At 72.8% G+C, this 56,040-nt stretch carries 55 protein-coding genes (2 of these 55 cut by a window edge); 34 read left to right on the top strand and 21 right to left on the bottom strand.

Annotation, left to right across the window (positions count from 1 at the left end; genetic code table 11):
• The 9 genes from rbfA to ACQP10_RS09585 form a co-directional block, all read left to right on the top strand.
• Positions 1-38: the final stretch of a 30S ribosome-binding factor RbfA gene (gene rbfA, locus ACQP10_RS09545; protein WP_346020720.1), read on the top strand. The gene continues 451 nt to the left of window position 1, outside the view; the window shows 38 of its 489 coding nt (coding positions 452-489); the start codon falls outside the window, past its left edge; the stop codon is at positions 36-38.
• Positions 35-1,051 (top strand): DHH family phosphoesterase, encoded by a 1,017-nt coding sequence (locus ACQP10_RS09550; RefSeq protein ID WP_346020719.1) that lies wholly within the window; start codon positions 35-37, stop codon positions 1,049-1,051. The genes rbfA and ACQP10_RS09550 overlap by 4 nt, the downstream gene beginning before the upstream one ends.
• Positions 1,052-1,191: 140 nt before the next feature.
• The gene (truB, locus tag ACQP10_RS09555; RefSeq protein WP_346020718.1) at positions 1,192-2,091 is read left to right on the top strand and encodes a tRNA pseudouridine(55) synthase TruB; all 900 of its coding nucleotides are present in this window, start codon (positions 1,192-1,194) and stop codon (positions 2,089-2,091) included.
• A 209-nt stretch (positions 2,092-2,300) separates the two neighbouring features.
• The gene (locus tag ACQP10_RS09560; RefSeq protein WP_179818889.1) at positions 2,301-3,278 is read left to right on the top strand and encodes a bifunctional riboflavin kinase/FAD synthetase; all 978 of its coding nucleotides are present in this window, start codon (positions 2,301-2,303) and stop codon (positions 3,276-3,278) included.
• A gap of 265 nt (positions 3,279-3,543) precedes the next feature.
• Positions 3,544-3,813, top strand: coding sequence for a 30S ribosomal protein S15 (gene rpsO, locus ACQP10_RS09565; RefSeq protein WP_179818888.1), 270 nt, complete (start codon positions 3,544-3,546; stop codon positions 3,811-3,813).
• 321 nt (positions 3,814-4,134) lie between these two features.
• Positions 4,135-6,468 carry a polyribonucleotide nucleotidyltransferase gene (locus ACQP10_RS09570; protein ID WP_386150376.1) on the top strand — a complete coding sequence of 778 codons (2,334 nt, stop codon included), beginning with the start codon at positions 4,135-4,137 and terminating at the stop codon, positions 6,466-6,468.
• Positions 6,468-7,778: a M16 family metallopeptidase gene (locus ACQP10_RS09575; protein ID WP_179822898.1), complete on the top strand. Its 1,311-nt coding sequence runs from the start codon at positions 6,468-6,470 to the stop codon at positions 7,776-7,778. Before ACQP10_RS09570 ends, ACQP10_RS09575 begins: the two co-directional genes overlap by 1 nt.
• Before the next feature lie 250 nt (positions 7,779-8,028).
• Positions 8,029-8,766, top strand: a complete 738-nt coding sequence (gene dapB, locus ACQP10_RS09580; protein ID WP_179818886.1) for a 4-hydroxy-tetrahydrodipicolinate reductase — start codon at positions 8,029-8,031, stop codon at positions 8,764-8,766.
• A 300-nt stretch (positions 8,767-9,066) separates the two neighbouring features.
• Positions 9,067-9,582 carry a GNAT family N-acetyltransferase gene (locus tag ACQP10_RS09585; protein WP_346020716.1) on the top strand — a complete coding sequence of 172 codons (516 nt, stop codon included), beginning with the start codon at positions 9,067-9,069 and terminating at the stop codon, positions 9,580-9,582.
• A gap of 178 nt (positions 9,583-9,760) precedes the next feature.
• Here the strand turns inward: ACQP10_RS09585 and ACQP10_RS09590 are convergent, their stop codons facing one another.
• The 5 genes from ACQP10_RS09590 to ACQP10_RS09610 form a co-directional block, all read right to left on the bottom strand.
• Positions 9,761-10,891: an NAD(P)/FAD-dependent oxidoreductase gene (locus ACQP10_RS09590; RefSeq protein WP_346020715.1), complete on the bottom strand. Its 1,131-nt coding sequence runs from the start codon at positions 10,889-10,891 to the stop codon at positions 9,761-9,763.
• 120 nt (positions 10,892-11,011) lie between these two features.
• Positions 11,012-11,881 carry a 1,4-dihydroxy-2-naphthoate polyprenyltransferase gene (locus ACQP10_RS09595; RefSeq protein WP_346020714.1) on the bottom strand — a complete coding sequence of 290 codons (870 nt, stop codon included), beginning with the start codon at positions 11,879-11,881 and terminating at the stop codon, positions 11,012-11,014.
• Between the two features lie 85 nt (positions 11,882-11,966).
• Positions 11,967-12,578, bottom strand: coding sequence for a GNAT family N-acetyltransferase (locus ACQP10_RS09600; RefSeq protein ID WP_346020713.1), 612 nt, complete (start codon positions 12,576-12,578; stop codon positions 11,967-11,969).
• A gap of 106 nt (positions 12,579-12,684) precedes the next feature.
• A complete protein-coding gene (locus ACQP10_RS09605; protein WP_433541237.1) occupies positions 12,685-13,332 on the bottom strand; it encodes a CGNR zinc finger domain-containing protein in 648 nt (215 codons plus the stop codon).
• A gap of 119 nt (positions 13,333-13,451) precedes the next feature.
• A complete protein-coding gene (locus ACQP10_RS09610; RefSeq protein ID WP_433541890.1) occupies positions 13,452-14,834 on the bottom strand; it encodes a PLP-dependent aminotransferase family protein in 1,383 nt (460 codons plus the stop codon).
• Between the two features lie 58 nt (positions 14,835-14,892).
• Here ACQP10_RS09610 and ACQP10_RS09615 point away from each other — a divergent pair, with 58 nt between their 5' ends.
• A complete protein-coding gene (locus tag ACQP10_RS09615) occupies positions 14,893-15,783 on the top strand; it encodes a DMT family transporter (RefSeq protein ID WP_433541238.1) in 891 nt (296 codons plus the stop codon).
• A gap of 70 nt (positions 15,784-15,853) precedes the next feature.
• Entirely contained in the window at positions 15,854-16,876 is a 1,023-nt protein-coding gene (locus ACQP10_RS09620; protein ID WP_346020710.1) for a hypothetical protein, read from the top strand.
• Between the two features lie 69 nt (positions 16,877-16,945).
• Here ACQP10_RS09620 and ACQP10_RS09625 read toward each other — a convergent pair whose 3' ends face one another.
• A complete protein-coding gene (locus ACQP10_RS09625) occupies positions 16,946-17,146 on the bottom strand; it encodes a hypothetical protein (protein ID WP_346020709.1) in 201 nt (66 codons plus the stop codon).
• 215 nt (positions 17,147-17,361) lie between these two features.
• Complete coding sequence (locus tag ACQP10_RS09630; RefSeq protein ID WP_346020708.1) at positions 17,362-17,724, bottom strand: signal peptidase I; 363 nt, start codon at positions 17,722-17,724, stop codon at positions 17,362-17,364.
• Between the two features lie 196 nt (positions 17,725-17,920).
• Between ACQP10_RS09630 and ACQP10_RS09635 the strand changes: the two genes are divergently transcribed.
• Both ACQP10_RS09635 and ACQP10_RS09640 read left to right on the top strand, forming a co-directional pair.
• The gene (locus ACQP10_RS09635) at positions 17,921-18,397 is read left to right on the top strand and encodes a peroxiredoxin (protein WP_346020707.1); all 477 of its coding nucleotides are present in this window, start codon (positions 17,921-17,923) and stop codon (positions 18,395-18,397) included.
• Positions 18,398-18,586: 189 nt separating this feature from the next.
• Positions 18,587-18,889, top strand: a complete 303-nt coding sequence (locus ACQP10_RS09640) for a putative quinol monooxygenase (protein WP_179818874.1) — start codon at positions 18,587-18,589, stop codon at positions 18,887-18,889.
• 208 nt (positions 18,890-19,097) lie between these two features.
• On the opposite strand, the gene ACQP10_RS09645 is transcribed toward ACQP10_RS09640, so the two are convergent.
• Together ACQP10_RS09645 and ACQP10_RS09650 are read right to left on the bottom strand one after the other, a co-directional pair.
• Positions 19,098-19,586 carry a GntR family transcriptional regulator gene (locus tag ACQP10_RS09645; RefSeq protein ID WP_390002590.1) on the bottom strand — a complete coding sequence of 163 codons (489 nt, stop codon included), beginning with the start codon at positions 19,584-19,586 and terminating at the stop codon, positions 19,098-19,100.
• A 113-nt stretch (positions 19,587-19,699) separates the two neighbouring features.
• Positions 19,700-20,182: a GntR family transcriptional regulator gene (locus ACQP10_RS09650; RefSeq protein WP_399499747.1), complete on the bottom strand. Its 483-nt coding sequence runs from the start codon at positions 20,180-20,182 to the stop codon at positions 19,700-19,702.
• A 107-nt stretch (positions 20,183-20,289) separates the two neighbouring features.
• On the opposite strand from ACQP10_RS09650, the gene ACQP10_RS09655 reads away from it, so the two are divergent.
• Entirely contained in the window at positions 20,290-20,610 is a 321-nt protein-coding gene (locus ACQP10_RS09655) for a hypothetical protein (protein ID WP_399499746.1), read from the top strand.
• 404 nt (positions 20,611-21,014) lie between these two features.
• Here the strand turns inward: ACQP10_RS09655 and ACQP10_RS09660 are convergent, their stop codons facing one another.
• A complete protein-coding gene (locus tag ACQP10_RS09660; RefSeq protein WP_433541239.1) occupies positions 21,015-21,680 on the bottom strand; it encodes a JAB domain-containing protein in 666 nt (221 codons plus the stop codon).
• A 187-nt stretch (positions 21,681-21,867) separates the two neighbouring features.
• The gene (locus ACQP10_RS09665) at positions 21,868-22,605 is read right to left on the bottom strand and encodes a GntR family transcriptional regulator (protein WP_346020702.1); all 738 of its coding nucleotides are present in this window, start codon (positions 22,603-22,605) and stop codon (positions 21,868-21,870) included.
• A gap of 544 nt (positions 22,606-23,149) precedes the next feature.
• Here ACQP10_RS09665 and dapA point away from each other — a divergent pair.
• Both dapA and ACQP10_RS09675 read left to right on the top strand, forming a co-directional pair.
• Positions 23,150-24,073: a 4-hydroxy-tetrahydrodipicolinate synthase gene (gene dapA, locus ACQP10_RS09670; RefSeq protein ID WP_179818868.1), complete on the top strand. Its 924-nt coding sequence runs from the start codon at positions 23,150-23,152 to the stop codon at positions 24,071-24,073.
• Between the two features lie 151 nt (positions 24,074-24,224).
• Positions 24,225-25,910 carry a ribonuclease J gene (locus ACQP10_RS09675; protein WP_346020701.1) on the top strand — a complete coding sequence of 562 codons (1,686 nt, stop codon included), beginning with the start codon at positions 24,225-24,227 and terminating at the stop codon, positions 25,908-25,910.
• A gap of 112 nt (positions 25,911-26,022) precedes the next feature.
• Here the strand turns inward: ACQP10_RS09675 and ACQP10_RS09680 are convergent, their stop codons facing one another.
• Positions 26,023-26,400: a MerR family transcriptional regulator gene (locus tag ACQP10_RS09680; protein ID WP_179818866.1), complete on the bottom strand. Its 378-nt coding sequence runs from the start codon at positions 26,398-26,400 to the stop codon at positions 26,023-26,025.
• A gap of 100 nt (positions 26,401-26,500) precedes the next feature.
• Entirely contained in the window at positions 26,501-27,523 is a 1,023-nt protein-coding gene (locus tag ACQP10_RS09685; RefSeq protein ID WP_346020700.1) for an MDR family NADP-dependent oxidoreductase, read from the bottom strand.
• A 264-nt stretch (positions 27,524-27,787) separates the two neighbouring features.
• Between ACQP10_RS09685 and ACQP10_RS09690 the strand changes: the two genes are divergently transcribed.
• The 5 genes from ACQP10_RS09690 (at position 27,788) to ACQP10_RS09710 (ending at position 30,250) form a co-directional block, all read left to right on the top strand.
• Positions 27,788-27,922 carry a hypothetical protein gene (locus ACQP10_RS09690; protein ID WP_346020699.1) on the top strand — a complete coding sequence of 45 codons (135 nt, stop codon included), beginning with the start codon at positions 27,788-27,790 and terminating at the stop codon, positions 27,920-27,922.
• Positions 27,919-28,401: a 5-dehydro-4-deoxy-D-glucuronate isomerase gene (kduI, locus tag ACQP10_RS09695; protein WP_390002602.1), complete on the top strand. Its 483-nt coding sequence runs from the start codon at positions 27,919-27,921 to the stop codon at positions 28,399-28,401. The genes ACQP10_RS09690 and kduI overlap by 4 nt, the downstream gene beginning before the upstream one ends.
• Complete coding sequence (locus tag ACQP10_RS09700; protein ID WP_433541240.1) at positions 28,401-29,228, top strand: SDR family NAD(P)-dependent oxidoreductase; 828 nt, start codon at positions 28,401-28,403, stop codon at positions 29,226-29,228. The genes kduI and ACQP10_RS09700 overlap by 1 nt, the downstream gene beginning before the upstream one ends.
• Positions 29,156-29,920, top strand: coding sequence for an IclR family transcriptional regulator (locus ACQP10_RS09705; protein ID WP_390002604.1), 765 nt, complete (start codon positions 29,156-29,158; stop codon positions 29,918-29,920). Before ACQP10_RS09700 ends, ACQP10_RS09705 begins: the two co-directional genes overlap by 73 nt.
• 144 nt (positions 29,921-30,064) lie before the next feature.
• Positions 30,065-30,250, top strand: coding sequence for a tautomerase family protein (locus tag ACQP10_RS09710; protein WP_179818861.1), 186 nt, complete (start codon positions 30,065-30,067; stop codon positions 30,248-30,250).
• On the opposite strand, the gene ACQP10_RS09715 is transcribed toward ACQP10_RS09710, so the two are convergent.
• Positions 30,192-31,052 (bottom strand): sodium:solute symporter family transporter, encoded by an 861-nt coding sequence (locus ACQP10_RS09715; protein ID WP_433541241.1) that lies wholly within the window; start codon positions 31,050-31,052, stop codon positions 30,192-30,194. The two genes, ACQP10_RS09710 and ACQP10_RS09715, sit on opposite strands and share 59 nt — an antisense overlap.
• On the opposite strand from ACQP10_RS09715, the gene ACQP10_RS09720 reads away from it, so the two are divergent.
• The 7 genes from ACQP10_RS09720 (at position 31,035) to ACQP10_RS09750 (ending at position 38,166) form a co-directional block, all read left to right on the top strand.
• Entirely contained in the window at positions 31,035-31,385 is a 351-nt protein-coding gene (locus ACQP10_RS09720) for a pectate lyase (protein WP_399499812.1), read from the top strand. The two genes, ACQP10_RS09715 and ACQP10_RS09720, sit on opposite strands and share 18 nt — an antisense overlap.
• 179 nt (positions 31,386-31,564) lie before the next feature.
• Positions 31,565-34,105, top strand: a complete 2,541-nt coding sequence (locus tag ACQP10_RS09725) for an FtsK/SpoIIIE family DNA translocase (RefSeq protein ID WP_390002610.1) — start codon at positions 31,565-31,567, stop codon at positions 34,103-34,105.
• Between the two features lie 84 nt (positions 34,106-34,189).
• Entirely contained in the window at positions 34,190-34,936 is a 747-nt protein-coding gene (locus tag ACQP10_RS09730; RefSeq protein ID WP_390002613.1) for a helix-turn-helix domain-containing protein, read from the top strand.
• 125 nt (positions 34,937-35,061) lie between these two features.
• A complete protein-coding gene (gene rimO, locus ACQP10_RS09735) occupies positions 35,062-36,471 on the top strand; it encodes a 30S ribosomal protein S12 methylthiotransferase RimO (protein ID WP_346020694.1) in 1,410 nt (469 codons plus the stop codon).
• Positions 36,472-36,496: 25 nt separating this feature from the next.
• The gene (gene pgsA / locus ACQP10_RS09740) at positions 36,497-37,102 is read left to right on the top strand and encodes a CDP-diacylglycerol--glycerol-3-phosphate 3-phosphatidyltransferase (RefSeq protein ID WP_390002616.1); all 606 of its coding nucleotides are present in this window, start codon (positions 36,497-36,499) and stop codon (positions 37,100-37,102) included.
• Positions 37,102-37,602 carry a CinA family protein gene (locus ACQP10_RS09745; protein WP_346020692.1) on the top strand — a complete coding sequence of 167 codons (501 nt, stop codon included), beginning with the start codon at positions 37,102-37,104 and terminating at the stop codon, positions 37,600-37,602. The genes pgsA and ACQP10_RS09745 overlap by 1 nt, the downstream gene beginning before the upstream one ends.
• A 204-nt stretch (positions 37,603-37,806) precedes the next feature.
• Positions 37,807-38,166 (top strand): helix-turn-helix domain-containing protein, encoded by a 360-nt coding sequence (locus ACQP10_RS09750; protein WP_179818853.1) that lies wholly within the window; start codon positions 37,807-37,809, stop codon positions 38,164-38,166.
• Here the strand turns inward: ACQP10_RS09750 and ACQP10_RS09755 are convergent.
• The gene (locus tag ACQP10_RS09755; protein ID WP_433541242.1) at positions 38,163-38,954 is read right to left on the bottom strand and encodes an Fpg/Nei family DNA glycosylase; all 792 of its coding nucleotides are present in this window, start codon (positions 38,952-38,954) and stop codon (positions 38,163-38,165) included. The two genes, ACQP10_RS09750 and ACQP10_RS09755, sit on opposite strands and share 4 nt — an antisense overlap.
• A 9-nt stretch (positions 38,955-38,963) precedes the next feature.
• Positions 38,964-39,413 carry an RrF2 family transcriptional regulator gene (locus ACQP10_RS09760; protein ID WP_179818851.1) on the bottom strand — a complete coding sequence of 150 codons (450 nt, stop codon included), beginning with the start codon at positions 39,411-39,413 and terminating at the stop codon, positions 38,964-38,966.
• A 300-nt stretch (positions 39,414-39,713) separates the two neighbouring features.
• On the opposite strand from ACQP10_RS09760, the gene ACQP10_RS09765 reads away from it, so the two are divergent.
• A complete protein-coding gene (locus tag ACQP10_RS09765) occupies positions 39,714-40,892 on the top strand; it encodes an ROK family transcriptional regulator (protein ID WP_179818850.1) in 1,179 nt (392 codons plus the stop codon).
• Positions 40,893-41,028: 136 nt separating this feature from the next.
• On the opposite strand, the gene ACQP10_RS09770 is transcribed toward ACQP10_RS09765, so the two are convergent.
• The 4 genes from ACQP10_RS09770 to ACQP10_RS09785 all read right to left on the bottom strand — a co-directional run bounded on the left by ACQP10_RS09770 (position 41,029) and on the right by ACQP10_RS09785 (position 45,881).
• Positions 41,029-42,507, bottom strand: coding sequence for a glycoside hydrolase family 3 protein (locus ACQP10_RS09770; protein ID WP_433541243.1), 1,479 nt, complete (start codon positions 42,505-42,507; stop codon positions 41,029-41,031).
• A 176-nt stretch (positions 42,508-42,683) separates the two neighbouring features.
• Positions 42,684-43,535 (bottom strand): carbohydrate ABC transporter permease, encoded by an 852-nt coding sequence (locus ACQP10_RS09775; RefSeq protein WP_179818848.1) that lies wholly within the window; start codon positions 43,533-43,535, stop codon positions 42,684-42,686.
• A complete protein-coding gene (locus tag ACQP10_RS09780) occupies positions 43,532-44,548 on the bottom strand; it encodes a carbohydrate ABC transporter permease (RefSeq protein WP_346020688.1) in 1,017 nt (338 codons plus the stop codon). Before ACQP10_RS09780 ends, ACQP10_RS09775 begins: the two co-directional genes overlap by 4 nt.
• Before the next feature lie 4 nt (positions 44,549-44,552).
• Entirely contained in the window at positions 44,553-45,881 is a 1,329-nt protein-coding gene (locus ACQP10_RS09785; protein WP_346020687.1) for a sugar ABC transporter substrate-binding protein, read from the bottom strand.
• Positions 45,882-46,084: 203 nt separating this feature from the next.
• On the opposite strand from ACQP10_RS09785, the gene ACQP10_RS09790 reads away from it, so the two are divergent.
• Positions 46,085-47,362: an ROK family transcriptional regulator gene (locus ACQP10_RS09790; protein WP_346020686.1), complete on the top strand. Its 1,278-nt coding sequence runs from the start codon at positions 46,085-46,087 to the stop codon at positions 47,360-47,362.
• A gap of 150 nt (positions 47,363-47,512) precedes the next feature.
• Here the strand turns inward: ACQP10_RS09790 and ACQP10_RS09795 are convergent, their stop codons facing one another.
• Positions 47,513-52,255, bottom strand: coding sequence for an ATP-dependent helicase (locus ACQP10_RS09795; protein ID WP_433541891.1), 4,743 nt, complete (start codon positions 52,253-52,255; stop codon positions 47,513-47,515).
• A gap of 134 nt (positions 52,256-52,389) precedes the next feature.
• On the opposite strand from ACQP10_RS09795, the gene ACQP10_RS09800 reads away from it, so the two are divergent.
• The 4 genes from ACQP10_RS09800 to rny form a co-directional block, all read left to right on the top strand.
• Positions 52,390-52,584 (top strand): DUF3046 domain-containing protein, encoded by a 195-nt coding sequence (locus ACQP10_RS09800; RefSeq protein ID WP_179818844.1) that lies wholly within the window; start codon positions 52,390-52,392, stop codon positions 52,582-52,584.
• A gap of 230 nt (positions 52,585-52,814) precedes the next feature.
• Complete coding sequence (recA, locus tag ACQP10_RS09805; RefSeq protein WP_346020684.1) at positions 52,815-53,906, top strand: recombinase RecA; 1,092 nt, start codon at positions 52,815-52,817, stop codon at positions 53,904-53,906.
• A gap of 14 nt (positions 53,907-53,920) precedes the next feature.
• Complete coding sequence (gene recX, locus ACQP10_RS09810) at positions 53,921-54,649, top strand: recombination regulator RecX (protein ID WP_218911631.1); 729 nt, start codon at positions 53,921-53,923, stop codon at positions 54,647-54,649.
• Between the two features lie 320 nt (positions 54,650-54,969).
• On the top strand, positions 54,970-56,040 hold the 5' portion of the coding sequence (rny, locus tag ACQP10_RS09815; protein WP_386150344.1) for a ribonuclease Y. It continues 540 nt past the right edge of the window; 1,071 of the gene's 1,611 nt are visible here — the first part of the coding sequence; the start codon lies at positions 54,970-54,972; its stop codon lies off the right edge, out of view.

Consider the following 56,040-nt stretch of genomic DNA (forward strand, 5'->3'; position numbering starts at 1 on the left):
GCGAGCCGTCCGAGCGCGCGGGACGCTCGGCGACGTGACGCCGCAGCCGCGTGACGAGGGCCCGGTTCCCGGCCGTGACTGGGACCGGGCCGTCGAGCTGATCTCCTCCGCCGAGGAGGTCGCGCTGGCCTGCCACATCTCCCCGGACGGCGACGCGCTCGGCTCGACCCTGGCCGTCGGGCTGGCGCTGCGGGCGGTGGGCAAGCGGGTCGTGGCATCCTTCGGGGAACGCGGCTTCACGGTGCCCCGGCTGCTGCGTTTCCTGCCGGGGCAGGAGCTCCTCGTCGATCCCGACGACTACCCCGCCGCGCCCGAGCTGATGATCTCCTTCGACGCGCCCACCGCCGACCGGCTGGGCGAGCTGGCCCGCGTCGCGGGCAAGGCGCGCGAGCTGGTGGTGGTCGACCACCACCCGTCCCACCTCGGCTTCGGCACGCTCAACCTGGTCGACCCCGGCGCCGCGGCCACCGCGGTGCTCGCCGAGGAGCTGATCCGGCGGCTCGGCCTGCCGGTCGACCGCGACATCGCGACCTGCCTGTACGCCGGGCTGGTCACCGACACCGGGTCGTTCCGGCACTCCTCGACCACCTCCGAGGTGCACGCCATGGCCGGGCGGCTCATCGCCACCGGCCTGAACCCCGAGGAGATCGCCCGGGAACTGTGGGACCGCTCCCCGTTCGGCTACCTCCGGGTGCTCGGCCTCGCCCTGGAGCGGGTGGTCCTGGAACCGGAGACGGGCGACGGCCTGGGGCTGGTCTGGACGTACGTCACCCGCGACGACCGGGCGGCCTACGGCCTGCCGTACCACGAGGTGGAGGGCATCATCGACGTGGTCCGCCGCACCGACGACGCGGACGTGGCGGTGATCCTCAAGGAGGACGACGGGGGGGCCTGGCAGGTCTCCACCCGCTCCAAGGGCGGGATCGACCTCTCCCGCGTCTGCGCCACGCTGGGCGGCGGCGGGCACGCCAAGGCGGCGGGTTTCACCTCCCACCAGCCCGTCGAGCAGACGATGGCCGCCTTCCGCGCGCTGCTGCGCCGCGCCGCCTGAGGAACCCCGCGCCCGGAGGGACCGCGCCGAGAATCCGCACCGGAGAACCCGACCCGGACCGCCCGCGCCCGGAAGAATCCGCGCCCGGAAGAACCCCGCCGAAGCTCCCGCAGAGGCTCTCGCAGAAGGACGACCCCGACATGAGTACGGCTCGCGCCAAGCGCACCCCGCCGCCGAGCGGGCTGATCGTGGTGGACAAGCCCGCCGGATGGACCTCCCACGACGTCGTCGGCAAGCTCCGCGGCATCGCCGGCACCCGCCGGGTGGGACACGCCGGCACGCTGGACCCGATGGCCACCGGGGTGCTGGTGGTCGGCGTGGAGAAGGCGACCCGGCTGCTGGGGCACCTCGCGCTCACCGAGAAGGGCTACGACGCCACGATCCGGCTCGGGGTGTCCACCAACACCGACGACGCCGAGGGCGAGGTCACCGCCACCGCGTCCGCCGCGCACGTCTCCGACGAGGGGATCGCCAAGGGCGTCGCCGCGCTGACCGGCCGGATCACACAGGTCCCGCCGCAGGTCAGCGCCATCAAGGTGAACGGCGAGCGGGCCTACAAGCGGGTCCGGGCGGGGGAGGAGGTCGAACTGCGGGGGCGGCCGGTCACCGTGTCGGCCTTCGAGGTCACCGCCGTCCGCCGCGAGGGCGACGTCGTCGACGTCGACGCCTCGGTGACCTGCTCCAGCGGCACCTACATCCGGGCCCTGGCCCGCGACCTGGGCGCCGCGCTGGGCACCGGAGGGCACCTGACGTTCCTGCGCCGCACCCGGGTGGGCCCCTACGACCTGGCGGCGGCCCGGACCATCGAGCAGCTCGCCGTGGACTGCGTGATCACGCCGATGGCCGAGGCGGTGGCCGCGGCCTTCCCTCGGCGGGACGTGACCGCCGAGGAGGCGGCCGTCGTCGGGCACGGCGGGCGGCTGCCCGCCCTGGGGGCCGGTGAGGGACCGATCGGGGTGTTCGGCCCGGACGGCACGCTCCTGGCGCTGGTCGAGGAGCGCGGCCGGTTCACCAGGTCGCTGGCGGTCTTCGTGCCCTGAACGCGGCGCGTCTCCGTGCCCGGGGCACGGTGCGTCTCCGTACCCCGGATATGGTGCGTCTTCGTGCCCCGGGGGCGGTGCCCGGGAGGGCGGCTCCCACGTCCGAGGTAAGGTGGCCTGTCATCTCCGGCGGCCTCCCCGGTTGCGGGAAAGCCCCCGGGACGTGGCAGGCTTTAGGAAGTCGATCCGGTACGAGGGAAGAGGCTGCGGTGCGAGGCTGGCACGGATTGGAAGACGTGCCCGGGGACTGGGGCAGGTCCGTCATCACGATCGGCGTCTTCGACGGGGTTCACCGCGGTCACCAGAAGATGGTGACCCGCGCCGTGGAGATGGCCCGCGAGCTCGGCATGTCCTCGGTCGTGGTCACCTTCGACCCCCATCCGGAGGAGGTGGTGCGGCCGGGCACGCACCCGCTGAGGCTGACGACGCCCCGGCACCGCACCGAGCTGCTGGCCGCGCTCGGCGTGGACGCGGTCTGCGTGCTGCCGTTCACGCTGGAGTTCTCCCGGATGAGCCCGGACGAGTTCGTGCAGACCATCCTGGTCGACCGGCTGCACGCCGGCGGCGTCGTGGTCGGTGAGAACTTCCGGTTCGGCCACAAGGCCGCCGGCGACATCGAGACGCTGCAGACGCTCGGCGAGAAGTACGACTTCGTGGCCGAGGCCGTTCCGCTGGTGAGCAACGGGGGGATCATCTCCTCCACCCTCATCCGGGACCGGCTGGCCGCCGGCGACACCGAGGCCGTCGCGGTGGCGCTCGGCCGCCCCCACCGGGTCGAGGGCGTGGTGGTCCGGGGCTACCAGCGGGGCCGGCAGCTCGGCTTCCCCACCGCCAATGTCGAGTCGCCCGCCTTCACCGCGATCCCCGCCGACGGCGTCTACGCCGGCTGGCTGCAGTGCGTCCCGAACGGCAACCTCCCCGTCGCCTACGACGGCGAGCGCTGGCCCGCCGCGATCTCCGTGGGCACCAACCCGACCTTCGAGGGCGTTCCCCGCACCGTCGAGGCGTACGCGCTCGACCGTGACGACCTGGAGCTGTACGGCGCCCACGTGGCCGTCGACTTCGGGCCGCGGCTCCGCGACAACCTCAGGTTCGACTCGGTCGAGGCGCTCATCGGCCAGATGCGGGCCGACGTCGACGAGGCCCGCCGCCTCACCGCCGTCTGGACCCCTCCCGACTCCTTCTGAGCCGTCCCGGGGACCCGGTTCCCGCCGGCGGGTATGGAACGGGCCGCGAGGGGTATCAGCGGGCATGACGCCGGGCGCCCCGGGGGCGCCCGGCGCCGGATGTGCGAGACCTTGGAGCCGGGTGGTAATCTGGCATGTCAGTTCTGTAACCGGCGATGTCGACGAGGTCGCGACGCCGGTGCTGACACCGCCACGGCGACTGTAGGCACGCATGGTCGTTCGGGCATCTGAGATCCCGCGTGCCCGTAGAGGTTCAAGGAGAGACGTGTCGCTCGACACCGCAGCAAAGAAGCAGATCATCGGTGAGTACGCCAAGGGCGAGACCGACACCGGTTCCCCCGAGGTGCAGATCGCGCTGCTCAGCAAGCGCATCAGCGAGCTCACCGAGCACCTGAAGGTGCACAAGCACGACCACCACAGCCGCCGCGGCCTGCTGCTGCTCGTCGGTCGTCGTCGCCGTCTGCTCAAGTACCTCGCCAGCAAGGACATCGAGCGTTACCGCTCGCTCATCGAGCGGCTCGGCCTGCGGCGATAGAATGATCGGGGAGCGGCGTACGCGCCGCTCCCCGACTTCATCGGGCGGTGTCCGGCGCGTCGCGCCACGGGGACACCGGCCCGGTGCGCAAAACTGAACAGCCGAGACAACTGCCCCGCGTCCGCCAGCAAGCGCGCCCCACGGCGTGGGAGGGCCGGTCCTCGGTAGTGGCCCCCGGTCATCGCGGCGAGAGCCGTACGGAACCGGGCGCTTCGATCGAAGACCGGCGCTGCACCTACGGGGAGGCCGGCACGAAAGCGATCAGGCGCGACACGCGTGCCTGACCGGGCGCGGGTGACCGATCCCACAAGGAGGTCCCCCGTGGAGGGTGTCCACAACAGCGAAGCCGTCATCGACAACGGCTCATTCGGCACGCGTACCGTCCGGTTCGAGACCGGGCGGCTGGCGCGCCAGGCGGCGGGCTCCGCCGTCGTCTACCTCGACGACGAGACGATGGTCCTTTCGGCCACCACCGCCTCCAAGCATCCCAAGGAGAACCTCGACTTCTTCCCACTGACGGTCGACGTCGAGGAGCGGATGTACGCCGCGGGCCGCATCCCCGGCTCCTTCTTCCGCCGTGAGGGCCGTCCCTCCGAGGACGCCATCCTCACCTGCCGCCTGATCGACCGGCCGCTGCGCCCGTCGTTCGTCAAGGGCCTGCGCAACGAGATCCAGGTCGTGGCGACCGTCCTGGCGCTGCACCCCGACCACCTGTACGACGTGGTCGCGATCAACGCCGCGTCCCTGTCCACCCAGCTCGCCGGGCTGCCCTTCTCCGGCCCGATCGGCGGCGTCCGCGTCGCGCTGATCGACGGCCAGTGGGTCGCGTTCCCGACGCACCCGGAGCTGGAGCGCGCCACCTTCGACATGGTGGTCGCCGGCCGCGTCCTGGACGACGGCGACGTTGCGATCATGATGGTCGAGGCCGAGTCCACCCGCGACACGCTCAAGCTCGTCGCCGAGGGCGCCGTCGCGCCGACCGAGGAGACCGTGGCGCAGGGCCTTGAGGCGGCCAAGCCGTTCATCAAGGTGCTGTGCGACGCGCAGGCCAGGATCGCCAAGGTCGCCGCGAAGGAGACCGCCGAGTACCCGCTGTTCCTCGACTACCAGGACGACGTCCTGGAGGCGGTGGGCACCGCGATCCGCAGCGAACTCGCCGCGGCGCTGACCATCGCCGGCAAGCAGGAGCGCGAGGCCGAGCTCGACCGCGTCAAGGCCCTGGCGCTGGAGAAGCTGGGCGCCGACTTCGAGGGCCGCGAGAAGGAGATCTCCGCGGCCTTCCGCACGGTGACCAAGAAGCTCATGCGCGAGCGGGTCATCAGCGAGGGCGTCCGCATCGACGGCCGCGGGGTCAAGGACATCCGCCAGCTCAACGCCGAGGTCCACGTCGTGCCCCGGGTGCACGGCTCGGCCCTGTTCGAGCGCGGCGAGACCCAGATCCTGGGCATCACGACGCTGAACATGCTCCGCATGGAGCAGATGATCGACACGCTCAACCCCGAGCGCACCAAGCGCTACATGCACAACTACAACTTCCCGCCCTACTCCACCGGTGAGACCGGCCGCGTGGGCTCGCCCAAGCGCCGCGAGATCGGCCACGGCGCGCTCGCCGAGCGGGCGCTCATCCCGGTCCTGCCGGCCCGCGAGGAGTTCCCCTACGCGATCCGCCAGGTCTCCGAGGCGCTCGGCTCCAACGGCTCGACCTCCATGGGCTCGGTCTGCGCCTCGACGATGGCGCTGCTCGACGCGGGCGTCCCGCTCAAGGGCATCGTCGCGGGCATCGCGATGGGCCTGATCAACGAGGGCGACCAGTACGTCACGCTGACCGACATCCTCGGGGCCGAGGACGCCATGGGCGACATGGACTTCAAGGTCGCCGGCACCAAGGACGTCATCACCGCGCTGCAGCTCGACACCAAGCTCGACGGCATCCCCGCCTCGGTCCTGGGCGCCGCGCTGAAGCAGGCCAAGGGCGCGCGGCTGGCCATCATCGACGTGATGCAGGAGGCCATCGACTCTCCGGCGGAGATGAACGCCACCGCGCCGCGCATCATCACGATCAAGGTCCCGGTCGACAAGATCGGCGAGGTCATCGGCCCGAAGGGCAAGATGATCAACCAGATCCAGGACGACACCGGCGCCGAGATCACGATCGAGGACGACGGAACGATCTACATCGGCGCCACCGACGGCCCGTCCGCCGAGGCGGCCCGGTCGGCGATCAACGCCATCGCCAACCCGCACATGCCGGAGGTCGGGGAGCGCTACCTGGGCACGGTCGTCAAGATCGCGGCCTTCGGCGCCTTCATCTCCCTCATGCCGGGCAAGGACGGCCTGCTGCACGTCTCCCAGATCCGCAAGCTGCACGGCGGCAAGCGCATCGAGAACGTCGAGGACGTCATGAACGTCGGCGAGAAGGTCCAGGTGGAGATCGCCGAGATCGACTCGCGCGGCAAGCTGTCCCTGGTCCCGGTCGAGGTCGTCGAGCGGGAGGCGGAGGCCAAGGGCGAGGCCGGCACCCCGGAGTCGGGTGACGACGCTCCCGTCGCGTCCGCCGCCCCGGCGGCCGCGTCGGGTGAGGAGCGGCCGCGCCGCACCCGCACCCGTACCCGCAGCGGCGGCGGCAGCCGCGGGGGGGAAGACCGCAACTCGTGATCACGACCACTCTGCACCCCGGCAAGGACGGCGCCGGGGTGGTGCGGCGCACCGTCCTCCCCGGTGGGCTCCGGGTGGTGACCGAGTCCATGCCGACCGTGCGTTCCGTCGCGGTCGGCATGTGGGTCGGCATCGGATCGAGGGACGAGGCCCCCGAGCACATGGGGGCCTCCCACTTCCTTGAGCACCTGCTGTTCAAGGGCACCCCCACGCGGGACGCGCTGGAGATCTCCGCGGCGATCGAGGGCATCGGCGGTGAGATCAACGCCTTCACCGCCAAGGAGTACACCTGCTACTACGCGCGGGTCCTCGACGAGGACCTCCAGGTGGCGATCGACGTCCTCTCCGACGTGGTGACCTCCTCGGCCATCACTCCCGAGGACGTCGAGGCGGAACGCGGCGTGATCCTCGAAGAGATCGCCATGCACGACGACGACCCGTCGGACGTGGTGCACGAGCAGTTCTCCGCGGAGCTGTACGGTGACACGCCCGTCGGCCGGCCGATCCTCGGCACGATCGAGTCGATCAACGCCATCGACCGCGACCGGATCGCCGAGTACTACCGGCGGCACTACCTGCCCACGCACACCGTCGTGGCGGTGGCGGGCAACGTCACCCACGAGCGGGTCGTGGAGCTGGTCGCCGCCGCCTACGAGCGGGCCGGAGCCCTCGGCGGGGACGCCGCGCCGGTTCCCCCGCGCGTCTCGGGGCCCGGCGTCGAGTCGCGCTCCGGCGTCCGGGTGCTGCACCGGCCGACCGAGCAGGCCAACCTGGTCCTCGGCACGACCGGCCTGGTCCGCACCGACGACCGCCGCTTCGCGCTCGGCGTGCTGAACGCGGCGCTCGGCGGCGGCATGTCCTCGCGGCTGTTCCAGGAGATCCGGGAGAAGCGGGGGCTCGCCTACTCGGCGTACTCCTACACCTCCTCCTACGCCGACACCGGCCAGTTCGGCGTCTACGTCGGTTGCCTGCCGTCGAAGATCGACGAGGTGCTGAAGATCTGCCGCGAGGAGCTCCTGCGGGTCACCGCCGAGGGCATCTCCGAGGAGGAGATCGTCCGGGGCAAGGGGCAGATGCGCGGCGGCCTGGTGCTGGGCCTGGAGGACACCGGCTCCCGGATGTCCAGGATCGGCAAGGGCGAGCTGGTCTTCGACGAGCACCTGTCGGTGGACGAGATCCTCGCCCGGATCGACGCGGTCACCCCCGAGGAGATCACCGCCGTCGCCCGTGACGTCCTCAGCCGCCCGATGACCCTCGCGGTCATCGGCCCCTACGAGGGCAAGGACTTCAGCGCGGCCCTGACCGGCTGACCGGCGGCCCTCCCAGGGCCGGCGGTCTCACGGCCGACGGACGGCCCCGGCGCTCCCGAGCGCCGGGGCCGTTCCGCGTCCGGGCCGTTCCCCGTCCGACACGCGCTGCGTCTCGGCAGCGCCGCGACCGGGCCGTTCCGCGTCCGTTCCGCGTCCGGGCCGTTCCCCGTGGCGCCGCCCCGCCGCGGACCCCGCCGCGCGGGGCGGCGCTCGCGAGGGACGGGACGGCCGACGGTATAGCCTGGTGGCCGTGATCAGGGTTGGAGTTCTGGGCGCGCGCGGACGCGTCGGCAGGGAAGTTTGCAAGGCCGTCGAGGCCGCCGGTGACCTGGAGCTGGTCGCTCCCCTCGACAAGGGCGACCCGATCGAGGGGCTCACCGGCTGCGATGTGGTGGTGGACTTCACCCACCCCGACGTCGTCATGGGCAACCTCGAATGGTGCATCGCCCACGGCGTTCACCCGGTGGTCGGCACCACCGGCTTCGACGCCGGCCGCCTGGCCACCGTGCGCGGCTGGCTCGACGCCAACCCCGGCGTCAACGCGCTGATCGCCCCCAACTTCGGCATCGCGGCCGTGCTGATGATGCGCTTCGCCCAGCAGGCCGCCCGCTACTTCGACTCCGTCGAGATCATCGAGCTGCACCACCCGAACAAGGCCGACGCGCCCTCCGGCACCGCCCGCCGTACGGCCGAGCTGGTCGCCGAGGCGCGGCGCAAGGCCGGGACCGGGCCGATGCCCGACGCCACCAGCGCCGAGCTGGACGGCGCGCGCGGCGCCGAGGTTGACGGGGTCCACGTCCACGCCGTACGGCTGGCCGGGTTGATCGCCCACCAGGAGGTGCTGCTGGGCGGGGACGGCGAGACCCTCACCCTCCGCCACGACACCATGAACCGCTCGTCGTTCACTCCCGGCGTCCTGCTGGGCGTGCGCCGGGTGCGGGAGACGCCGGGGCTGACCGTGGGCCTGGAGCACCTGCTCGACCTCTGAGCGGCCGTCCTGGGCCCGTCCAGCGGCATCTGACGGGCCCGGCGAGCCGTCCGATGCCGTCCTTCGTGCCGCCCGGGCGCTGAGGTGTCCTCTCGCGTCATCCGGGGCGTGGAGGTGTCCTCTCGTGTCGTCCGGGGCGTGGAGACGTTCTGTCGCGTCGTCCGGGGCGCGGGCGCCGAACTCCGGACCTCCGCCGGATCCCCCGGTGTCCCGAGATCCCGGGCGCCCGGCTGCCGCGGGCTTTCCCAACGGTCCGGTCACCCGGCGAGGAGGCACGCGTCCCCGGTATCCTCCGGTTCCGTGACAGGAGATCGACGCCCGGATCCGGCCGGGGTGCGCTGGGCCGAGGCGGGGGAACTGGCCGGGCTGGCCGCGGTGGAGACCGCCGCGGACGGGGTGTTCGCCGCGGTGGGCATCACCTTCCCGCCGGGCACCACGATGATCGAGGAGGTCGGCGACCCGTCGCGGGTCCTGGTGGCCGGCACGCCGCCGGTCGGCTTCGCCATGATCGGCCGGGTGGACGGTGACGTCCACCTCGACCAGCTCGCCGTCCACCCCGATCATGGGCGGCGCGGCATCGGGGGACGGCTGCTGGAGGCGGTCTGCGACCACGCGGCCTCGACCGGCGCGGCGGCCGTGACGCTGACGACGTTCCGGGACGTGCCGTGGAACGCGCCCTGGTACGCCCGGCGGGGCTTCGCCGTCCTGGATCCCGCCGAGTGGGGGCCGGAGATGGCCGCGCTGGTGGCGCATGAACGCGAGCTGGGCATCGAGCTCGCGCCCCGCGTGGTGATGCGCCGCCCGCTGTCCGGCTGAGCCCCGCCTCGCCGACCGGGCCGGTTCCCGTGGTCCGTCTCGACGTGCGGTCGCGGCCGCACCCGGGCCGCGGTCGCGCCGCCGTCCCGGGCGCGGCCACACCGCCGTCCCGGGTGTGTCGCGCCGGTCCCGCCCACCGCCGTATCCGGCTCCCGGGCCGTACGGCGGGGCACGGGGATCAGCGAGGGACGCCCACGCCCTGACGGGAGGCCGCGCGGAAGATCTCCCCGGCGTCGTCGAGCGGCGGCCGGATCATCCTCAGGATCAGCTCCTTCCGTTCCTTGGCCGCCGCCCCGGTCAGCCGGACCGTGCGGTCCCAGCCCGCGGTGGTCACCGCCCCGGCGGCCCCCAGGTCCAGGCAGGTGACGTACGGGTCGGGCGCGAAGTCCTCCGGCGGCAGCCCGAGCAGGTCGGCGGCGGCGTTGCGGCCCGCCACCTTCCCCATCGGCACGGCGTGCTGGCAGCACTGCAGGACATGGTGGCCGGGTTCGGCGAGGGCGGCGGCGACGTCCCCGGCGGCGAAGACGTCACCGCTGGCCTCCCCGCGGACCCGCAGATGCCGGTCCACCGCGAGGCGGCCCAGGTGGTCCCGCTCGCCGGGGACCAGCGCGGTGAGCGGGCCGGCCTGCACGCCTCCCGTCCAGACGACCGCGTCGGCCGCGATCCGGGTGCCCTCGGCGAGGGTCACGCCCCCGGCGTCCACGGCGCCGACGGTCGTGCCGAGCAGGGTCCGGATCCCCAGGTCGGCCAGGGCCGCCTCGATCACCGGACGCGGTCCGGGCCCGAGGTCGGGACCGACGACGTCCGCGCGCTCCACCAGCACCACGTTCCCGCGGGCGGCGAGCTCGGTGGCGACCTCCAGGCCGGTAAATCCGGCCCCGACGACCACGGCCGTGAAATCGTCCAGCCCCCGCAGGCGGCTTGCGAGCCGGGCCGTGCCCTCGGCGGTGTCGACGTCGAACAGGTGCTCGGCGCCCGGCAGGCCGGGGCGCACCAGGCGGCTGCCGGAGGCCAGCACCAGGCGGTCGTAGCCGATCTCGTGGCCGTCCGCGGTGACGCGGTGCCCCGAGGTGTCGATATCCGTCACCTTCGCGCGCAGGTGCTCCACGCCCACCGGCGCCAGGATCCGCTTCAGCGGCACGCGGGCGGCGTCCGGGTCGAGCCGGTGCAGCCGGGGACGTAGCACGAGGTCGTCGTCCGGGGCGACGAGCGTGATGCGCGGGCTCTTCCCATCCCCACGCGTGCGGGCCGCCGCGACGGCACTCCAGACCCCCGCGAACCCCCCGCCGACGATCACGATGCGGGACATGTTTCCCCCTCCTTCTTCCGTGCTTTCACGGGAAGGACGAGAGGGCGCGCCCCGATGTGACATCGGGGCGCGGTGCCCGGCGGCCGGGCGCCGGGGCCGCCGGCCGGGCCGTACCGAAGGTCAGAGGGCGAGGCCGACGGTGAACAGCAGGCCGAAGGCGAGCTGGAAGCGGCCCGTCTGCTGGAGCGTGGCGATCAGGGCCGGGCCGGTGATGCCGCGCCCGACGAACAGCACCGGGGCGATCGCCAGCGGCGCGGACAGGATGGCCAGCGCCGCGAACGGCCGCCACACCGCCATGACGAGCGCGACGGCCAGCGGCAGGACCAGGCAGAGGGTGTAGAGGACGCGGGTGCGGCTGTCGCCCAGCACCACGGCCATGGTGCGCTTGCCCGCCGGGCCGTCGGTGGTGATGTCGCGCAGGTTGTTGATCACCAGCATCGCGCAGGCCAGCAGGCCGACCGGCACGGAGGCCGCCAGGGCGGTCCAGGAGAGCCGTTCGAGCTGGACGAACGTCGTGCCCGCCGTCGCCACCAGGCCGAAGAACACGAACACCGACAGCTCGCCGAGCGCGCGGTAGCCGTAGGGCCGGGAGCCGCCGGTGTAGAACCAGGCCGCCGCGATCGCCAGCGCGCCCACCGCCAGCAGCCACCACGCCCGGGTGACCAGGACCAGCGCCAGCCCCGCCACCGCGGCGGCGGCGAAGCAGCCCAGGGCCGCGGCGAGGACCTGGCGGGGGGCCGCCACCCCCGAGCCGACCAGGCGCATCGGCCCGACCCGCTGGTCGTCGGTGCCGCGCACGCCGTCGCTGTAGTCGTTGGAGTAGTTCACCCCGATCTGCAGGGCGAGCGCCACGAACAGGGCGAGCAGGGCGCGCCACCACACCGCCCCGTCGTCCCCGATCGCGACGCCGGTGCCGACGGCGACGGGGACGACGGCGGCGGGAAGGGTACGCGGACGTGCTCCGGCGATCCACTGGCTCGGGGTGGCCATGGGCTGCGGGGTTCCTCTCGGGCGTTGTCACCGGTTCGCGGCCGCCCCGGACGCCTCGCGGTCCCGGGCCGGCGCGCGCCGGCGTTCAGCTGATGTCGGTGGCCAGGCGGACCATCCGCACCGGCCGCCCCATGTTAAGGACCCGCTCGGCGCCGTCCTCACCCCACCCCGCCGATTCCAGGAACCCGAGGGCCCGGTGGTTGTCGGCGAAGGCCCACGTCACGATGGTGTGGTAGCCGTCGTCACGGAGGTAGTCGACCGTCGCGTTGAGCAGGCGGCTGCCGTGCCCCCGCCGGACGTAGTCGGGATCCACCAGGAAGCTGAGCATCTCCGCCGTGGTGTCCGGGTTCAGGTCGGGGTCCTCGGCCGGGGCGTGGGAGGCCAGGCCCACCACGCGCTCGGCGCCCCGCATCGCCGCGGCCGCCTCGATCCCGCCGGGACCGAGCGCGGGGAACGCGTCGGTGTCGAGGACGACCTGCTCGACCGCCACCAGCACCCGGTGGCGGGAGGACGGCGGGCTGACGATCGCCTCGTCCCACTGGCGCCGCCACATCGCCTCGGCCGCCGCATTGGTCATCTGCTCGAGCGGCCCCTCGGGAAGGAAGTCCCGGTAGCCGTATTTCCAGGCGCGAATCTGGGTGCTCGTCACCGCGGCGACATCATCGTGCCGAGCCACCCGCACGCCTACGTCTGCCATCTCGGCCCGCTCCTTTGCTGCCGTGCCGTCGCCTCAGGACGCGCTGCCTCGCGGTTCTCCGGCCACGCGAGCGGGCATCAGGCACGGTGATCCGTGAGACAGGCCCCTACACCGTATCGGGGAATCCGGCTCGTAGATGACGCGATCCGGTCTCCGCCTGGCGTCGTGCCCGATATGCCCGGGTCTTTGTGCGGTTGCCGCACACCCTCATGGAACACCAGGACCGCGAGCGGTTCTTCGAGGAGTCGACGAAGGCCCACTGGCAGGTGCTCTCGGTGCACACCTTCAGTCTGGGCCACATCCCGGCGGCGTGCGCGGCCATCACCGCCGCCGCGATCCGCGCCAGACCCGCGGGCACCCCCTCCGCGACCGGCTCCAGGGCCGGTCCGCCGGCCGTCAGGGTCACCCGCAGCGGGAGTCCGGCGAACACCCGCGACGGGGGGCCGGGCCGCCCGCCGGTGGCCGCGCCGTCGCCCACCGGCCCGTCGGGACCGCCGGAACTGCTGGAGCCGCCGGGGCCGTCGGGGGCATCGGCGGCGCGGGCGTCGTGGTTGCGGCGGAGCGCCTCGCGCAGGGTCTCCCGCAGGGCGACGGCCAGGGCGAGGTCGTCACCGGTGGCCGTGTCGGACGGCGCGGCCAGTCCGCGCCCGGTGAGCCAGGCGGCCAGCGCGGCGGGGGACGGGACCGCGTCGGTGCCGCTCTCGACGTCATAGGTGTTCACGAAGTCGCAGACCAGGGCCGCAGGATCGTTCATCGGGGCGATCACCTCTTCGCAACCACTGTATGGCATTAGAGGGTTGTGTTCCGTGCGACTCCATCGTGGCCGGTTCGGTGGTGTTTCCGCAGGACGGAAAGGTGCCGCCGTACGGTCCGTCAGCGGGTCTCCTCCAGCGCGGCCGCCAGCCGCCGCACCCCCTCGGTCAGCTCCGCCACGTGGGCGGCGGCCGAGTGGGTCACCCGGATGCGGGGCCCGGGAGGCTCGGCCGGGTGGTAGATGCGGCCGGGACTGACCGTGACGCCCGCCCGCCGGGCCGCCTCCACCGCCGCGTCCTCGTCGGTGCCGGACGGCAGCCGTAACCACAGGTGGAGCCCGCCCGCGGGCACGAGGTGGATCCCGGCGGCCGGCAGGCGGGCGGTGAGCTCCGTGACCAGCGCGGTCCTGCGGGCCGCCAGCTCGGCGCCCAGCGCCGCCAGATGGCGGGGCCAGGCGGGGGAGCCGACGAGCTCCAGCGCCGTCTCCTGGAGCAGCCTGGGCACGAAGAACGACTCCACGACCTGGCTCGCCCGCAGCCTCCGCGCGGCGGGCCCGCGGGCGACGACCCCGGCGACCCGCATGCCCGCAGACAGCGGCTTGGTCAACGAGTTGACGTGCACGACGGTGCCGTGGGAGTCCAGCGCGACCAGCGGGGGCGGGGCGGGAGAGGCCGTCAGGTATCTGGCGTAGTCGTCCTCGACGACGAACGCCCCGGCGGCCCGCGCCACCGCGAGCACCTGGCGCCGCCGGTCCAGGGGCAGCGTCGCGCCGGTGGGATTGTGCAGGGTGGGCTGGCAGTAGAAGATCCGGGCGCCCGTCACCGCGAACGCCTCCGCGAGCAGCTCCGGCCGCACCCCGTCGCGGTCCACCGGCACGGCCGTGGCCCGCAGCCCGGCCGCCCGCGCGGCGGCGAGCGCGCCCGGGTAGGTGGGCGTCTCGACGAGGACGGGTGTGCCCGGCGCGGCCAGCGCGCGGAAGGCGTGGGTCAGGGCGGCCTGGCCCCCGGCGGCCACCAGGACGTCGGCCGCCGTGACGCCGCCGCCGACCTCCCGGGCGAACCACCCGCGCAGCTCGGCCAGGCCGTTCAGCGGCGGCGTGTCCCAGACGCCGGGACGGCGCGCCGCGCGCGAGACCGCGGCCGACAGCGCCCGCTCCGGCCGCAGCGCCTCCGGGAGATAGCCGCCGGTGAGCGGGACGACGCCCTCCGGCGCCGGGGTGAGCAGACCGCTCACCCCGGCGTCGTCCACCACCCGGTCGCCGAGGGCCACCGTCTGCCAGGACAGGTCCGCCGCGTCGTCCGGGCGGGGAGCGGCGGGGGCGACGTAGGTGCCGCTGCCGGGCCTGACGACCACCCGGCCCTCGGCGGCGAGCCGTCCCAGGGCCCGCGACACGGTCACCGGGCTCACGCCGTAGGCCCGCACCAGCTCGCGGCTCGACGGCAGCCGGTCGCCGGGGCGCATCCGGGCCGCGGTCTCCCTGATGCTGGCAGCCAATCGGACGATACTGCTATCGTCATTCATGATGGATAAGAGTAGCGCTATTGTCCGGAATCGAGTAGCGGTGCCCCACCCGGAGGCCCTGCCGGGTACGGCGTGGCGCGGCACCATCCTCGCCGGGCTCGGCGTGCTGACGTTCTCCATGTCGTTCCCGGCCACGGCGTTCGCGATGAGGGGCTTCGACCCCTACCTCGTGGCCGTCGGCCGGGCCGCCATCGCCGCCGCGGCGGCGCTGGTCTTCCTCCTCGCCACCCGGGCGCCCCTGCTGCCACCTCGCCGCCTGCTCGGCTCCTACCTGCTCATCGTGGCCGGCGTCGTGATCGGCTTCCCCCTCTTCAGCGGGCTGGCGCTCGACGCCGGGGCGAGCGCCTCCCACGCCGCGGTGGTCATCGGGCTGCTGCCCGCCGCCACCGCCGCCTGCGCCGCCGTACGCGGCGGGGAGCGGCCCCGGCCGCTGTTCTGGGCGACGTGCGCCCTGGGCGCCGCGGCGATCACCGCCTTCACCCTCAGCCGGGGCGGCGGTCACGTCACCGGAGCCGACCTGCTGCTCGTCGGCGCGCTCGTGTCGGCCGCCGTCGGCTACACCGAGGGCGGCCGGCTCGCCCGCGAGATCCCCGGCTCACGGGTCATCTCCCACGCCCTCGTCGTCGCCGCGCCCCTCACCGTCCCGGTGACCGTCGCGCTGGCGCTGGCGACGGAATCGCGGCCGGACGCGGTGTCGGTCGCGGGGTTCGCCTACGTCGGCCTGTTCTCCATGTTCCTCGGCTTCATCCCCTGGTACGCCGGCCTGGCCGCGGGCGGCATCGCCCGCGCCGGCCAGACCCAGCTCGCCCAGCCGCTGCTGACACTGGTGTGGGCCTGGCTCCTGATGGGCGAGCGGTTCGGGCCGGTCACGGTCGTGGCGGCCGTCGCGGTGCTCGCGTGTGTCGCCGCCTCCCAACGGGCACGCTCTTGAAAGATTGTGACATCCGGGCGCAGGATGTGAGCTGTGCCTGTCACAACCGGGCGGCCGAAGGGGTGGCATCATGGCGGACCTGACGGTTCCCGAGGGCGGGTTCTGGCCCGCCCCCGCGGTTCCCCAACCGAACATCTACCCGATGGAATGGCGGGTCGAGACCGAGAAGCTGGCGGCCATCTACGAGAAGTCCAAGCGCATGGTCTGGAACCCGGCGGACCTGCCCTGGGACGACCTCGACCCGGCCGCCTTCACGACCGAGCAGCGGCTCGGGATCATGTACTGGTTCTCCGTGCTGGCCAACTTCGACGCCTCCGGCCCGGCGGTCTTCGCCCGCGCCACCATCCAGGCGTTCGAGAAGCACGAGGAGGACCCGGTCCGCAAGTGCTTCTTCTCGATCACCCGCGACGAGATGAACCACGAGGAGTGCTGCCAGCGCGCCATCGCCAGGCTCTGGCCGGGCGGCCCGCTCGACTGGACCCCGGTCACCGACCTGGAGAAGGCCGCCCACAACAACATCGGCTGGCTCTACCACAACGGCGGCCGCTACTGGACCGGCTACAACAGCGCCGTCGGCAAGTACACCCTGCCGGTGCTGTTCACCAGCTTCATGATGGGGGAGATGGCGGCCTCCACCCTCTTCCGCGGCATGGCGAGCGGCACCAGGCACCCGGTCTTCAGCGAGATGTTCCACCGCATCGGCCGTGACGAGTCCCGCCACCTGCAGATCTGCATGACCATCCTCGACAAGGAGTGGCCCGGCCTCACCGACGACACCCGCACGCTGATCACCCGGCAGCTCCGGGCGGGGTTCGTGTTCCTGTCCATGATCCTGTGGGAGCCGCCGGACGGCTTCTGGGAGCTGCCGCCGTACTTCCTGGCCAACCACCGCGTCCTGATGGACCACGCGCGCGACGCGGGCCTGGGGGTGCTCTCCTACGAGGAGCAGGCCGACAACTGGCGGGTGGCGATGGCCAAGATCCGGGTCATCGTGCAGCGCTGGGGCATCGAGTTCCCCGCGATCCCCGAGCTCGACATCGACGGCGTCCAGGTCGACGTCCTCGACCCGGACGACATCATCCCGGTGTTCTGAGCGGACGCCCGGCATCGGACGCCCGATGCCGGGCGCCGGCGCGCGCGGGCCGGCGGATCCGCCGGCGGTTCAGAGGTGGAACCAGTGGATCCGCCGGCAGACCGAGCACACGTAGCAGGTCGCGTCGCGGTTGGCCCAGTCGAGGTTCATGAAGGTCATCCCCGTGGTCTGCAGCTTCCAGGAATGCTGCTCGAACTGTTCGTTGCCACAGGTGTCGCAGGTCAGGTGACGGCCGTTGGGAAAGGTGACGGTCCGGGATTCAGCGCTCATGTCCCGATGCTGGCGCGCGGAGCGGGCACGCGCGCGGACGGGCGGGTCACGGTTCACTCCGCGGGGGCTCGCGGTGATGCCGATATCGAGGGCGGTGCGCGCCTTCGCCTGGAGGACGGGGCCGTGCTCCCCGCCGGACAGGCCGGGCCAGGAGCGGAGACGGGCACGAAGCCGCAGGTGGGTCCGCCGGGCGTGTCCACGGCCCCGGGAGGGACTCAGACGACGGCGTAGCCGGGGACGGACGGCCAGCGCACGGTCAGCACCACCGACTCCTCCTCGGCGTACCAGGAGTGGTCCACGCCCTGCCCCCACACCACGTAGTCACCCTGCTCGGACAGGACCACGCTGCGCCCCGGCAGCTCCACCCGGAACCGCCCGCTGATCAGCACCAGCAGCGCGGTCCGCTTCTCACCCCGCACCCACTCCGCGCGCTCGTCGCCGCGGGGGTGCACGCCCCACTTGATCTCCACGTCCTCGCTGTGCCGTACCTCGCCGACCGGCTTGAAGTGCCCGAGCAGCCAGCCGCGGTCACCGGGGGCGTCCACGCCGGCGTTGCCCACGTACACGTTCTCCGTCATGGGCGGCGACGCTAGCACGCCGCCCCACCGGGGCGGCCACCGCCGCCGGCCCCGTGGAAAGCCCCGTACGGCCGGTCGCCGGGGCCCCTGTCCCACGGGCCGACGCCCACCCCACAATGGGGGACCGGAGAACCGGGGCACGGTTCCGCCCCGGGGCGGGAGAGAACGCGCCGGCGGCGCGAGGGAAGGACAAGGCATGAGCGGTGGGCCCGCGGTCGGGGACGTGGTCGAGGACTTCGAACTTCCCGACGAGACCGGTACGGCGCGGCGCCTCAGCGACCTGCTGGCCGAGGGGCCGGTGGTGCTGTTCTTCTATCCGGCCGCCATGACCTCCGGCTGCACGACCGAGAGCTGCCACTTCCGTGACCTGGCCGGCGAATTCGCCGCGCTGGGGGCTCATCCGGTCGGGATCAGCCGTGACGGTGTCGCCCGGCAGAAGAGGTTCGCCGACACCTACGAGCTGGGCTTCCCCCTGCTGTCCGACCCCGGCGGCGCCGTCGCCCGCGCGCTGGGCGCCCGCCGTGCCTTCGCGGCCGGGCCGTTCCTGACCCGCCGGATGACCTTCGTCATCGACACCGACCGCCGCGTGCTGGAGGTCGTGCACAGCGAGACGAACATGCGCGCCCACGCCGACCGGGCCCTCGCGGCCCTGCGGGCGCGCGCCGGCGCGTGACCTCGCGGACGCCCGCCGCGCTCCCCGGCGGGGGAGCGCCACAGGCGGATCCGACGGCCGCGGCCCTCGTGCCGCGGGGGACGGAGGACGGCAGGGCGAAGCGCCGCGGGCGGATCCGGTAGTCGTGGCCCCGGTCTGGGAACGCTGAGGGTGACAGGTCCTTCATCGGAGAGACCCGCGGGAGGCGACATGGTCACCCTGGGATTGCTCGCCCTGCTGGAAGTCAAGCCGGGCAAGGAGGCTGAGGCGGAGGGCTTCCTGACCGAGGCGCTCCAACTCGTCGAGAAGGAGCCGGGGACCACCGCCTGGTTCGCGATCCGCCTGGGCTCCACCCTGTACGCGGTGTTCGACGCATTCCCCGACGAGCAGGCCCGCGACGCCCACATGTCGGGTGAGCTGATCAGGGCACTGTCGGAGCAGGCCCCGGACCTCTTCGAGAAGGCCCCGGCGATCAACCCGTTCGGCGTCATCGCCGCCAAGCTGCCGGGGTAACCGGAGAACGCCGCATCCCGGGGGCTCCTGTTCCGGCGCCCGGCCGCCCGACAGCGGGTCCAGAGTTCCCGGCCCGCCCATCGGGCGAGGTCCGGGTGCGCGGTGGTGCGGCCGTCCCCGGCTTCCTCTGGCAGGTGTGCGCCGCCGGGTCCGGAAAACGATCATGCGCCATCTCCGCCCCATGCCGTGCCACGTCGACCGGGAGACGTCACCGGGCCGCCGCGCCGGGCTGCCTCTCCTCCGGGGTGACGTATGTTCCGCGATGGGAGACGGTGAAGACCCAACCCTGTTCACGTAGGTGCGCCACGGCGTTCCGCACGGTGGCCTTGGCGACGCCGTACTGCGCCATGAGCGCCTTCTCGCTGGGGATCGCACGGTTCGGCGGGAAGTCGCCCCGCCGGATGCGTTCGGCGACTTCCTCGGCTATCCGCAGGTAGCGGGGCGTCCTACGGGGCGCGCGCGGCGCGTCCGGCTCACCGGCGAAGGTGCCCTCGCCCTGGACCGTGTGGACGAGCCCCTGCTCGCGTAGTTCCCGGGCGACCCGCCGCGCGGTCGTACGGGCGATGCCGTACTCGCCTTCCAGTTCCGCCTCACTGGGTACGGCTTCACCGGCGATGATGTCCCCGTTCAGGATCCGCTCGCGGATCACCTCGGCGATCTGCTTGTAGAGCGGTATGGGACCGTCTCGATCGAGCACGACCGAACTCTAGACGGGCGAGGACGTCCCTACAGGCCGGTTGGGACGATCGGTGGGGTGGTGGAAGGCTGGCGGCCGGGCACGGGGGAGCGGGCGGCCTCGGAAGGGCCGGATCATTCGGCGGGCCATTTCTCCCGCGGGGAGGCGAAACTCCCGCGCTGCGGCACGGTGTAGATCCACCCCTGTTCGCGGAGGAGGGCGACGGCCCTGCGGGCGGTTTCCCGTGCCACGTCGTACTCCTGAGTCAGGGCCGTCTCGCTGGGGATGGGGCGACGTGGCCGTATGACGCCGCTGCGGATGCGCTCGATCACGTCTTCCGCGATCTGCCGGTACATCGGCGTCTTCCTCGGCTGCCGGGTCCCCTCGCCGGGCGGCCCTACGAAAGTGCCCTCGCCTTGGACGGTGTAGACGAGCCCTTCCTCGCGCAACAGGCGCACCGCTCGCCTGGCGGTCGTTCTCGCGACGCCGAACTCATCCCTGATGGCGGCCTCGCTGGCGACGGGCTGGCCCGGAGAGAGCCTTCCCTCGGCGATCCGCTCCCGGATGATCTCGGCGATCTGAAGGTAGAGATGGGTGTCTCCATCATGGTCGAGCACATTGAAAAGGTAGACGAACAGGCACGAGCCCTGCCATAACGGTACGCCTCGATAGGCGAAGCGCTCTGCCTTTGACGAGGAGATACAACTAGACGTATTGTTTCCGGGTGACCAGTCGATGGAAGGCCGGAAAGGCGCCCGGAGGGTGGGGGGAGGTCCACCACAGCCCTCACCCCGACCCGCCCGGCTCGGGGCACGGGCTGGTCGACTGGCGGCCCGAGCGGCCGAGGACCTCGCGGGTGCGGGTGAAGGAGCACACCTGCGACTGCCTGGCCACGTTCTACGAGCTGTGTCAGGCGGGAGGGCTGATGTTCGTACGGCGGACGGAGCGGCGGAACGGCGTGACGGTCGTCCACGAGTCACCGTGGGAGATCGCGAGCCGGACGCAGGAGCTCTGGCGCCGCCTGCTGGCCGGCACCGCGCGGTGACGGCCGATGAACGTGCCCGGCGGCGCGATGCGCAGGGGTCTCCCGCCGCCGGGCATACCGACCACCCGTCTCTTGAGGGGCCATGGCGCTCGAGACGGGAGGCGGTCCCGCATCGGTGGAGGGCCGATGCGGGACCACAAGGATCCCCGGCGGGCGACCCCATGCCGCCCGCCGGGGCCCGGCCGTCCGGCGAGTCGCTTCCCACGCTCCATCGACTCGCCGGGTCGGGTCCTGTTCCGCGGGTTCCCGCCGTGGCGAGGATCGGCCGGACGTCTCCTCACAATGTCGTGAGGAGACGCCTGGCCGGCCACGGCGGGGGAGGGGTCCGCGGACAGGCCCGGGGCGGGGCGCCGTGCCGTCCGGGTGGCACGGCGCCCTCACCTCGAACCACCTCGGAGACGTCGTCAGGGGGCGCCCAGGCCGATCCGGCGCCAGGCGGTGTCGGTGACGATCACATGGTCCAGGAAACGGAGACCGACGGTCTCGGCCGCCTCGTGCAGGCGCGCGGTGAGCTCCAGATCGTCGGGGCTGGGGTCGAGGGAGCCGCCGGGGTGGTTGTGGGCGAGGCCGAAGGAGACGCCGCCCGAGGTCAGGACCGTGCTGACGATCTCGCGGACGGACACCGGGACGTGGTCCCCGCCGCCCTCGCTGACGACCGCCCGGCGGGTCACCGCGCCCCCGGCGTCGCAGACCACGACGACCACGCGCTCGCGGCCGAGGCCGCGCAGCAGCGGCGCGGCGACCCAGGCGAGGTCTCCCGAGCAGGTGATCCGCCGCCGCTCCGGCTCCGACTGCGCCTGGCGCACCAGGTGGAAGGCGGCGATCACCCGGGCGGCCTTGGCGGGGCCGATGCCGGGGACGGACATCAGGCGGTGGGCGTCGGAGCGGGCCAGTCCGCGAAGGTCGCCGCAGTGCGCGATCAGGTGGGAGGCGAGCTCCACCGCGTTGGTGCCCCGGCTCCCCGAGCCGATCAGCAGCGCGAGCAGCTCCCGGTCGGCCAGCGCGGTCGCGCCGTTCGACAGGAGCCGCTCGCGAGGCTGGTCGCTGGGGGGCATGTCCTTGACGCGCACGCGAGGCACCTCCGGCTCGGGAAACCAGGTCGGTTGTACCAGGGGCCGCCGACATTCCGGCCTGCCCGGGACCACGGGGGTCCACGGGGGCCCGCGGGATCTCGCGGGCCCGCCGCGGCGGGAGTCCGGCTTCGCCGTACGGCGTTCCACGGCGGCCCGCATGGCCCGCACTGCTCGCGGAACGGGTCTACTGCTGGACCGCGTGAGTGTAGATCAGGCGGAAGCGGTCACCCGGGATGACGATGTCGCTGGTCTCGACCGGGCGGTCGCCGGCCCAGTGGGTGCGCTCCACGTGCAGGACGTGGACGCCCGCGGGCAGGGCGAGCGCGTCGCTCTCGGCGGGCTGGGGGACGCGCGTGCGGACCTGCTCCACGATCTCGGTGACCTTGATGCCGAGGGCGGCGAGGCGGGCGGCCGGCCCGCGGAGATGCTCATCAGGGCCGGCGCCGGGGCCGGGCTCGCCGAGCCCGGTGGGCTCGTAGGAGGTGGCGAGCTGGATCGGCCTGCCGTCGCCGCGGAAGACGTAGTGGGTGCGGGCCACCGTGGCGCAGCCGCCCAGGCGCAGGCGCAGGGCGATGTCGGGGGTGGCCGTGGCCGTCTCGGACCGGCGGTCGCAGGTGACGCGCACGTCCTCGGGGCCGGGGTCGGCGCCGAAGGGGACGTGATGGTCGTGGAGGCGCCAGCGGTGCAGGGGCAGCAGCACCGGCTGGGCCCGCACGTAGTGGCCGGAGCCGACGCGGCCGACGATCAGGCCCTCGGCGGCGAGCACGCGCAGCGCGTGCCGGGCCGCGGTCTCGCCCACGCCGTACTTGCGGGTGAGCTGGGCGCGGGAGGGGACGGGTGCGCCGGGGAGCAGGGAGCCGTCGACGATCTGGCGGCGGATGTCGGCGACGACGCGCAGGTAGACAGGATCGGAGGTTGCCACGATGTCCATCCCAGGGGTCGGCGGGCGTCGCCTCATCCTGTCGTATCCGTGACGATACGGAGGGTGATCGCGCCTGTTTGGAGCCCCAACTTTGCCTTCCGCCGAAAGCGCCAGAAAATATCTCAGAGACCGTGTAACGCCCGGGTAAGCGGCCCCGATTCAACGGAAGAGACCGCCGATGTGTGTACCCCCGAGCACATATCGGCGGTCTCCCATGCGTCCGGTGAGCAGGACGTCCGGTCGATGATCCGTCGTTGCGGATGTTGAAGCTTTTTTTGCCATAAAAGCAGGAAAACCGGGCGGCTCCGGTCTCGCCTGACCCTCACCCAGGGAAGGCTTCGAGTACTGTGGGGTGTGGCTCGGGAGCCGACGGGGAAGACGTCCCGGGAGCGGGAACGGCCCGCTCCGGCGTCCACCGCGTCCGTGCCCGTCGCCTGTGGCGGGGCGCGCGAGGCGATCCGTCCTCACCGGCCCGTCCTCGTGAGAAGCACGAACGGGGTGGCGGGGTCAACCGTTTTGAGGGAGTCCGGGTACCGTTCGGTCTATGACAGCGCCGACGAGAACCTCCGACGCGCCCTTCGGGCGCATGCTGACCGCGATGGTCACGCCGTTCGCCGAGGACGGCTCGGTCGACTATGAGGGGGCTCGGCGCCTGGCTGCCTATCTGGTGGACGAGCAGCGCAACGACGGTCTCGTCGTGAGCGGCACGACGGGCGAGTCGCCCACGACATCCGACGAGGAGAAGGAGCGTCTCCTGCGCGCCGTCGTCGAGACGGTCGGCGACCGCGCCGTGGTCGTCGCCGGGGCGGGCAGCAACGACACCCGCCACAGCGTCGAGCTGGCCAGGGCCGCGGAGCGAGCCGGGGCGCACGGCCTGCTGGTGGTCACCCCGTACTACAGCAAGCCGCCGCAGGAGGGGCTCCACCGCCACTTCACCGCCGTCGCCGACGCCACCGGCCTGCCCGTCATGCTGTACGACATCCCGGGACGCACCGGCGTGCCGATCGCGACCGAGACCCTCCTGCGGCTGGCCGCCCACGAGCGGATCGTCGCGGTCAAGGACGCCAAGGCCGACCTGTTCGCCGCCTCGCAGGTGATGGCCGCGACGGGCCTGGCGTTCTACTCGGGCGACGACGCGCTCAACCTGCCGTGGCTGTCGGTCGGCGCCGCGGGCTGCGTCAGCGTGATCGGGCACGTGGCGGGCGCGGACATCGCCGACCTGATGGAGCGGTACCGCGCGGGCGACGTCTCGGGCGCGCTCGCCGTACACCGCAGGCTGCTCCCGGTGGTCTCCGGGATCATGACGCAGGCCGGCGGGGCGATCATGGCGAAGGCGGCGCTGGCCCTGCTGGGCCGCCCGGCCGGATCCGTGCGGCCGCCCCTGGCGGAGGCCACGGAGCAGCAGGTCGCACGGTTGCGAGAAGACTTGGTCGCGGGCGGCGTGAAGCTGCCCGACGGGGTTGCATGACAAAGGAAACGTGGCGGCCGGAAGTGGCCGCAGTGGGGAGGAACGGAAGCTTGAGCCACAGAGAACATGGAGAACGTGGGGGGTACCCCGTCCGGCCGAGGTCCGCGGCGCCCGGTGAGGGATTCGCGGCGCACCGGGAAGGGGTGACCGGATGAGCCACCCCCACCCGGATCTCGGGACGCCGCCGCCGCTGGCCGAGGGCGGGCTGCGCATCGTCGCGCTGGGCGGCCTCGGGGAGATCGGCCGCAACATGGCGGTCTTCGAGCACGACGGGCGCCTGCTGATCGTCGACTGCGGGGTGCTGTTCCCCGAGCCCGAGCAGCCCGGCATCGACCTGATCCTTCCCGACTTCGAATACATCCGCGACCGGATGGACGACGTCGAGGCGCTGGTGCTGACCCACGGCCACGAGGACCACATCGGCGCCGTGCCGTACCTGCTGCGCGAGCGGCGTGACATCCCGATCGTGGGATCGAAGCTGACGCTGGCGCTGGTGGAGGCCAAGCTCACCGAGCACCGCATCCAGCCGGTCAAGGTCGAGGTCGTCGAGGGAGAGCGGCACCGGTTCGGGCCGTTCGAGACCGAGTTCTTCGCGGTCAACCACTCGATCCCGGACGCGCTCGCCGTCGCGATCAGGACGTCGGCCGGGCTGGTGCTGCACACCGGTGACTTCCGGATGGACCAGCTGCCGATGGACGGCCGCCTGACCGACCTGGGGGGCTTCGCCAGGCTCGGGGCCGAGGGCGTGGACCTGCTGATGTCCGACTCGACCAACGCCGAGGTGCCGGGGTTCGTCACCAGCGAGCGGGAGATCGCGCCGGTCATCGACGAGGTGATCCGCACCGCGCAGAAGCGCGTGATCGTGGCGAGCTTCGCCTCCCACGTGCACCGGGTCCAGCAGGTGATGGACGCCGCGGCCAACCACGGCCGCAAGGTCGCGCTGGTCGGCCGCTCGATGATCCGCAACATGGGCATCGCGCGCGACCTGGGCTACCTGAAGGTGCCGCCGGAGCTGATCATCGACTCCAGGGACGTCGAGGCCCTCCCGCCGGAGGACCTGGTGCTGATCTGCACCGGCTCCCAGGGCGAGCCGATGGCCGCGCTGTCGCGCATGGCCAACCGCGACCACCCGATCCGGATCGCCGAGGGCGACACCGTGCTGATGGCGTCCTCGCTGGTGCCGGGCAACGAGACCGCCGTCAACCGGGTGATCAACGGCCTGACCCGGTGGGGCGCCCGCGTGGTGCACAAGGGCAACGCGAAGGTGCACGTCTCCGGGCACGCCGCCGCGGGCGAGCTGCTGTACCTGCTCAACGTGACCCGGCCGTCCAACTTCATGCCGGTGCACGGCGAGTGGCGGCACATGCGGGCGCACGCCGAGCTGGCCGCGCTGACCGGGGTGCCGCGCGACCACATCGTGATCGCCGAGGACGGCGTCGTGGTGGACCTCGTCGACGGCCGCGCCCGGCTCGCCGGCGCCGTCTCCGCCGGGTACGTCTACGTGGACGGCACCTCCGTGGGCGACGTCACCGACTTCGCGCTGAAGGACCGGCGGATCCTGGGCGAGGAGGGCTTCATCTCCATCGTCATCGTGGTCGACTCCGCCACCGGCAAGCTGGCCGGCGGCCCGGAGATCCACGCCAGGGGCTCCGGCATCGACCCGGACATGTTCGACGAGATCCTGCCGCAGATCGAGAGGGCGCTGGAGAGCAACGCGGCCGACGGGGTCGCCGACGCCCAGCAGATCCGCCGGGTGGTCCGCAGGACCGTCGGCCGGTGGGTGAGCGACACCTTCCGCCGCCGCCCGATGATCGTCCCCGTGATCATCGAGGTCTGACGGGTCCGGCTTCCGAAAGAGGGCTTCCGCCGTGTGGCGGGAGCCCTCTTTCCAGGGTCGTGCGGCTACGGAGCCGGGGTGTCGGTGGATACGGCGCCGGACCGTCGTACGGCTACGGAGCCGGGACGTCCCGCACGCCGGTCCGGGCGGCGAGCCGCTCGCGCAGCCGGGTCAGGCGGGCGATCTCCTCGTCGAACGCGGCGAGCCGGCGCCCGACGACCCCCCGGCCCTCGGCGCATCCGGGGGCGTCGTACGGCGAAGCGTCGCCCTCCAGGAGGTGCAGGCGATCGGCGCGGCTCCGCACGTCCTCGACGGTCAGCCCGAGGGACAGCAGCTCGCGGACGATCCGTATCCGGGCCACCTCGCGGGGGCCGTACTCCCGCTGCCCGGCCGCCGTGCGCGGCGGCGGGGGCAGCAGCCCGCGCTGCTCGTAGAACCGCAGCGCGCGCGGGGTGGTCCCCGCCGCGGCCGCCGCGTCGCCGATCCTCATCAGCCCTCCGGTCCCGGGTTCTCCGTTCCGCGGCCCCGCCCCGGCGGGTCCGGGTTCCGTTCCGCTGATCCCGGCACGGCGAAGACCCACGGAACGGAATCTAGAGTTCCACGATAACGGTGCCGATGTGCCGGCCGTGGAACACCTCGTGCAGCGCCCGCGGGGCGTTCTCGATGCCGCGCACCCGCACGTGCGGGAAGACGACATCGCCGGAGCGTAGCCAGCCGCCGAAGCGCTCGTTCCACCGCGAGAGTCCCTCGGGGCCGTCGGCGCCGCCGAAGCCGCGGATCGTGACCTGCCTGAGGATGAGCCGGTAGGAGTCCAGCTCGACCGGCGCCTCGGCGCCGGAACCGTGCGGTGACAGCTGGCCGGACAGCGCGCCGACCAGAACGAACCGTGCCCCGGGCCGGGCCTCCGCCACCGCGGCCCGGAGCTGCTCGCCGCCGACGTTGTCCAGCAGGACGTCGACGCCGCCGGGCGCGACCCGCGCGAGCTGCTCGCCGATCGGGCCCGCGCCGCGGACCACGGCCGCGTCGTAGCCCAGTTCGGAGACCAGCCGTCCGGCCTTCTCCGGCGAGCCGGTGCTGCCGATCACCCGGCCCGCGCCGAGCAGCCGGGCGATCTGCCCGGCCATCGAGCCGACCGCGCCGCCGCCGCCCGAGACGAAGACCGTGTCGCCGGGCCGGACCTCAGCGTCCCTGGTCAGCGCGGTGTAGGCCAATCGGCCCGGCGCCAGGTGGGCGGCCGGGTCGGGAAGGGAGCCGTCCAGCGGGGTGCACCCGGTCACGTCCACGGCGGCGTACTCGCGCCACCCGAGCCAGTGTGAGACCAGGTCGCCGGGGTGCAGGCCGCTGCCCTCGGGGGCCGAGACGACCTCGCCGACGGCCGCCCCGAACAGGGTGTCGCCGGGGCGCAGCGGCGGGAACGGCGCGTCGTTCACGCCTCCGCCGATGAGGGTGCGAAGCGCGGCGAAGACGTGGAAGAAACGGTTCCTGACCAGTGCCTGGCCGTCTCCGGGAGCCGGCAGCGGGGTCTCGGCGACCTCGAAGTGCTCGGGCCCCGGCAGGCCGTCGGGCAGGGCGGCGAGCCGGACCTCGCGGGAGATTCGCGGTGGAGTGGGCATGTGATGTCCCTCGGTCGGATGGGAAGGTGCGGGAAGCCGGGGGGTGTGCGGCGCCGTGACGTTAACCCCTGACCCGCGCGTCAGGGGCAAGCCGGCGGGCCGGCCGGGCACCGCGTTCCAGGGACCGCCGGGCACCGCGCTTTCCGGGATCGCCGGGGGCCTGGCCGAGGCGGTGTGCCGTACGCTCGACATGTTCTATGTACCAGGCTTTAATTCCATGTAATAGAACAGCTTGCCGAACGCAGAACGGAACATGGAGGTTCGATGGAGGTACGGCACGCCACGGCGCCCGACCAGATCCCCGGCGCGACCACCGAGTGGCTGCGCCGCCGTTTCCTGGCGGAGCAGCTCTTCGTGCCCGGGGAGGTCCGCCTGGTCCAGGGGGAGCGCGGGAGGTGACGTTCGAGGGCGGCCCGTTCTACCTCGTCTCCACCCCCGCGCACGCCACCCTCCCCACGGTGAAGGCCACCCTGGAGGAGGCCGAGCCCGTACGGCTGGGCTCCCCCGAGGGCTCCAACGAGCGCACGATCCACAAGTACGTCCACGCCAAGGGCATCCGGAGCTGCCAGTTCGTGCTCGGCGTGACCGTGCTCACGCCCGGCAGCATGTGGAACACCATGCCCTGCCACACCCACGAGCGCAGGACCGAGGTCTACTTCTACTTCGACCTGCCCGCCGACCAGCGGGTGATCCACCTGATGGGGCGTCCCGACGAGACCCGCAACCTCGTGGTCGCCGACCGCCAGGCGGTGATCTCGCCGCCCTGGTCGGTGCACTGCGGCTTCGGCACGCACAGCTACTCCTTCGTCTGGGCGATGGGCGGGGAGAACCAGGCGTACGACGACATGGAGCAGGTCGCGATCGGCGAGATGCGCTGATGTTCTCGCTGGAGGGCAGGACCGCGCTCGTCACCGGCGCCCGGACCGGGATCGGCCGGGCGGTCGCGGTGGGCCTGGCGGCCGCCGGGGCCGACCTGGTGCTGCACGGGCGCGACGACGACCTGGACGAGGTCGAGGCCGAGGTCCGCGGGACCGGCCGGCGGGCGACGCGCTGGATCCTCGACCTGTCCGACCCGGGGCGGATCCCGGAGGCCGCCGAGCGGCTGGGCCCGGTCGACGTGCTGGTCAACAACGCCGGGATCATCCGCCGGGCCCCGGCGGCCGGGCACTCCTACGCCGACTTCCGCGACGTGCTCGACGTCAACCTCGACGCGGTCTTCCTGCTCAGCCGGGCGGTCGGCGCGGGGATGCTCACCCGGCGCTCGGGGAAGATCATCATGATCGCCTCGATGCTGTCGTTCCAGGGCGGGATCAACGTCCCCGGCCACACGGCCTCCAAGCACGCCGTCGCCGGGCTGACCCGGGCGCTGGCCTGCCGAGTGGGCCGCCTCCGGCGTGCAGGTCAACGCGATCGCCCCCGGCTACATCGCGACGGAGAACACCCGGCGGCTGCGCGAGGACCCGGTGCGGGAGGCCGAGATCGCCGGGCGCATCCCGGCGGGCCGCTGGGGCACGCCGGAGGATCTCGTGGGCGCGGCGGTCTTCCTCGCCTCCTCCGCGTCCGACTACGTCAACGGCCATCTGCTGGCGGTGGACGGAGGCTGGTTGGCGCGCTGACCAGTAGGCTCGCAGCGTGGTCAGGGAAGGCAGTTCTATTGACAAGGCGCTGGCGGTGCTGGAGGCGATCGCCGAGCACCACCGCGTGACCGACATCGCCGCGGCGACGGGCGTGTCGAAGTCGACGGTCCACCGTATCCTCCAGTCGCTCGTCGAGTGGGGCTTCGCGCGGTCCGACGGTTCCGGGGGCTACGAGCCCGGCCCCCGGATCCTCACCCTGGCGGGCCGGGTCATGAACCGCTTCGATCCGGCACGGCAGGCGTCCGGGGCGCTGCGGGCGCTGCACGAGCGCACCGGCTACACCGCGCACTTCGCCGTCCGCAGCGGGGACGAGGCGGTCTACGTCGACAAGCTGGAGGGCCGCCGGCCGTACCAGATGCCCTCGCGGATCGGCATGAGCCTGCCCCTGCACTGCACCGCCATCGGCAAGGCCGTGCTGTCGCAGCTCCCGGAGGAGGAGGTGCGGGAGATCTGCGCCCGCGCGGGGCTGCCGGGGCGGACGCCCAACACCCTGGTGACCGAGGAGGACCTGCTGGCCCACCTCGCCGTGGTCCGGGCCCGCGGGTACGCCCTGGACGACGAGGAGAACCTCCCGGGCGTGCTGTGTGTCGGCGCCCCGGTCCTCGACCACACGGGCCGGGTGCTCGGCGGCATCTCCATCTCCGCCCTCGCGATGGACCTCGGCCGCGAGGAGATCCAGCGGCTCGCCCCCGAGGTGGTGAGCGCCGCCCGGGAGGTCTCGCAGGCCCTCGGCGCCCCCGACCCGCTCCGGGCCCGCTGACCCCCTTCCCGCTCCGTACGGCGACGCCGACCGGTCGCTCGCCGCTCCGCCCGGTCCGGCGGGGCAGGTGCGCACGTTTCCATATTGTTTCATGTAATGGGATGTGCTCTCATGTAATGCAACAAAACGGAGCGGAGGTTCAGCATGCCGAACATCACCGTCGAACTGCTCTCGGGCCGCACCCTCGACCAGCGCAGGGAGTTCGTCAGCGCGGTGACCCAGGCCGCCGTGGACGTCCTCAAGGTCCGTCCGGAGGCGGTGCGCATCGTCTTCACGGAGATCGAGAAGTCCGACGTCGCCAACGGCGGCGTCCTGGAGTCCGACAGGTAGGCGCGGGCGGGAGGGAACGCCCCGCCGCCGTCCGGGCAGGACGCCGGGCGGCGACGGGCCCTCCCGCCCGCGCCGGCTCGGTGTCGTCGCCCAGGGAGTCCACCAGGGCGTCGCGGTCGGCCCGGTTCTCCGGCCTCAGCAACCCGACCGCCACGTAGAGGACCAGCGACGTGGCCAGCGGCACCCCGACCACCATCGCGGTGTCCTTGGACTCCAGGATCCACTTGACGTACGCCCAGACGCCCAGGCCCGCCGCCCAGGAGACGATCGCGGCGGTGGGACCGCTCCGCTTGAACCAGGGGAGCATGCCCAGCATCAGCGGGATGGAGATCGGCCCCATCGTGGCCGCGACCAGGTCCACGACGATCTTCAGCACCACGCCCTCGCCCTGGGTCGCGATCGCGATCGTCATGCTCACCAGCACGAAGACGAACGTGGTCACCCGGGCGAAGGTCAGCTCGGCCCGCGCCGACAGGTCGCGCACCCTGCGGACGATCGCCGGGGCGATGTCCCTGGTGATCACGGAGGAGATCACGTTGGCGTCGGAGGCGACCATGGCCATGGTGTGCGAGAAGAAGCCGGCGAGCACCAGGCCGATCACGCCCTGCGGCAGCAGGGTCTGGGCCAGCCGTACGTAGGCCTCCTCGGGGTCGGCCAGGCCCGGAACGATGAGGGGGGCCGCGAACATCGGGATGAACAGCACCAGCGGCCAGACGAGCCACAGCGCGCTGGACAGCAGCGCCGACCGCCTGGCCGCCGGGCCCGAGGGCGAGGCCATGTAGCGCTGGGCCAGGTTCCACATGCCGCCGTTGTACTCGAAGGTCTTGATGAACAGCAGGGCGAGAACTTCGGCAAGCTCTACCGGTCCTGCGGCAACTGCTCCAAGCAGTACCAGCGCAACGTGGTCATCTCCAACGTGGTGGCGACGACCCCGGGCAAGGTGATCGCCGGCATCAACACCAACTACGGCGACACCGCCCGGTTCTCCTCGATCCGCATCGTCGACGACTCCAGCCGCAAGGTCGTGATCTGCGACAAGTACAAGGGCGTGACCAGCGGGGAGCCGAGTCACATCGGCAGCGGCGCCGACGGCGTGAACTGCCTCTACTCCTCCTCCGACATCTCCTACTCCTGATCCCCTCCGGGATCTCCCCGGCGCCGGGCGGAACGGTTCCACCGTCCGCCCGGCGCCTGCCGGTCTTCCCGGCCTCCGGCTTCCCCGGTCCTCCCGGTCTCTCCAGCCCTCCCGGTTTCTCCGGCCCTCCCCGGCGCGCCGCCGCGCGATCCGCCCCCGGGCTCGTTAGCCTCGCTACCATGGCCACCCGTACGTCCCGACCTTCAGGCAAGTCCCCGGCCAAGGGAGGCCCCGGCCGGGCGAGGTCCGCCCCCTCCCGTACGGCCCCCGCCAGGCGGGCGGCCGCCGCGCGGGCGAAGCCCGCCGCCCGCAGGTCCGCACCCTCGCAGCCCGACCCGATCAGCTGGGTCTTCATCATGTTCGGCAAGCTGCTCATGGGGATCTGGATGCTGCTCGCCGGAGCCGTCGGCAGCGCGGCGCGGGCCATGGGGCAGAACGCCCGTGAGCTCGACCCCGTCCACCGCCGTGACGGGCTAGGGCTGGCCGTCTTCTCCGGGGCGATCGTGCTGGCGGCGCTGATCTGGCGGGAGACCACCGGGACGTTCTCGGAGATCGTCAACGGCTTCATGCGCGGGGCGTTCGGCTCGCTCGCCTGGCTGGCGCCGATCCTGGTGGCGCTGCTGGCCTGGCGGCTGCTGCGGCACCCGGACGAGAACGCCGACACCGGCCGGATGGGCATCGGCTGGTCCGCCCTCGTGGCCGGGCTGCTCGGCGTCGTGCACGTGGCGCACGGCACGCCGTACCCGTCCGGGGGCGGCGCCGACGGCATGGACAAGGTCGCCGCCGCGGGCGGCATGATCGGTTTCATCGTCTCCGCGCCCCCGGCGAGCATCCTGCCCGCCTTCATCACCGTCCCGCTGCTGCTGATCCTGGCGGGCTTCGGCGTCCTGGTGATCACCGCCACCCCGGTGCACCGGGTCCCGGAACGGCTGACCGAGATCCGGCACATGCTCTTCAACCGGGAGCTCCCGGCCCGGACCCGCGAGCCGCGCAAACGCCCGGCGCGCAAGAAGCCCGGCGAGCGGTCCCGCGACGACCGCGAGGGCGGGGGCGAGGAGGGCCGGGAGGGGCCAGAGGGCGCCCGGCCGTACGACACGCCGCTGCTCACCGAGACGGGCGAGCGGACCGCCGAGCACTCACCGGAGATCGTGCCGGGACTGGTGGAGGAACCGCCCGCGCCCAGGCCCGCGCCGGTCGAGCCGCCCGCGCCGACCCCGGCGCCGCGCAAGGTCGAGCAGCTCGTGCTCTCCTCGCAGTCGGGCCCGTACACGCTGCCCGACACCCAGCTCCTGCGCTCCGGCAGCGCTCCGAAGCCGCAGACCAAGGCCAACACCGTCGTGGTCAACGCGCTGACCAGCGTCCTGGAGCAGTTCGCCATCGACGCCCAGGTGATCGGGTTCACCCGCGGCCCGACGGTGACGCGCTACGAGATCGAGCTGGGCCCGGCGGTCAAGGTCGAGAAGGTCACCGCGCTCACCAAGAACATCGCCTACGCGGTCAAGTCGGCCGACGTCCGCATCCTGAGCCCGATCCCCGGCAAGTCGGCGATCGGGGTGGAGATCCCCAACACCGACAAGGACCTCGTGTCGCTGGGCGACATCCTGCGCTCCCAGGTCGCCCAGGCCGACGAGCACCCCATGATCGTGGGCCTGGGCAAGGACGTGGAGGGCCGCACGATCGTGGCCAACCTCGCCAAGATGCCGCACCTGCTCATCGCGGGCGCCACCGGCGCCGGAAAGTCGGTCTGCGTCAACGGCCTCATCTCCTCGGTCCTGATGCGCGCCACGCCCGACGAGGTGCGGATGGTCCTGGTCGACCCCAAGCGGGTCGAGCTGAGCGTCTACGAGGGCATCCCGCACCTCATCACGCCGATCATCACCAACCCCAAGAAGGCCGCCGAGGCCCTGGAGTGGGTGGTGGGCGAGATGGACCGCCGCTACGACGACCTGGCCGCCAGCGGCTTCCGGCACGTCGACGACTTCAACAAGGCGGTGCGCGCGGGCAAGCTCGTGCCGCCGCCCGGCAGCGAGCGGGTCTACCAGCCCTACCCGTACCTGCTGGTGATCGTGGACGAGCTCGCCGACCTGATGATGGTCGCCCCGCGCGACGTCGAGGACTCCATCGTCCGCATCACCCAGCTCGCCCGCGCCGCCGGCATCCACCTGGTGATCGCCACCCAGCGGCCGTCGGTGGACGTCGTCACCGGCCTGATCAAGGCGAACGTGCCGTCCCGGCTGGCGTTCGCCACCTCCAGCCTGGCCGACAGCCGCGTCATCCTCGACCAGCCCGGCGCCGAGAAGCTGGTCGGCCAGGGTGACGCGCTGTTCCTGCCGATGGGCGCGAGCAAGCCCATGCGGCTGCAGAACGCCTTCGTCTCCGAGAAGGAGATCGTCGAGATCGTCGCGCACTGCAAGGCCCAGATGCAGGCCGAGTACCGCGACGACGTCACCGCCGCCGCCACCGCCAAGAAGGAGATCGACGAGGACATCGGCGACGACCTCGAACTGCTGGTCCAGGCGGCCGAGCTGATCGTCACCACCCAGTTCGGCTCCACCTCCATGCTCCAGCGCAAGCTGCGGGTGGGCTTCGCCAAGGCGGGCCGGCTGATGGACCTGCTGGAGAGCCGCAACGTCGTCGGGCCGAGCGAGGGGTCGAAGGCGAGGGAGGTGCTGGTCAAACCCGACGACCTGCCGGGTCTCCTGGCCGACTTGAGAGGGTGATGACCCCCCCGGCGTACACAGTCCCCCTGATTACTGATTGAATAGGACTCACTACGCAACGTCGGGGGCTGGGGGGCGTGCGGCATGAGCATTGGCGGCAGTCTGGCAGAGGCACGCCAGGCGGCGGGCATGACCGTCGGGCAGTTGAGCGCGCGTACGCGCGTGCGCGAGGCACTGATCCACGCGATGGAACGCGACGACTTCTCGCACTGCGGGGGCGACTTCTACGCGCGGGGTCACATACGCAATATCTCCAAGGTCCTCGGGCTGGATCCCGAGGCCATGGTGCACGAGTACGACGAGCTGCACGGGGGCGTTCCGCTGCCGGTGCGGGCGGCCAGCGTCTTCCAGGCCGACAAGCCGATCAACATCCGGGAGCGTCGCTCACCCAACTGGACGATGGCCATGGGGGTGGCGCTGGCCATCCTCGTGGTGTTCGGCGTGGTGAAGATGATGGGCGGGGAGGAGACCCCGACCGCCGACATCCGCCCGGCCAAGAAGTCGGCCGCGCCGCACTCGGCGCACGCGCGGCCGCTGGCCGGCGGCCAGCGCCGGGCCGGGGCGGCGCTCGCCCCGAAGCAGGGCGAGGTGGTCCTCCAGATCACGGCGAGACGCCCGTCCTGGCTCGACGTCAAGGACTCGGCCGGGCGCCGGCTCTTCTCCGGCCGGATGACGGCCGGACAGGCGTCCGTGTGGCGGGCGCAGAAGGCGCTGAAGGTCACCTTCGGTGATGCCGGGGCCTTCTCGGTCCGGATGAACGGCGTGGACCTCGGTGTCCCGGGCTCCGGGGGAGAGGTGCTCAAACACTCCTACAAGGCCTCCAAGCCCTGACCGTACGGGGGAAGCCGGGCAAGACCGGGAGAGCCTGCCAGAGGGGCCCGAGAGGCCGGGAGGGGGAACCTGGGGGAGGGGGAGTGCGCCGATGGTGGCCAACTCCCGATACCGTAGTGTTCACCATGTCATCCCGCCGAACCGCATCGCTGATCACACTGGGTTGCGCGCGCAACGAGGTCGACTCCGAAGAGCTCGCGGCGCGCCTTGAGGCTGCCGGCTGGCAGGTGGGCGACGACGATCCGGACGTCATCGTCGTCAACACCTGCGGCTTCATCGACTCAGCGAAAAAGGACTCCATCGACACGCTGCTCGCCGCGGCCGACTCCGGCGCCAAAGTGGTCGCCGCGGGCTGCATGGCCGAACGCTACGGCGGCCAGCTCGCCGACGCGCTGCCCGAGGCGTCGGCCGTCATCTCCTTCGACGACTACTCCCAGATCGGCGCGCGGCTGGACGACGTGCTGGCCGACAGGCCGCTCGTCCCGCACAGCCCGCGTGACCGCCGGACGCTGCTGCCGATCTCGCCGGTCGAGCGCGCCGCCGCCCCCAAATCCCACATCCCCGGCCACGGCGACCTGCCCGAGGGCCTGGCCCCGGCCAGTGGCCCCCGCCCGCTGCGCAAACGCCTCGGAGACGGCCCGGTGGCCTCGCTGAAGCTGGCCTCCGGCTGCGACCGGCGGTGCACCTTCTGCGCAATCCCCGCCTTCCGCGGCGCCTACGTGTCGCGGAAGCCGGAGGAGATCCTCGCCGAGGCGGCCTGGCTGGCCGGCGAGGGCGTCAGGGAGCTCGTCCTGGTCAGCGAGAACTCCACCTCCTACGGCAAGGACCTCGGCGACCTGCGGGCCCTGGAGAGGCTGCTGCCGGCCCTGGCCGCCATCGAGGGGATCGACCGGGTGAGGGCCAGCTACCTCCAGCCCGCCGAGCTCCGCCCGGGCCTGCTGGAGGCGATCTCCTCGACCGAGGGCGTGGCGCCCTACTTCGACCTGTCCTTCCAGCACGCCAGCGGCACGGTGCTGCGCAGGATGCGCCGCTTCGGAGACCCCCGGCGCTTCCTCGACCTGCTGGAGACCATCCGCGCGGGCGCCCCGGAGGCGGGCGTGCGGTCCAACTTCATCGTCGGCTTCCCCGGTGAGACCGAGGAGGAGTTCGGCGAGCTGGTCGACTTCCTGCAGGAGGCGCGGCTCGACGTCATCGGCGTCTTCGGCTACTCCGACGAGGAGGGCACCGAGGCGGCGTCCCTGCCCGGAAAGCTCGACCAGGAGGTCATCGACGCCAGGGTGGCCACGCTCACCGAGCTGGCGGACGAGCTCATGGCCCAGCGGGCCGAGGAGCGCATCGGCACCGAGGTGGACGTCCTCATCGAGGAGGACCTCGGTGACGGCGGCTACGAGGGGCGGGCGGCCCACCAGGGGCCCGAGGTGGACGGCTCCGTCACGGTCCAGGGCATCGGCCTGGTGCCGGGGCAGATCGTGCGGGCCGTCGTCGTCGACTCCGAGGGGGTCGACCTGATCGCCCGAATCAAGGCCGCTCCGTGAGCGCGCCGCCCGGCCGGGAGAGCGTATGACCAACACGCCAGAGACCGGCACCGGATCGACCTCGGCGTCCATGGGTCCCAGGCCGAGCGCCTGGAACATCGCCAACGTCGTCACGGTGCTTCGTCTGGCGATGGTCCCGTTCTTCGTGGTGTGCCTCTTCCTGGAGGGGGACGGCTGGCGGATCACCGCGCTGGTGATCTTCCTGGTGGCCTCGCTCACCGACCTGCTGGACGGCGAGCTGGCCCGCCGCTACGGCCTGGTCACCGACTTCGGGAAGATCGCCGATCCGATCGCGGACAAGGCGCTGACCGGCGCCGCGCTGATCAGTCTGTCGGTCCTGGGCGAGCTTCCGTGGTGGGTCACCGTCGTGATCCTCGGCCGGGAGCTGGGCGTGACCCTCCTGCGGTTCGCGGTGATCCGGCACGGGGTCATCCCGGCCAGCTACGGCGGGAAGGTGAAGACCGTCCTGCAGATCGCCGCGATCGCCCTCTACATGTGGCCGGGCATGCCGGATGTGCTCCGCTGGGTCGTGATGGGCGCCGCGGTCGTGGTGACCGTGGCGACGGGGGTCGACTACATCGTCCGCGCGGTGAAGCTGCGGCAGGTGGCGAAGCAGGCGAGGGAGGCCTGATGGGCCGCGTCCCGCCCGCCGCCGAGGTGCTGTCCCTGCTCGTCCGCCGGGGGGAGACGGTGGCGGTGGCCGAGTCGCTGACCGCGGGGCTGATCGGCGCGGCCCTCACCGTCCCGGCCGGCGCGTCGGCCGCCTTCGCCGGCGGCGTCATCTCCTACGCCACCGAGCTCAAACACCGTCTCCTGGGCGTCCCCGCCGACCTGCTGGCGCGGGAGGGGGCGGTCCACCCGGACGTCGCCGCGGCCATGGCGGACGGCGTCCGCCGGCTCACCGGCGCCTCCTACGGCCTGGCCTCGACCGGGGTGGCCGGGCCCGACCCGCAGGACGGAAAACCGGTCGGCACCGTGCATTTGGCCGTTAGCGGTTCGGATGGGCGGGTATGGCAGGAAGATCTGAACCTCGCCGGAACGCGTGACGAGATCCGGCGGTCGACGGTGATCGAGGCAGTGGACCTTCTGCGGAGAGTTCTGGAGACGAGCGTGAGGGAACATTCCGGGTGATTACCGCGTTACGTCCCCAGCGAACATGCTCACCGTGGTCTGCCGTCGCATCGGTGGATGCGGGTACGGTGGAACTGTGAGTGATGTAAAGGTCAAGCGATGATGACGGCGAGGAGTATGTACCAAGGGTCGCGCACGAACGGGCGGCACGAACCGATCGCGCGGGGGGTCGCCCAGGCTCCCGCGCTGGGGAGGGAGCGACAGATGGTCCTGCTGCGTCAGCTGCTCGGTGACGTGCTGCGGCGACTGCGGGTGCGGCAGAGTCGCACCCTGCGTGAGGTTTCCACGTTGGCCCGTGTCTCCCTCGGATATCTCTCCGAGGTGGAGCGTGGCCAGAAGGAGGCGTCCTCGGAGCTGCTCGCGTCGATCTGCGGCGCCCTCGGTGTGCCGCTGTCGCAGGTGCTCCGCGAGGTCTCCGACCAGTTCGCCCTGGCCGAGCTCCAGCACGCCCCGGTGCTCGCCGGCGACGTTCCCGAGCGGGAGCGCCTGCCGATCGCCGAGACCGTGCCCGGGTCTCTTTCCGAGGATGTGTTCCCCGAGGTCAACGACATGGTCGCCGCCTAGCCGGTCGGTTCTCCCGGCTGGCAGTGACGGCACCAGAAGATCAGCCGTTCCTGCGGCTGTGCCCCCATCTCGCCACGACTGATCCGATGCCCGCAGCGCAGGCATGACCTTCCTGCCCTGCCGTACACCCACATGTCCCGTCCCGGGCGTGGGTCGCCCGTCGTCGCCCTGGTCGCCCGGTCCCGGTTGGCGTGCAGCAGCCGCCGCGCGAGCGCGGCGATCCCCTCCACATCTTCGATCTCACCCACCGGCCGCCACGGCGAGACCCCCGCGAGGAAGAGCGTCTCGGCCCGGTAGATGGTGCCGACCCCCGCGAGATTGCGCTGGTCGAGCAGCGCCTCGCCGATGGTCGCCCGGGGATCACGCGTGAGCCGCCGCGCGGCCTCCGCCACATCCCAGTCGGGCCCCAGCGGGTCGGGGCCCAGATGCCCGACCAGCCGATGCTCCTCGGCGGTCGCCACCAGGTCCACCATGCCGAGCCGTACCCCCGCCGCCTGCCACTCGGTGTTCGCCAGCACGAGGCGGACCACGTCACCCGGGGGGACGCGCCGCCCGGCGGGCGATATCTGCCAGCTTCCCTCCATCCGCAGGTGGGTGTGGACGGTGAGGTCCCCCTCCACCCGGGTGAGCAGGTGCTTGCCGCGCGAGACGGTCTCAAGGACCCGCCTGCCGGTCAGGTCGGCGGTGGCGTACCGCGGGACGCGGAAGTCGGACCTGACCAGGACCCGGCCGTCGAGCGCCCGGCCCAGCCGCCTCGCGGTGCGGTAGACGACGTCGCCCTCGGGCATGGGGTCGGCTCAGTCCCAGGCGGAGGGGTCGGCGGCGAGGGTCATGACGCGCTCGGGGAGCATGCCGGTGGCCACGCTGTCGAGCGTGACCTCCTCCAGGATGGCCCGCTCGCTGGCGCGCAGCGCGATCCAGACCTTCTGCAGCGACTCGGCGGGGCCGCGGTAGCCGACGTGCTCGGGCCGCTCGCCCCGGACGTTGGCCAGCGGGCCGTCCACCGCGCGGATCACGTCGGCCAGGGTGATCTCCCGCGCCGGGCGGGCCAGCACGTAGCCGCCCTCGGGGCCGCGCTGGCCGCGGACCAGGCCGGCCCGGCGCATCTGCAGCAGGATGTTCTCCAGATACTTCGGCGGCATGTCCTGCTCCTTGGCCAGCTCGCCCACCGTGGTCGGTCCGTCACCGGCGGCGGCGAGTTCGGCGGCGGCACGAAGGGCATAGTCGACACGAGCAGATAGGCGCATGTAGTCGATTATCCCGCCTGCTATTGACTGCTTAGGCGTCAGGGATCGGAAGAGCCGAACATGTCGCCTCTGCGACCGGCGACCGGCTCGTCCGGTGAGGGCGCCCGTGACCCTCCGTGACGGACCGCAGCTGGAGCGTCGTGGCGGAGGGGCGCCCCGGCGGAAATCAGCGGAGGTACGGCGGGAACCCGTGGCGGTCCCCGCGCGGCTAAGCTGTCAGGAACCTTTATTGACTAATGCGAACGCTTCTCGCCTGAATGCAAAAAGCGACGGGGAAACGGCGGACAAGAGAGCATGCGTATGGAGCGACGTCCTGGCGTTCCCAGGCTTCTGCGGGAGATCAACGACCGGGCCGCCCTGGAGCTCCTGCTCGACTCCGGTCCCCTGACCCGGGGGCAGATCGGTGAGCTGACCGGGCTTTCCAAGGTGACGGCGTCCCAGACGCTGGCCCGGCTCGAAGAGCGCGGCCTGGTCGAGGTGACCGGGGAGCAGGCGGGAGGAAGAGGGCCGAATGCCGCCCTTTATGGGGTTATTCCGTCTTCCGCCTATGTCGCGGGCCTGGCCGTCGGGCCGGAATTCGTCACCACCGCCGTCGCCGATATCAGCGGCGATATCGTGGCCGAGGTGACGGTCGCCCCGGACGGGCACGACGACCCGGTCGCCCTCGTGCACAACGCGATCGTCAAGGCGTGCCGGTCCGCCAAGGTCGCCCTGGCCAGGCTGCGGGCGGTCGTGATCGGCACTCCCGGCGTCGTCGATCCCCGCACCGGGGACATCCGGTTCTCCTTCGACCTGCCGGGCTGGCGCGAGGGCATCCACGAGCGGCTCGCCCGCGACCTGCGCCGCGACGTCAGGATAGAGAACGACGTGAACCTGGTGGCCGTCGCCGAGCGCGCCCTGGGCGCGGCACGGCGGGCCGACGACTTCGTGCTGCTCTGGGTGGACCGCGGCATCGGCCTCGGCGTCGTCCTCGGCGGCCGGCTGCACCGCGGCCGTTCCGGCAGCGCCGGGGAGATCGGTTATCTGCCGGTGCCGGGTGTGCCGCTCGCCGAGGACGTGCGGGAGGTCCCCGGGCGCATGCCGTCCCTCGCCGGAGGGCTTCAGTCGCTGGTCACCGACGAGGCGGTGACCGAACTGGCCCGGACGTACGGCTTCGCCGGGCGCGGCGCGGCCGAGTGCGTGGCGGCGGCCGTCGAGGCGGGGGAGCGCGGCCGGCCGCTGCTGGACGAGATCGCCCGGCGGCTGGCGCTGGGCGTGGCGTCGGTGTGCGTGGTGCTGGACCCCGGGCTCGTGGTGCTCGCCGGCGAGGTCAGCCGGGCGGGCGGCGGCGAGCTGACCTTCAGGATCGAGGAGGCCGTGGCCCGGATGTGCCCGGTGCGTCCCCGGGTGGTGTCCGGCGAGGTCGAGGGCGACCCGGTGCTGCGCGGCGCCGTGCTGGCGGCGCTGGAGCAGGCGCGCGAGGAACTCTTCGCGTCCTGAACCGCCCGCGCCGCCCGAGCATCCGTACGGCCGCGCCGCTCCCGCCCGGCCCCGTACGACCGGCCCGCCCGTACGGCCGCGCCGTTCCCGCCCATCCCCGTCCGACCGGCTCAGCCGAGCCGGTCGGACGGGACCGTCAGACGCCGAGCAGTTCGGCGGCGGCCTGGGCGTTGGCCCGGCCGGCGCCGTACGTGGCGAGGTAGGTCACGCCCTCGGGCCGCCAGACCGGCAGGCCCATCTCCACCACCGTCGCGTCCGGGCGGGCGGCCAGCAGCGCCGAGATCACCGAACGGCCGACGGCGTGGCGGTGGGCGTCCTTGACCACCACGACCAGGGAGCGGTCCGCGGCGCGCGCCAGCAGGCCCGGCACGTCGGCGTCCTCCGGCCGGACCCGTACGATCTCCGCCCGGGGCAGCAGCGGGGTGAACCCCCACGGCACGTCCCCCACCGCGATGGTCGGTGGGGTCTCCATCTCCACCAGCAGCGGATCGACGAGCGGGGCCGTGGTCCCGGTGAGGCTGACCGCCCGGCGGGCCGCGGCCAGGCCGACCACCCGCTCCCCGTCCATGCCCGCCGCGCCCGCCGCCGCCGCGTCCGCCCGGGACGCGGCGAACCAGGCGCGCAGCCGCGTCACCCGCTCGGCCGCCTCCTCCAGACGCTCCCCGGGCAGACGGCCGTCCCGCACCGCGGCGACGATCCCGGCGATGATCCGGCGGACGTCCTCCTCGGTCGGCAGCGGCCCGAGGCAGAGCAGGTCGGCTCCGGCGGCCAGGGAGAGCACCGAGCCGCCCACCAGGCCGTAGGCGTCGGTGATCGCCCGCATATCGAGGGCGTCGGAGATGACCACCCCGTCGTAGCCCAGCTCGCCGCGGAGCAGCCCGGTCAGCGCGGCCGGCGACAGCGTGGCGGGGAGCGTCCCGGTCAGCGCCGGGACGCGGACGTGCGCGGTCATGATCGATTTGGTCCCGGCCTCGATCGCGGCGCGGAAGGGCACCAGCTCACGCACGCGCAGCAGCTCCGGCGAGGCGTTCACGAGCGGCACCTCCAGATGGGAGTCCTGGAGGGTTGCGCCGTGGCCGGGGAAGTGCTTGACGCAGGCGGCCACCCCGGCCGACTGCAGGCCCCGCACCGCGGCGACGGTGTGCCGTGCCACCAGGGTGGGGTCCGATCCGAACGAGCGGGTGCCGATCACCGGGTTGTCGTCGGCGCTGTTGACGTCCGCGGACGGGGCCATGTCGAGGTTGATCCCGCAACGGGCCAGGTCGTCGCCGATCGCCCGGTGCACACGCCGGGTCAGCTCGACGTCGTCGACGGCGCCGAGGGCGGCGTTGCCGGGGTAGGGGCTGCCCACGTGGTAGTCGAGGCGGGTGACGTCGCCGCCCTCCTCGTCCAGCGAGACGACCGGCTCGCCCGCCTCGTGCAGCCGCGCGGTGAGGGCCGCCAGCCGGTCGGGGCCGGCGACGTTGAAGCCGAAGAGGGTGACGCCGCCGAGGCCGGCCTCCAGCTCCCGCACGACCCACTCTGGGGCGGTGACGCCCTGGAAGGCGGCGAGCAGCGTGCCGGCCGCGAGGCGGTGAAGGCCGCGGTCGCCGGGACTCGCGGTGAACTCGGACATGGCGCTGGAACGCTCCTTACCTGGAAAGTTGCCGGGAGAAGTGGCCCGGTGGAGGGGATGGTGGCGGCGGGGCCGTACGGTGCGGGCCGCGCGGGCCCGGCCGCCGGTGTCGCCGCCGCCGATGGCGTGCCGTACGGCCCGCGCCGCGCGGGCGCGGAGCCGTACCGGCGCCGGGGTCAGCCCTTGACGGCGCCCGCGACGAGGCCGGAGACCATCCGCCGCTGCACCACGAGGAAGAAGGCGACGACGGGGATCGTCATCATCGTGGAGCCGGCCATGATGGCGCCCCAGTCGGTGCCGCGCTGGCCGAAGAAGAACTGCAGCGCGACGGGCATCGTGTAGCCCGAGGAGTCCGACATCAGGATGAGCGCGAAGATCAGCTCGTTCCACGCGGTGATGAACGAGAAGATGCTCGTCGCCACCAGGCCGGGGGCCACCAGCGGGAACAGCACCCGCCAGAAGGTCGTCATCCGGCTGGCGCCGTCGATCCAGGCGGCCTCCTCCAGCGACCTGGGCACCGCGGCGACGAACGTGCGCAGCATCCAGATGCCGAACGGCAGCGTCAGGCCGACGTTGATGACGATCAGGCCCAGCAGCTGGTCGTACAGGCCGAGCCGCTTGACGTTGAGGAAGAGCGGGATGAGCAGGGCCTCTGCCGGGATCATCTGCACGATGAGCAGCAGGATCAGGAAGCTCGTACGGCCCCGGAACGTGAAGCGGGCGATGGCGGTGGCCGCCAGCAACGCGAGCGCGGCGCCGATGAGGACCGTTCCCAGGGCGACGATCGCGCTGTTGCGCATGTAGAGCCAGATGGAGTTGCCGGCCACGCCCTCGCTGAGCACCCGGTCCACGTGTTCGACGGTGAAGTGGGTGGGGAACGGGATGAAGTCGGTGGTGAAGATCTGGTCGTTGGCCTTGAAGGAGGTCGAGACCATCCAGTAGACGGGGAACACCGCGAACAGGAAGACCAGCAGGCCGGCCGCGTTCAGCGCGATCCTCGTCAGGCGCTTGCGGGCGAACGGGGTCATCGCAGGTCCTCCGTCTTGACGATCTGCCTGATGTAGACGGCGGTGACGACGAGCAGGATCAGCGTCAGGATCACCGCGATCGCCGCTCCGACGCCCATCTTCGGCGGGCTGCGGAACGCCTCGGCGAAGGAGAAGATCGACAGGTTGAACGCCTCGCGGTTGGTCGGCCCGCCCATCAGCACGTACAGCTGGCTGAAGACCTTGAAGTCCCAGATGATGGACAGGATCGTCAGCACCGAGAAGACCGGCTTGAGCAGCGGGAAGGTGATCTTCCGGAAGATCCGCCAGGGGGTGGCGCCGTCGACCCGGGCCGCTTCGTAGAGCTCCGCGGGGATGCCCCTGAGGCCAGCGAGCACCGACACCGCGACGAACGGGAACGACGACCAGAGCACGCAGACGATCAGCACGAGGTAGATGGTGAACGCGTCGTTCAGCCACGGCTCGCCGGTCCAGTCGGACCGCCCGAACAGCAGCTCCGACAGCCCGTCGGGCAGGAGGTTCAGCGCCCAGTTGATCATTCCGGCGTCGGAGTCGAAGAGCCAGCGCCAGATGACGCCCTGGGCGACCGGCGGCACGGCCCAGGCCGACATGATGCCGATGACCACGAAGGTGGACATCTTCTTGCTCAGCCGGTTGAGCAGGGTGCCGACCGCGGTCCCGAGGACCAGCGTCAGGGTCACCGTGACGGCCGCGAACACGAGGGTGTTGCGGAGGGAGGACCAGAAGATCTCGTTGTCGAGGACCCTGGTGTAGTTGTCCCAGCCCTCCCAGGTCGCCGGCTTCTTCCCGTTGATCTGGGGGATCCCCACCTTCTGGAAGGAGATGAGGATCATCTGCCCCAGCGGGTAGAGCAGCAGCCCGGCGATCACCAGCAGGCCGGGTGCGAGCAGGACGTAGGGGACGGCCCGGGGGGAGAGCCCGCGGGCCTTGGCGGGACGTTGCGGGGCGTGACGGCGCCGCCCAGGGGCGGGGAAGGAATCCCCGCCCCTGGTGACCGTGGACGTGTTCGTCATGGGGCTACTGGTTCAGGATCTCTTCGATTTCCTTGTTGGCCTTGGCCAGGGCATCGTCGGCGCTGGCCTTGCCCTCGATGACCGACCGGGCGGCGTTCTGCAGCACGGCCTTGGTCTCGTTGGCCTCGGTCCAGTTGGAGTCGGCGGGGAACGCCTTGGCCTTGGCGAAGGCGGCGGCGAACGGGGCCTGCGCCGGGTCGTCCTTCAGCTTCGCCAGCGCCTCGGGGTAGATCGGCAGCAGGCCGCCCTCGGAGGCGTAGCGGCCGGCCCACTCCTTGTTCGTGGCCATCTTGACGTAGGCGGCCGCCAGCTCCTTGTTCTTCGCGCTGCCCCAGACGGTGATGTCGTTGCCGCCGAAGAAGGACGGGGCCTCACCGCCGGTCTTGGCGGGGAGCGGGAAGAAGCCCAGCTTGTCGCCCTTCAGCTTGCCCTTGCTGTCCTCCTCGATGCCCGGCAGGTCCCAGCCGGCGGTCAGGTACATGCCGACCTTGTCGTTGGCGAACCGCTTGCGGATGTCCACCGTGTTCTGGGTGAGGCGCGACTTGCTGGACAGGCCGTCGGTGACCAGGCCCGTGTAGGTGGCGAAGCCGGCCTTGAACGCGGGGTCGGTCACCTTGCCGACCCACTTGTCGCCCTCCTTGACGGCGTACTCGCCGCCCTCGGACCAGGCGAACGCGGCGAGCAGGTGGTTGGCGTCGGAGCCGCCGTTGAAGGCGAAGCCGTCGACGTCCTTGCCCTTCTTCTCCTGGATCTTCTTGGCCGCGGCGACGACCTCGTCCCAGGTCTTCGGAACCTCGATGCCGAGATCCTTGAACCAGTCCTTGCGGTAGAGCACCGCGCGGGAGCCCGCGCCCCACGGGACGGCGTAGACCTCGCCGTCGATGGTCTCCAGGCCGAGGAGGTTCTTCGGGATCTCCGCCTGGTCACCGGACTGCACGAGCTCGGTGATCGGGGACAGCGCCTCCTGGCTCTGCCAGAGCGGCACCTGGTCGTTGCCGATCTCGGTGACGTCCGGGCCGGCGCCGCCCGCGGCGGCGGCGGTGAACTTGTCGTTCACCTGGGGCCAGGGGATCCACTCGAGGTTGACCTTGGCGCCGGACTCCTTCTCGAAGGCCGCGTTCAGCTCGTCCATGTACTTCTGGGCGGCGGGGTTGCTGTCGCCGAGCCGCCACATGGTGAGCGTCTGACCGGCGAACTTGGGGCCGGAGGCGGCCGGCGCCGACGCCCCGGAGGTGGCGGCGCCATCGGACGAATCAGAGCCGCTGCAGGCGGCCAGGCCCAGCGCGAGGGCGGCGGTGGCGGCCGTCGTGGTGGCGATTCTCGCGAACTTCACTGGAGTTCTCCCTTTCCGGCTTTCAACGGGGGTGACGCTCTTCGGGCTGTCGGCTCGGGTCCCCGCGACCTGAGCGCGCTCCGGGCGGAGTGGGCGTCCTGTGGCCCGCGGGACTGTCGCCTGCGGGCTGACCATGGTTAAACTAACAATAAACTTTCTTAAAAGAAACGACCGTTAGCGGATCGTGACGGGGGGAGCGGACCTTGCCCAGACGCCCGGGAACACCCCGGCTGCTGCGCCAGCTCAACGATCGGGCGGCGCTGGAACTGCTGCTGGCCGGCGGACCCCTGACCCGGGCCGAGCTGGGAGAGCACACCGGCCTGTCCAAGGTCACCGCGGGGCAGCTGCTGGCCCGACTGGAAGAGCGCGGGCTCGTCGCGGTGGTCGGCGAGCAGGCGGGCGGGCGCGGCCCCAACGCCGCCCTCTACGGCCTCGTGCCGTCGTGCGCGTACGCCGCCGGGCTGGACGTCCAGCCCGGCCGGGTCAGCGCGGCGGTGGCCGACATCACCGGCGAGACCGTGGCCGAGGTGTCGGTGGACCCCAACGGCCACGACGACCCGGTCCGCCTGGTCTGCGGCGCCGTCGACAAGGTCTGCGCGTCGGCCGGCATCACCCGCTCCCGGCTGCGCGCCTTCGTGATCGGCACCCGCGGCGTCGTCGACCCGGCCACCGGCGACGTCCGCTTCTCCTTCGACCTGCCGTCCTGGCACGTGGGGGTGCTCGCCGGACTTCGCGACGCCCTCGACGTCCCCGTGCGGATAGAGAACGACGTCAACCTCGCCGCGCTGGCCGAGCACGTCCACGGCGCCGCCGCGGGACTGGACGACTTCGTGCTCGTCTGGGCCGGGGTCGGCCAGGGACTCGGGGTCATGCTCGGAGGGCGGCTGCACCGGGGCTTCACCGGCGGCGCGGGCGAGATCGGCTGGCTCCCGGTGCCGGGGGAGCCGCTCCCCACCGACGTGCACGAGCCGCAGTCGGGCTCCTTCCAGCGCCTGGTCGGCGGGGACGCCGTGCGCGGCCTGGCCGGCGCGCACGGCATCGGCTCCGGCCGCGCGCCGGTCTCCGTACCGCTCTCCGTGCCGGTCCCAGGGGCCGGGATCGGCGGCGCCGACGCGGCGGGTTCCGCGAACGGCTCGCGCGGGGTCACTCTCTCCGACGTGTCCGCGTCCCTGGGCGACCACGTCCGCGCGGCCGTCGAGGAGGGCGCGGAGGACTTCCTCGTCGAGCTGGCCGGCCGGCTGGCCGTCGGCGTGGCGGCGGTCTCGGTGGTGCTGGACCCCGGCCTGGTCGTGCTCAGCGGCGACGTCGGCCGCGCCGGCGGCCCCACGCTCGCGGCCAGGGTCGAGGAGGCGGTGGCCAGGATCTGCCCGAGCCGGCCGCGGGTCGTGGTCTCACGGGTCGAGGGCAACCCCGTGCTGCGCGGGGCTCTGGTCTCGGCCCTCGGCCAGGCCCGCGAGCAGGTCTTCTCCGAAACCGTCTGACCGGCCCCGGCCGGGCCCGCGCGCGGGTGGTTCCCGGAACCGTCTGACCGGCCCCGGCAGGATCCGCGCGCGGGTGGTTCCCGGAACCGTCTGACCGGCTCCGGCCGGGCCCGCGAGCGGGTGCTCCCGGAACCGTACGGCGGTCTCCGGTCAGGCGCGCAGGCGCAGGCCGCGCGGGGTCGGATGGAACCCGGCGGCCTCCAGCGCGGCGGCCAGGGGGGAGTCGCCCACGGCCGAGCCGTCCGCGCGCTCCACGGTCAGCTTCCCGAGGGCGCCGTCGCGCACCGCCAGCGCCAGGGCGTCCACGGCGGGCCGCAGCCGCTCACCGCCGGCGAAGGACAGCAGGGTCTTGCCGCCGCGCTCGACGTAGAGCACCAGATGCCCGTCGACGAGCACCACCAGGGAGCCCGCCTTGCGGCCCGGCTTGTGGGACACCTCCCCGGGATGGGAGGGCCACGGCAGGGCGGCGCCGTACGGGTTGGCCGGGTCGGCGGCGGCCAGCACCACCGCCCGTGGCACGTCCGCCACGGGCTTCCGGGTGCTCCAGAGGTCGGGGGCCGGCTCGGCGGGCCGGAGCGGGCTCGCCGCGGCGCGCATGCGGTCCACGGCGCCCGGCAGGGCGAACTGCGCCCCGCCCAGGCCCTCGACGAAGTAGCCCCGGCGGCAGCGGCCGCTCTCCTCGAACGCGCGCAGGACCTGGTAGACGGCGGCGAACCCGCCGGGCAGCCGCTCGGCGGCCACCGCGCCCCGGGTCACCACGCCGTGCCGCTCCAGCAGCGTCTCGGCCTGGGCGTGCGCCCGCTGGGTGGCGTCCCCCGCGGGCTCCGGCAGCAGCCACCAGCGCCCGCTCACGGTCGGCGGGCCGCTGCGGCTGGGCAGCACCGGCCGCCGCCTGCGGGTGGTGGCCGGGCGGTGCGCCGGGCGTCCGGTGCCGAGGGTGGCGCGCAGCGGCGCCAGCGTGTCACCGGTGATCCGGCCCGCCCACACGAGGTCCCACACCGCGGCCGTGAGCACCACGTCGTCCGGGGACGGGCCGGACGCGAGGAGCGCGCCGGCGCGGGCGCCCAACTCGCGGAAGAACAGCGCGCCCCCGCCACCGAGGGCGGACAGGACCGCCTCGTGCAGCGGGGTCATGGTGATCTCCAGTGGCTCGGGCATCAGCAGGGGCGCGGTGTCGGCGAAGTACAGCGCCACCCAGCCGTCCGCGCCCGGCAGCGATCCCTGACCGGCCCAGACGACCTCGCCCGAGGAGGTCAGCTCGTCCAGCAGCGACGGGTCGTATCCCGGCACCCGGGAGGGCAGGACCAGCGTCTCCAGCGCGGAGGCGGGCACCGCCGCGCCCTGGAGCTGCTCGATCGCACCCACCAGCGCGTCGATCGGCGGCCTGCTCCCCCGGGAGGCGCCGGTGACGCCGTGCCAGGCGGGGGCGAAGGCCGCGAGCGTCTCGGGGGAGACCGGCTCGACCTCCTTGCGGAGCCGGGCCAGCGACCTGCGGCGCAGCAGCCGCAGCACCCCGGCGTCGCACCACTCCTCGCCCCGGCCGCCGGGCCGGAACTCCCCGCTCACCACCCGGCCCGCCGCGGCCAGGCGGCGCAGCGCGTCGGTGACGACCGCCTGCCCCAGGCCGAACCGCGCCGCGGCCGTGGCCGCCGCGAACGGGGCGCGGGTGCGGGCGTGCCGGGCGACCAGATCGCCCAGCGGGTCGTCCACCGGCTCCAGGAACGCCTGCGGCACGCCGACCGGCAGCGGCACGCCGAGCGCGTCGCGCAGCCGGGAGGCGTCCTCGATCGCCGCCCACCGCTCCTGACCGGCGATCCGCACCCTGATCGCCCGCCGGGCCTCCTCCAGGCCGGCCAGCCACGCCGGGTCGCCCCCGCGCAGGCCGACGTCCTCGGCGAGCAGCGGGCCGTGCGAGCGCAGCAGGTCGGCGAGGTCCTCGGCGTCGCGCAGCGGCCGGTCGAGCCGCGCCAGCTCGCGCTCGGTGTCGGCGATGACGTCGGGGTCGAGCAGCTCGCGCAGGTCGGCCTGGCCCAGCAGCTCGGCCAGCAGGGTCGTGTCGAGCGCCAGCGCCTGGGCGCGGCGCTCGGCCAGCGGGGCGTCGCCCTCGTACATGAACGCGCCGACATAGTTGAACAGCAGCGACGCGGCGAACGGCGACGCCTGGGAGGTCTCCACCTCGACCAGCCGCACCCGCCGCGCCGCGATGTCGCGCATGAGCCGGACCAGGCCCGGCACGTCGAAGACGTCCTGCAGGCACTCGCGCATCGTCTCCAGCACGACCGGGAACGAGGCGTAGCGGCTCGCCACGGCCAGCAGGTGCGAGGCCCGCTGCCGCTGCTGCCACAGCGGGGTGCGCCTGCCGGGCGTGCGGCGCGGCAGCAGCAGGGACCGCCCCGCGCACTCCCGGAAGCGCGCGGCGAACAGCGCCGAGCCGCCGAGCTCCTCGGTGACGATCCGCTCGATCTCCTCGGCGTCGAAGACCGCGACGTCGGACGGGGGGTCGGAGAGCGTGTCCGGGATGCGCAGCACGATCCCGTCGTCGGAGTGGATCGCCTGGACGTCGACGCCGTAGCGCTCGCGCAGCCGCCGCCCGATCGCCAGGGCCCACGGCGCGTGCACCCGCGCGCCGTACGGCGAGTGCAGCACGACGCGCCAGTCGCCCAGCTCGTCGTGGAACCGCTCGACCACCAGCGTCCGGTCGTCGGGGACGTAACCCGTGGCCTCCCGCTGCTCGGCGAGGTAGGACAGGAGGTTGGCCGCGGCGAACCCGTCGAACCCGGCCGCCCGGATCCGCTCCGGCGCCCCGCCTCCCGAGGCGGACACCTCGCGGAGGAAGGCGCCGATCGCCCGGCCCAGCTCGGCCGGGCGCCCCGCGCTGTCACCGTGCCAGAACGGCAGCTTGCCCGGCCGGCCGGGCGCGGGGGAGACCAGGACCCGGTCGGCCGTGATGTCCTCGATCCGCCAGGACGTCGCGCCCAGCACGAACACGTCGCCCACCCGCGACTCGTAGACCATCTCCTCGTCCAGCTCGCCCACCCGCGAGGACTTCTCCCCGGCCAGGAACACGCCGAACAGCCCCCGGTCGGGGATCGTGCCGCCGTTGGTCACGGCCAGCCGCTGCGCTCCCGGCCGGCCCCGCAGGACGCCCGTGACGCGGTCCCAGACGATCCGCGGGCGCAGCTCGGCGAACTCCTCGCTCGGGTAGCGCCCGGCGAGCATGTCGAGCGTCGCCTCCAGGGCGCCGCGGGGCAGCGTCCGGTACGGCGCGGCCCGCCGTACCAGGGCCTCCAGGTCGTCCACCGTCCACTCGTCGAGCGCCGTCATCGCCACGATCTGCTGGGCGAGCACGTCGAGCGGGTTGCGGGGGTAACGCAGCTCCTCGATCTCCCCGGCGCACATCCGCTCGGCCACCACCGCCGTCTGCACCAGGTCACCGCGGTACTTGGGGAAGATCACGCCGCGGGAGACCGCCCCCACCCGGTGACCGGCCCGGCCGATCCGCTGCAGGCCGCTGGAGACGCTCGGCGGCGACTCCACGCAGGCGACCAGGTCGACCGCGCCCATGTCGATGCCGAGCTCCAGGCTGGAGGTCGCGACGACGGCGGGCAGCCGCCCGGACTTGAGGGCGTCCTCGATCGCCGCGCGCTCCTGCTTCGACACCGACCCGTGGTGGGCCCGGACGATCTCCGGGACCACGCCCTTGGACGCGCCCGCCTGCGCCATCATCTCCGCCGGGGCGGCGGACGAGGCGGGCGGCGGGGAGCCGGCCTCCCCCGTGCCGCCGGTGTCGTCGGGCCGCCGCTCCCAGGCCAGCTCGTTGAGCCGGGTGCAGAGCCGCTCGGCCAGCCGCCGGGAGTTGGCGAACACGATCGTCGAGCGGTGGGCGCCGATCAGGTCGAACAGCCGCTCCTCGACGTGCGGCCAGATGGACCGCCGGGCGGGCGGCTCGGTGAGCCAGCGGTCGTCGCCGAGATCGTCGCCGGCGCCGTCGCCGGGACCTCCGCCGGGTCCGTCGCCGTCACCGGAGGACGGCCGCGCCGGGGCGGAGTCGAGCTCGGTCATGTCCTCGACCGGGACGACGACCTCGATCTCGATCTCCTTCTCCGAGGGGGGCTGCACCACGACGGCCGGGCGGGGACCGCCGAGGAACTCGGCGACCTCGCTCACCGGGCGCACGGTCGCCGACAGGCCGACGCGCTGCGCGGGGGCGGGGAGCAGCGCGTCGAGCCGCTCCAGGGTGAGGGCCAGGTGGGCGCCGCGCTTGGTGCCCGCCACCGCGTGCACCTCGTCGACGATGACCGTCTCCACCCCGCGCAGCGCCTCGCGGGCCTGGCTGGTCAGCAGCAGGAACAGCGACTCGGGGGTGGTGATGAGGATGTCGGCGGGCCTGGCCGCGAACCGGCGCCGTTCCTCCGGTGAGGTGTCGCCCGACCGGATCGCCACGGAGATCTCCGGCGCCGGCAGCCCGAGCCGCCGGGCGGTCTGACGCAGCCCGGTCAGCGGCGCCCGGAGGTTGCGCTCGACGTCGACCGCCAGCGCCTTGAGCGGCGACACGTAGAGCACCCGGCAGCGCCGGGCGGCCTCACCGTCCTCGCGCGTGCGCCCACGGGACCCGCCGGAGCCCCGCGTGCCCCGCCGGTCGCCGGAGTCGCGGGCGCCCCGCGCGGTCCCGCCGGGCGGGGGCGCGGAGCCCGGCCCGCCGTCCGCGCCGCCGGCCTCGGCCGCGCGCTCGGCGGCCAGCCGGTCGAGCGACCACAGGAACGCCGCCAGTGTCTTGCCGGAACCGGTGGGCGCGACGACGAGGGTGTTGTCCCCGCGGGCGATCGAGGCCCACGCCCCCTCCTGGGCGGCGGTGGGCGCGGCGAAGGCGCCGGCGAACCATTCCCTGGTCATCGGGCCGAAGTGGTCGAGCGCTGAGCCGGTCACGGATCCATACTGCCCTCCGCCACCGACAGAACCGCCCGCCCGGAGCACCGCCTCCGGGGCGTCCGGTCACGAGCATCGTGGGGAGGGGTCACACTGGAGCCATGCGCCTGTCGGACTTCTGGAACCGGATGAGACTCCACTTCGGTGACGCCTACGCCGAGTCGTGGGCCCGCGACTACGTCATCGCCGACCTGGACGGCAGGACGGTGAACCAGGCGCTGGCCGAGGGCGTCGCCGCCAAGGACGTCTGGCGGGCCGTGTGCAAGGTGTCCGACGTCGCCGCCGGTCTGCGCTGAGCCGCCGGCTGGTGCTGAGCCGTCGGCTGGCGCTGAGCCGCCGGTCCGCGCCGGTCCGCTCCGCGACGCGGGGCGCCGTGGGACGGACGGGGGCGTCGAACCTCGATCGAACAATCGTTCGGCTATATTGGACACGCCGCCATCGATGGCGTGCTCTTCCAGAAAATGTCGGTCGCACCCCGTAGCTTTCTGGCAACCGATTCATCCCGTGACCCTCCAGGGGGGCTCCCATGGCAGCTAACGACCGCGAGAAGGCGCTCGAGACCGCTCTCGCCCAGATCGAGCGGCAGTTCGGCAAGGGCTCCGTCATGCGTCTCGGCGACGAGGCGCGGGCGCCCATCGAAGTGATCCCGACCAGCTCCATCGCGCTCGACGTCGCCCTCGGCATCGGCGGGTTCCCGCGCGGCCGCATCATCGAGATCTACGGTCCCGAGTCCTCGGGTAAGACCACGGTCGCCCTGCACGCGGTGGCCAACGCCCAGAAGGCCGGGGGCATCGCGGCGTTCATCGACGCCGAGCACGCCCTCGACCCCGAGTACGCCAAGAAGCTGGGCGTCGACACCGACGCGCTGCTCGTCTCCCAGCCCGACACCGGTGAGCAGGCGCTGGAGATCGCCGACATGCTGATCCGGTCCGGCGCGGTCGACCTGCTGGTCATCGACTCGGTCGCGGCCCTGGTGCCCAAGGCCGAGATCGAGGGCGAGATGGGCGACAGCCACGTCGGCCTCCAGGCGCGCCTGATGTCCCAGGCCCTGCGCAAGGTGGCCGGCGCGCTCAACAGCACCGGCACCACGGCGATCTTCATCAACCAGCTCCGCGAGAAGATCGGCGTCATGTTCGGCTCGCCCGAGACCACGACCGGTGGAAAGGCGCTGAAGTTCTACGCCTCGGTCCGTCTCGACATCCGCCGCATCGAGACGCTCAAGGACGGCACGGAGGCGGTCGGCAACCGCACCCGGGTGAAGGTCGTCAAGAACAAGATGGCCCCGCCCTTCCGCGTGGCCGACTTCGACATCCTCTACGGCGTCGGCATCTCCCGCGAGGGCGGTCTGATCGACATGGGTGTCGAGCACGGCTTCGTCCGCAAGTCCGGCGCCTGGTACACCTACGAGGGCGACCAGCTCGGCCAGGGCAAGGAGAACGCCCGCAACTTCCTGCGGAACCACCCCGACATGGCCAACGAGATCGAGAAGAAGATCAAGGAGAAGCTCGGCATCGGCCCGCGCCTCGACAGCCCGGCCGCCCCGCCCGCCGCTCCCGCTCCCGCTCCCGCCGCGTCCGGCCGGGGTTCCAAGGCGACCCCCAAGCCGGGTGACGTCTGATCCGGGACCGGTCGATGACGACGGGACCGACGGGGCCCGACTCCGGTCCGGCCGGCCAGGCCGGACCGCGGGACTGGGGCGCCTGGCCTGACGTGCCCGAGCCCTCGGGCCCCTCCCGGAAGGGGGGAAGGCGCGAGGGCCGGCGCGGAGGGAGGCGTTCCCGGGGCGCCCCCGACGGACGACTCCCGGACGGGCCGGTCGAGGGTTCCCCGGCGAGCCAGGGACCCGACGCCGACCCGCAGGCGGTGGCGCGTGCCATCTGCCTGCGGCTGCTGACCATGGGGCCGCGCACCCGGGCGCAGCTCGCCGAGGCGTTGCGCAAGCGCGACGTGCCGGACGAGGCGGCCGAGGCGGTGCTCGAACGGTTCTCCGAGGTCGGGCTCATCGATGACGAGGCGTTCGCCGCCGCCTGGGTGAGCTCGCGCCACACCGGGCGGGGGCTGGCCCGCAGGGCGCTCGCCTCGGAGCTCCGGCACCGCGGGGTCGACGAGGACACGGTGAAGGAGGCCGTGGAACAGCTCGACCCCGAGCAGGAGGAGGAGACCGCCCGCAGGCTGGTGGCGCGCAAGCTCTCCGCCACCCGGGGTCTGGATCGTGCCGTCCGGACCCGCAGGCTGGCGGGCATGCTCGCCCGTAAGGGATACGGCCCGGGGCTGGCGTTCCGCGTGGTCCGCGAAGCCCTGGAGAACGAGGAGTCGGACGGCCAGGCCTTCCCCGACGATCTCGATCATCCCTTCGAATAGCCCTCCGTTCCGGGTTCCTTGGTCATCCCTTTGGTGAGCCCTCCGGTTCATGGTGTGCCTTTGCTTGCCCGTTACCTGTTTGCCGCTTAGCCTCGACGACAGTGAGGAGTTACTCCGCGCAGCGCGGATTGTCATAACGGTTGATTACGGGCGAACAAATGCGGCGGATGAGGGCGGACAATGCGCCGGCGTGATCAGCCGGTGTGGAGCGGACCCTCGGTCGGCACCTGCCACGGTGACGACACCGCCTGACTTCTCCGTGCCGTGCGTGTGACCCCTCGCATGCTTGATATCCGCGACGCGAGGAGGGCGGGGCGCGCATGGATCCGATTGTGGTCGTCATACTGACCGGGGCCGTCGCGGTTCTTTCGGTGGTGACGATAGTCGCGCTGATCGTGTTGCTGCGCCGTACCGGTGGCGGGCCGATAGGCCCTTCTCCCGCGCAGATGGCCGAGGTTCAGACCGAACTGGAGGCCGCCCGGCGGGAGGCCGCCGACATCCGCGCCAAGGCGGAGAACGACGCGGGGGAGATCCTGCGCAGGTCCGAGCTGGCCGTCGAGGCGGCCGCGGAGTTGCGCAAGGAGGCCGAGGCGGAGAGCCGGGGCCTGAAGTACGAGATCAAGGAGCTCCGCTCCGACCTGGAGCGCCGGGAGAACCGGCTGGCCGAGCGGGAGCAGCGCCTGGACGAGGAGGCGAGGCGCCAGGCCGAGCGGGCCCGCAAGCTCGCCGAGACCGAGACCGAGCTGGTCGCCCGCCGGGAGGAGCTGGACCGGGTCGCCGAGGAGCGCAGGGCCGTCCTGGAGCGGGTCGCCGGCCTCACCGGCGACGAGGCCAAGACCGAGCTGGTGCGGGAGATCGAGAACCAGGCCAAGCGCGAGGCCGCCCTGATCATCCGGCAGATCGAGGGCGACGCCCGTAAGGAGGGCGAGAAGCGCGCCACCAAGATCGTCACCCTGGCGGTCCAGCGGGTGGCCACCGAGCAGACCGCCGAGTCCGTCGTCAGCGTCCTGCACCTGCCGGGCGACGAGATGAAGGGCCGCATCATCGGCCGCGAGGGCCGCAACATCCGAGCCTTCGAGACGACGACCGGGGTCAACCTCATCATCGACGACACGCCCGAGGCGGTCCTCCTGTCGTGCTTCGACCCGGTCCGCCGGGAGACCGCCCGGCTGACCCTGGAGAAGCTCGTGCTCGACGGGCGCATCCACCCCCAGCGGATCGAGGAGGCGTACGAGCGCAGCAAGGCGGAGGTCCGGGAGCTGTGCGTACGCGCCGGCGAGGACGCCCTGGTGGAGCTGGGCCTCACCGACATGCACCCGGAACTGGTCACCCTGCTCGGCCAGCTCCGCTACCGCACCTCCTACGGCCAGAACGTGCTGGGCCACCTCATC

Origin of the sequence: Streptosporangium sandarakinum (assembly GCF_050942225.1) — a bacterium.
Taxonomy (GTDB): domain Bacteria; phylum Actinomycetota; class Actinomycetes; order Streptosporangiales; family Streptosporangiaceae; genus Streptosporangium; species Streptosporangium nondiastaticum.

Bases quoted from the DNA above. Each gene is read 5' to 3' on its own strand.
- ACQP10_RS09750 (WP_179818853.1), top strand. From the start codon at position 37,807: ATGGTCCTGCTGCGTCAGCTGCTCGGTGACGTGCTGCGGCGACTGCGG.
- ACQP10_RS09780 (WP_346020688.1), bottom strand. From the start codon at position 44,548: ATGACGAACACGTCCACGGTCACCAGGGGCGGGGATTCCTTCCCCGCC.
- ACQP10_RS09600 (WP_346020713.1), bottom strand. From the start codon at position 12,578: ATGGCAGACGTAGGCGTGCGGGTGGCTCGGCACGATGATGTCGCCGCG.
- ACQP10_RS09620 (WP_346020710.1), top strand. From the start codon at position 15,854: ATGGCGGACCTGACGGTTCCCGAGGGCGGGTTCTGGCCCGCCCCCGCG.
- truB (WP_346020718.1), top strand. From the start codon at position 1,192: ATGAGTACGGCTCGCGCCAAGCGCACCCCGCCGCCGAGCGGGCTGATC.
- ACQP10_RS09690 (WP_346020699.1), top strand. From the start codon at position 27,788: ATGGAGGTACGGCACGCCACGGCGCCCGACCAGATCCCCGGCGCGACC.
- ACQP10_RS09800 (WP_179818844.1), top strand. From the start codon at position 52,390: ATGCGCCTGTCGGACTTCTGGAACCGGATGAGACTCCACTTCGGTGAC.
- ACQP10_RS09725 (WP_390002610.1), top strand. From the start codon at position 31,565: ATGGCCACCCGTACGTCCCGACCTTCAGGCAAGTCCCCGGCCAAGGGA.
- ACQP10_RS09795 (WP_433541891.1), bottom strand. From the start codon at position 52,255: ATGACCAGGGAATGGTTCGCCGGCGCCTTCGCCGCGCCCACCGCCGCC.
- ACQP10_RS09770 (WP_433541243.1), bottom strand. From the start codon at position 42,507: ATGTCCGAGTTCACCGCGAGTCCCGGCGACCGCGGCCTTCACCGCCTC.
- ACQP10_RS09590 (WP_346020715.1), bottom strand. From the start codon at position 10,891: ATGTCCCGCATCGTGATCGTCGGCGGGGGGTTCGCGGGGGTCTGGAGT.
- ACQP10_RS09700 (WP_433541240.1), top strand. From the start codon at position 28,401: ATGTTCTCGCTGGAGGGCAGGACCGCGCTCGTCACCGGCGCCCGGACC.
- ACQP10_RS09715 (WP_433541241.1), bottom strand. From the start codon at position 31,052: ATGTGGAACCTGGCCCAGCGCTACATGGCCTCGCCCTCGGGCCCGGCG.
- ACQP10_RS09685 (WP_346020700.1), bottom strand. From the start codon at position 27,523: ATGCCCACTCCACCGCGAATCTCCCGCGAGGTCCGGCTCGCCGCCCTG.
- ACQP10_RS09605 (WP_433541237.1), bottom strand. From the start codon at position 13,332: ATGAACGATCCTGCGGCCCTGGTCTGCGACTTCGTGAACACCTATGAC.
- ACQP10_RS09625 (WP_346020709.1), bottom strand. From the start codon at position 17,146: ATGAGCGCTGAATCCCGGACCGTCACCTTTCCCAACGGCCGTCACCTG.
- rimO (WP_346020694.1), top strand. From the start codon at position 35,062: ATGTCATCCCGCCGAACCGCATCGCTGATCACACTGGGTTGCGCGCGC.
- ACQP10_RS09680 (WP_179818866.1), bottom strand. From the start codon at position 26,400: ATGAGGATCGGCGACGCGGCGGCCGCGGCGGGGACCACCCCGCGCGCG.
- ACQP10_RS09635 (WP_346020707.1), top strand. From the start codon at position 17,921: ATGAGCGGTGGGCCCGCGGTCGGGGACGTGGTCGAGGACTTCGAACTT.
- ACQP10_RS09745 (WP_346020692.1), top strand. From the start codon at position 37,102: ATGGGCCGCGTCCCGCCCGCCGCCGAGGTGCTGTCCCTGCTCGTCCGC.
- recX (WP_218911631.1), top strand. From the start codon at position 53,921: ATGACGACGGGACCGACGGGGCCCGACTCCGGTCCGGCCGGCCAGGCC.
- ACQP10_RS09710 (WP_179818861.1), top strand. From the start codon at position 30,065: ATGCCGAACATCACCGTCGAACTGCTCTCGGGCCGCACCCTCGACCAG.
- ACQP10_RS09775 (WP_179818848.1), bottom strand. From the start codon at position 43,535: ATGACCCCGTTCGCCCGCAAGCGCCTGACGAGGATCGCGCTGAACGCG.
- ACQP10_RS09595 (WP_346020714.1), bottom strand. From the start codon at position 11,881: ATGGCCACCCCGAGCCAGTGGATCGCCGGAGCACGTCCGCGTACCCTT.
- ACQP10_RS09765 (WP_179818850.1), top strand. From the start codon at position 39,714: ATGGAGCGACGTCCTGGCGTTCCCAGGCTTCTGCGGGAGATCAACGAC.
- ACQP10_RS09730 (WP_390002613.1), top strand. From the start codon at position 34,190: ATGAGCATTGGCGGCAGTCTGGCAGAGGCACGCCAGGCGGCGGGCATG.
- ACQP10_RS09755 (WP_433541242.1), bottom strand. From the start codon at position 38,954: ATGCCCGAGGGCGACGTCGTCTACCGCACCGCGAGGCGGCTGGGCCGG.
- ACQP10_RS09630 (WP_346020708.1), bottom strand. From the start codon at position 17,724: ATGACGGAGAACGTGTACGTGGGCAACGCCGGCGTGGACGCCCCCGGT.
- ACQP10_RS09640 (WP_179818874.1), top strand. From the start codon at position 18,587: ATGGTCACCCTGGGATTGCTCGCCCTGCTGGAAGTCAAGCCGGGCAAG.
- pgsA (WP_390002616.1), top strand. From the start codon at position 36,497: ATGACCAACACGCCAGAGACCGGCACCGGATCGACCTCGGCGTCCATG.
- dapA (WP_179818868.1), top strand. From the start codon at position 23,150: ATGACAGCGCCGACGAGAACCTCCGACGCGCCCTTCGGGCGCATGCTG.
- ACQP10_RS09760 (WP_179818851.1), bottom strand. From the start codon at position 39,413: ATGCGCCTATCTGCTCGTGTCGACTATGCCCTTCGTGCCGCCGCCGAA.
- recA (WP_346020684.1), top strand. From the start codon at position 52,815: ATGGCAGCTAACGACCGCGAGAAGGCGCTCGAGACCGCTCTCGCCCAG.
- ACQP10_RS09675 (WP_346020701.1), top strand. From the start codon at position 24,225: ATGAGCCACCCCCACCCGGATCTCGGGACGCCGCCGCCGCTGGCCGAG.